The organism is Rhodococcus gannanensis (genome assembly GCF_042681175.1).
In the GTDB taxonomy this organism is placed as follows: domain Bacteria; phylum Actinomycetota; class Actinomycetes; order Mycobacteriales; family Mycobacteriaceae; genus Rhodococcus_G; species Rhodococcus_G gannanensis.
On record NZ_JBHUFB010000013.1, the window covers coordinates 310,702 to 368,372 of the forward strand.

Genomic DNA, 57,671 nt, shown 5'->3' on the forward strand with positions numbered 1-57,671 from the left:
GGGACTCGCCCGTGAAGCGGTCGCGCAGTTCGACATTCCCGTCGGCGTAACCACGACCGACGACCACGATCAGCGGGACACCGAGCAGTTCGGAGTCCTTGAACTTCACGCCCGGCGACGCCTTGCGGTCGTCGAGGATCACCGACAGGCCCGCACCGTCGAGCTGCGCGGCGAGCGCCTCGGCGCCCTCGCGTGCGGCGTCGTCCTTGTTCGCGATGACCAGGTGCACGTTCGCCGGGGCCACCTCGGCGGGCCAGCGCAGTCCCTTGTCGTCGTGCTGCTGCTCGGCGATGACGGCAACCAGCCGGGACACGCCGATTCCGTACGAGCCCATCGTCGGGCGCACCGGCTTGCCGTTCTCGCCGAGGACGTTCACCTCGAACGCGTCGGTGTACTTGCGGCCCAGCTGGAAGACGTGTCCGACCTCGATGCCGCGAGCCGCCACGAGTGCGCCCGCACCGTCCGGTGAGGGATCGCCGTCGCGAACCTCGGCGGCCTCGATGGTGCCGTCTGGAGTGAAGTCGCGGCCGGCGACGAGACCGACGACGTGCTTGCCCTCCTCGTCGGCGCCGGTGATCCAGCTGGTGCCGTCGACCACACGCGGGTCGACGAGATAGCGGACACCGTTCTCCTGCAATGCCTTCGGGCCGATGTAACCCTTGACGAGGAACGGGTTGTTCTTGAAGTCGGTCTCGGTCAGGAGCACGTACTCGGCCGGTTCCAGCGACGCCTCGAGGCGCTTCGCGTCGACCTCGCGGTCGCCGGGCACGCCGATGCCGAGCAGTTCCCACTCGCCACCCGGCACTCGGGTCTTCACCATCACGTTCTTCAGCGTGTCCGCGCCGGTGACGGTGCGGCCAAGGTCGGCTCCGTTCGCCCACTCGACCAGGGTGTCGATGGTCGCTGTCCCCGGGGTGTCGTAGACCTTCGCCTCGGGGAGCCCGTCGAACGGGATCGGCTCGGGCGCGAGAGTCTTGACGGCCTCGACGTTGGCGGCGTAGCCGGACTCGAGGCAGCGGACGTAGGTGTCCTCGCCGACCTCGGACTCGGCCAGGAACTCCTCGGACGCGCTGCCGCCCATCGCACCGGAGGTCGCGGACACGATGACGTACTTGACGCCGAGACGCTGCAGGATGCGCTCGTAGGCGTCCCGGTGCGCCTGGTAGGAGGCGGTCAGACCCTCGTCGGTGAGGTCGAACGAGTACGAGTCCTTCATGACGAACTCGCGACCGCGCAGGATGCCGGCGCGGGGCCGCTCCTCGTCGCGGTACTTGGTCTGGACCTGGTAGAGGGTGACCGGGAAGTCCTTGTACGAGTTGTACTCACCCTTGACGGTGAGCGCGAACAGTTCCTCGTGCGTCGGCCCGAGCAGGTAGTCGTTGCCCTTGCGGTCCTTCAGCCGGAACAGTCCCTGGCCGTACTCGGTCCAGCGGTTGCTGGTCTCGTAGGGGTCGCGCGGCAGCAGTGCGGGCAGCAGGATCTCCTGGGCGCCGATGGCGTCCATCTCCTCGCGGACGACCCGCTCGACCTCACGCATCACCTTCAGGCCGAGCGGCAGCCAGGAGTAGACACCCGGCGCGATGCGGCGAACATAGCCGGCTCGAACCAGCAGCCTGTGGCTGGGAACCTCGGCATCGGCCGGATCGTCACGGAGGGTGCGCAGGAACAGCTGAGACAGGCGGGTGATCACGGGATATCAGGATAGTCGGCGACCCGAGGCCGACCGGAACCGCCAGTGCTCACATCACTGTGACCGCCATCACAACTAGACACTTATTGTGGTTACTGTCGGGTAAGTTCCTGGTGGCCGGCGCCACACCCCACCTCGGGTGCGCGCTCGGTCACCTCACGAATCACACGACCACAGGGGGAGAATCACGTGCTCGGACAGGGTTGGAGACGAGAGAAGCCGCGCCCGCCGCGGAAGACGCGTCGAGCAGGCACGACGGCGCTCACCGTCGGCCTGGCGCTCGGAATCGCCGCCACACTCTGCGCGAGTCCCGCCGTCGCCGATCCGGTCAGCGCCTTCTACGTGCCCCCGGCGCAGTTCGACTCCACCCCCGGCGCCGTGATCAGGAACGAACCCCTCCCGATCCTCGCCACCGTCCCCGGAGGAAGCGGCACCTGGCCCGCCGAAGGCCGCCAGGTCCTGTACACCTCGACCATGCAGGACGGCTCGCCCGTCGCCGTCAGCGGCACGTTCGTCGACACCAACCGCCCCTGGACGGGGTCCGGCCCTCGCCCGACGGTCGTCATCGCACCCGGCACCTCCGGGCAGGGCGACCAGTGCGCGGTGTCGGCGGCCTTCCAGAACGGAATGTACGTCGACATCTCGAAGGCGTCGTTCTCGGCGAACCAGGAGATCCTGTCGGCCGCCGCGTGGAGCGCCATGGGTGCGCGCGTGTTCGTGACCGACCACATCGGCCTGGGAACACCCGGCGTCCACACGTACGTCAACAACAAGGAGAGCGGGTACGCCGTGCTCGACGCGGCGCGCGCCGCGAACAACCTCTCCGGCGGATCAGCGACACCGATCGTCCTCTGGGGCTACTCCCAGGGCGGCGGTGCCACCGCGGCCGCGGCCGAGATGCAGCCGACCTACGCCCCCGACGTGAATCTGAAGGGCACCTGGGCGGGAGGCCCGACCGCGAACCTGACCGAGATCCTCGGCCAGGTCGACGGCAGCCTCATCGGCGGCGTGGTCGGATTCGCCCTCAACGGATTCCTGGACCGCGACCCCGCACTGCGCCCCCAGGCCGAGCAGGTCCTCAACCCGCGCGGACTGGCGTTCCTCGACGAGATGCGCGACGCGTGCATCGGCGACGTCATCCTGAAGCACCCGTTCCTGAAGTCGAGCACCCTCACCGTCGACGGCCGGCCTCTCCTCGACCACTTCCGCGAGATGCCCGACGCCATGCGGACCCTCGACGCTCAGCGCATCGGCCGGCTCACCCCCGCCAGCCCCGTCCTGATCACCAGTGGTCTCAACGACGACACCGTCCCCTACGGTCAGGCACGGCAACTGGCCGAGGACTGGTGCGCGAAGGGCGCGACGGTCCGATTCGACACGAACGACCTGCCGCCGATCGCGTCCGGTGCGACGATTCCGAACCACTTCGGTCCGCAGATCGCCGACGGGTACATGAGCGACAAGGTCGTGACGTACCTGCTCGACCGGCTCGCCGACAAGCCGATCTCCGGCTGCACCATCTCCTGATCCGCGCGATTCGTCACCGCCCCTCGGCTCACACCGAGGGGCGGTGTCGTATCCGGTCCGTGTAGGGATCTACCCGGCTCCGGAGGTAGCGTTACCGGCCGTGCTGGTACTGCTGCCTCCCTCCGAAACGAAGTCCGACGGCGGCAAGGGCGCTCCCCTCGACCTCGGTGAGCTGTCGTTCCCGAAGCTAACCTCGACCCGCGAGATGCTCGTGGACACACTCGTCGCGCTCGCCGACGACGTGGAGGCGTCCAGTGTCGCGCTCGGGCTCAGCGCGGGTCAGTCGGACGAGGTCGCGCGCAACGCCGAACTGTGGACCTCGCCAACGCGGCCGGCCCTCGAGCGCTACACCGGGGTGTTGTTCGACGCGCTCGACGTGAGATCCCTCACCCGCGTGCAGAAGTCGAAGGCGATGACGCGGCTCGCGATCGGTTCCGCGCTGTTCGGCGTCGTCCGGCCGGGGGATCCGATTCCGGCGTACCGACTCTCGGGCGGATCGAAGCTGCCCGGGATGGGCACCCTGCAGTCGCTGTGGAAGCCGGAGATCACGCCTGCACTCGAAGCGGAGGACGCAGGCCTGATCGTGGACCTACGGTCGGGCACCTACCAGCAGTTGGGCCCCGTGCCCGGTGCGGTGACCGCGACGGTTCTGACGGAGAAGCCGGACGGCAGCCGGTCGGTGGTGAGCCATTTCAACAAGCACCACAAGGGGTTGCTCGCGCGTGCGCTCGTCGTCTCCCGAGCCGAGCCGTCGGACGTGCGCGGCGTCGCGCGGGTCGCAGCGAAGGCGGGCCTGCGCGTCGAGATCGCGTCCGCGACGGAGCTCGTCATCCTGACCTGATCCGACTCACCCGTCACTCCATCGGCCGGCGCCGGAACGTCGACAGCGGAACGGAGGATTCAGGTTTCGCTGCCCGGTGTGGATAGGCTCGCATTCCGTGACGAACACGACGACTGCGACCGGGACGCCGCCTCCACACTCGTCCGCCGCCCGTGGACGTCCGGTCTCACCGACCGGTCCGCAGCGTACGAGGCTGGTCGCCGTGATCAGCGCCGTGGCCGGTGTTCTTGCCGCACTCGCGATTCCGTTCCTGCCCGTCGAACAGACACAGGCGCGAATCTCGTGGCCGCAGGGCGGATCGCTGGACGGCGTCACTGCACCTCTGGTGTCGTACAGCCCGACCGATCTGGACATACGCATTCCGTGCACGGCCCTCGGGGAGTTGGCCGCGACGGGGGGTGGTGTCCTGGTGTCGACGGCGCCGATCGGAGCCGCCCAGCCGGACCGGTGGGCGCTGTCCGCCCGCGTACTCGACCGCGGCGGCTCCGCCCAACTCGAGGTCGTCACGCGAAACACGATCCTGCTGTCCACGCCTGTCACGTCGCTGACCGGGACCGATTGTGCGGTGACGATCACCTCGACGCCGACCCGGACCGTCGCCGCTGTCACCGGCAGTGACAACGACACCGAGCAGGTGTTCGACCGTGACCTGCGTCCACAGATGGTCGGCGTCTTCTCCGACCTGGACGGAGCTGCTCCGGCCGGACTGCGGGTCGACGCGACGCTCGACACCCGATTCACCACGTCACCGACCCCGTTGAAGCTTCTCGCGATGATCGTGGCGATCCTGGCGACCGCGATTGCACTGTGGTCGCTGCACCGCCTCGACACCGTCGACGGCCGGCACTCCCGGCGGTTCCTTCCCGCTTCGTGGTGGTCGTTCACCCGTATCGACGCCGTGGTCGTGGGAGTGCTCGCCCTGTGGCATGTGATCGGCGCGAACACCTCGGACGATGGCTACCAGCTGGGTATGGCACGCACGGCCGGCGAGGCCGGATACATGGCGAACTACTTCCGCTGGTTCGGTGTCCCCGAGGCGCCGTTCGGCACCCCCTTCTACGACGTCCTCGCAGTGATGACCCAGCTGTCGACCGCCAGCATCTGGATGCGACTGCCCGCGCTGGCAGCCGGACTGCTCGCGTGGTGGCTGCTCAGCCGGGAGGTGGCGCCGAGGCTCGGCGTGGCCGCCCGCCGGACATCCCTGCCGCTGTGGACCGGGGCTCTAGTGTTTCTCGCGTTCTGGTTGCCGTTCAACAACGGTCTGCGACCGGAACCGATCGTCGCTGTCGGCGTCCTGCTCACCTGGTGCTCCGTCGAACGAGCGGTCGCAACGCGCCGCCTGTTCCCCGCAGCGGCAGCCATCCTCGTGGGCGCGATCACCGTGACCGCCGGCCCGTCGGGGATCATCTGCTTCGCCGCATTGATCTCCGGCGCCCGCCCGATCGCCCGGATCGTGGCCGACCGGGCCCGCCTCGTCGGCCACGCCGCACTGCTCCTTCCGATGATCTCGGCCGGTCTCGTGGTGCTCGTCGCGGCGTTCGCGGACCAGTCGTTCGCTGCGGTGCGGGAAATGCAGCGGGTACACGCTGTTGGGCCGGACGAGCCGTGGTTCAACGAGTACCTCCGCTACCAATGGCTGTTGCAGGACAGTACGGACGGCTCGCTGGCCCGGCGGTTCGCCGTGATCACGATGGTGCTCTGCTTGACGACGGTCGTGGTGGCACTGCTGCGGCGGGGCCGAATCCCCGGCGCCGCAACGGGACCGACCAGCCGAATCGCCGGCACCACTCTCGGCGCGATGGTGCTGATGACGTTCGTGCCCACCAAGTGGACCCACCATTTCGGGATCTATGCCGGGCTCGCCGGCGCCCTCGCGATCGCCGCCGCCATCGCCGTGGCACCGGCGGTGTTGCGGTCCCGGCGGAACCGCGCGCTCTTCGCTGCGGCCATGACATGCGTCGTGGCGATCTCGTTCGCCGGCCGCAACGACTGGTGGTACGTCTCGAGTTACGGGGTTCCGTGGTTCGACAAGCCGCCGTCGATCGGCGGGCACGGGTTCGCGGTCGCGTTCCTCGCTCTCGCGGTACTGCTGTTCGGGGTGGCGGCCTGGTTCCACATTCATCCGAGCGCCTCGGCCCGGACCGACAAGCCGTCCCGGCTCTGGGCGATCCCGCCGTTGACGGTCGCCGCGGCGGTGATGGTCGCGTTCGAGGTGCTCTCCCTCGCCAAGGGTGCAGTGTCGCAGTACCCCGCCTATTCGGTTGCCCGCTCCAACGTCGACGCCCTGACCGGCTCGACGTGCGGACTGGCGAACGACGTCCTCCTCGAAACCGACCCCAACGCATCGATGCTGCAACCGCTCTCCGGAAACACCGCGACGGCACTCGCGGCGGGCGGCGGTGACGGGTTCACGCCGAACGGTGTCGCGCAGGACCTCACCCCGGCAGCCGAGGACGTCGCCTCCGGAACCGCGAACACCGTCGACCGCACGGGCGCCGACCAGAACACGACCGGCAGCACCGCCGGCACCGGCGGCGGATTCGGCGGCGAAGGCGTCAACGGAAGTACGGTGGCCCTGCCCTTCGGTCTCGATCCGGTGACCACCCCCGTGCTCGGCAGCGACGGCGCCGACGGTGTCGCCACCGTCACCACCGACTGGTACCGCCTTCCCGAGCCCGACGGTTCCGGGTCCCGGGGCGACCTGGTGTCGATCTCGGCGGCAGGGTCGATCCGGTCCGTCGATTCCGACGGCATCGAAACCTACGGTCAGGACCTGGTAATCGAGTACGGCGCGCGTGGTACAGGCGACGCGATCACCCCGCTGGGCTCGGTGGTGCCGCTCGACATCGGACCCACACCGTCGTGGCGGAACCTCCGCGTTCCCCTCGACACCCTGCCCGCAGAAGCCGACGTCGTACGAGTCGTGGCGGCCGACCACGACGTCCGCCCCGAGCAGTGGCTGGCATTCACCCCACCGCGGGTACCGCAGACCCGCACGCTGCAGGAGGTGGTCGGCCGCGACACCCCGGTCCTGTTGGACTGGGCCGTCGGGCTGAACTTTCCGTGCCAGCACCAGATGTTGCACTCGAACGGGGTCGCGGAAGTACCCGAGTACCGGATCTCCCCGGACCGACCGCTCGCCGTGGTCACCGGTCTGTGGCAGGACCACTACGGCGGCGGACCACTCGGGTGGACACAATTGCTGCTCGGCGCCCGGACGATCCCTTCCTACCTGGCGCACGACTGGGACAGGGACTGGGGTTCGATCGAGCAGTTCGTCCCGATCGACCGGGCCGCCGCACCCGCGCAGATCCAGACCGAGGCGGTGACGCGATCCGGGTTCTGGACACCGGGCCCGATCAACATCACGTCATGACCCGATCAGGGCTCCCCGACGGAACGGGTGACCACGACCATCCGACCGCGGCCACCCACGCCGTCGGGCTGCGCTGCGCGGGTACCGCCCGAACGGACGTCCAGCACATAGGTTAGCCTCACCTCTCGTCGTTGTGGTGCCGTCGTCGGCGGCCCGGACCAGGGAGTTGGGGAATGCGCGTGTTCAGGAGGGTGGCGCTCGCGGCAGCGGTCGTCACGATGTCGGCGGCGATCCCCCTCGGGATCGCACAGGCGCAGCAGGCGCCGAGTGGCTCGGCCTCGGGCGGTGTCTCGCTCGGCCCGGTCGACGTCGACTTCGGCGCGGGCACCGGTGCCATCACCCTCTCGCGGGCCGACGGACTGAACACCGGCGACACCGTCACGGTGACCGGCACCGGCTTCAAGGCCGACACTCCCCTGTACCTGGCGCAGACCGTCGCCAAGCCGGCGGTCGGTTTCCCGACCACCTACGGGCAGGAGGCGAAGGTCACCACCGGCCCCGACGGCAGCTTCACCGCCGACATCGAGGCCAGCCGTAACGTCAAGAACGTCGACTGCCTCCAGACCGACTGCTACATCGCCACTTTCGCGGCCTTCCCGTCGATCTTCACGGACCGCAGCCAGGACGTCTGGGTGCCCATCTCGTTCGCGTCCGACGCGGCGGTCGCCCAGCAGGGCTCCGGCGCCGCACCGGGAGCCGGTGGGCCCGTCACCACCGTCTCGAAGACCTCGGGCGTCCGTTCCGAGGGCGAGACGCTCCGCGTGTCGGGTACCGGATTCTCCGCCGCGGGCGCCGGCATCTACGTCGGCCTCGCCGAGACCGGCCGCTACAACCCGACGAACGCCGACTCGTTCGCGTCCACCGTCTACGTGCGCTCGACCGAGATCAACGGCGGCGCATGGTCGGTCGACCTGCCCGTACGGGCCCGGTCCGGCGCCGCCGACTGCCTCGCCCGCAGCTGTGCGATCTACACGCTCGCAGCCCACGGCTCCCCCGACCGCAGCCAGGACACCGTCACCCCGGTCACGTTCGATCCCGCGGGCGCATCGGCGGCCGCGCCGACCACGACTGCCACCGCACCCGCAGGCAGCCCGTCGGTGTCCGCCTCCAAGACCTCGGGACTGAACGCGGCCGGCGACACCATCACCGTGTCGGGTACCGGATTCTCCACCACCGGCGCGGGCATCTACGTCGGTGTCGCACAATCGAATCGCTTCTCGACGACCGACGCCTCCGCATTCCAGGACGCGAAGTTCATCCGCGCCTCCGACATGTCGAACGGATCGTGGTCGACGACCCTCGGCGTCACCGGCGCGTTCGGCGACAGCGACTGCACGCGCAACGCCTGCGCCGTCTACACCCTCGCCGCTCACGGCTCCGCCGACCGCAGCCAGGACACGGTCACCCCGATCAGCTTCGTCGGAACAGCGAACCCGACGACGACCACCGCCGCGGCCCCGGCAGCCGGGACGGCGGCGGTCACGGCGTCGAAGACCGACGGGCTCGACGCCGCGGGCGAGACGGTCACCGTGAGCGGCACCGGGTTCTCCGGCGCCGGCGCGGGCATCTACGTCGGACTGATCCAGGACGACCGCTACTCGGCGACGGACGCGTCCGCGTGGATGACCACCGCCTACCTCACACCCGACAAGATCGTCGACGGCGCCTGGACGACCGAGCTGGAACTGGCTGCGGTGAAGGGTGATTCGGACTGCACCCGGAACGCGTGCTCGATCTACACCGTCGCCGCGCACGGTTCACCCGATCGCAGCCAGGACACCCGCACGCCGGTCACGTTCGGCGCGGGTTCCGCATCGGTTGCGGTGACGACGTCCGCCGCGTCGGAGCCCGAGGTGCGCACCCTCGCCGACACCGGCACCGCGACCGACGAGTCCGGCACCTCGGTCACGACCATCGTGATCGGCGTCTGCGTCGTGGTGCTCGCCGCGGTCGGTGCCGGCGCGTTCATGCTCCGCCGAAGGGCCTGATCCGGCAGTCCCCCGGGAACGGTCGCTCTGGCCCGTTCAGGCCCGAGCGACCCAGCCGGTTCGGCCGACCCGCGCGGTCAGGTCGTCACGGCGCATCAGCGAGTCGGGGTGCCCGTCGGTGAGAAGGTCGTCGAGAACACGGAGATCGCCGTCACCCAGCCGATCGGCGAGGGCACCGCGCATCCGCTCGACGTTCAGCCGCGCATAGCGCCGGACCGGCTCCGATGCGGGCCGCACGACCTCGAACGACCGCTGGTCGACGACCTCGAAGCCTGCACGCTCGAGATGCCCCCGCCAGTCCGGGTAGGAGTTCCAGCCCTGCGCGGTGAGGGTCTCGTGGCAGCGGGATTCGAGTCCCTCGCCGACAGCGTCCGGAAGGAACCGGGGCAGCGAGTCCATCTCGACCACGGCGAGCACACCGTCCGGGGTGAGTGCGTCCCGCACGCCACGGAGCAGACGGTCGGGATCGGCGACCTCGTGCAGCGAGGCGGACGCCCACGCGACGTCGACACCTCGGGCGTCCGACGGCCAGGCGGCGTCGAGGTCGGCCTCCACGATCCGCAGCCTGCCGTCGAGGCCGTGTGCGGCGGCCGTTGCGCGGAGTCGATCGATCATCGTGGGCCACCGGTCGATCGCGATCAGGTCGGCACCGTCGAAGCGGCGTGCGAGCGCCACTGTGCCGGTGCCGGTGCCGGCGCCGATGTCGACGACGCTGCGAACCGGGGCGGACGCGTGGCCGGCCACCCAGTCGGTGATGTCGTCGAGGCACGATCCCAGCACCTCGGCGTCGAGGTCGAGGACCTCGGCGAGGCCCTCGAGGGTCGCGACGTCCGGTTGCCCTTGCCCGTGGCCGTGTCCGTGCCCGTGACCGTGCGCATGGTCTCGGGCGTGTGCGTGTGAGTGCTCCATGACTCCACGCTAGCGCTGCCCTGCTCTGAGCGCATACACTCTTGCGCATGACGCAAGAACGCGGGCTGGAGGACGTCATCCGCCAGCGCATCCGCAGCCTCCGCCTCGCCCGAGGCTGGTCCCTCGACACGCTGGCCACACGCTGCCACCTCAGCCCCTCGACACTGAGTCGCATCGAGACGGGTCACCGACGCATCGCGCTCGACCAGCTGGTGCCCATCGCCCGAGCACTCGACACGACCCTCGACGAGCTGGTCGAGTCTCCGGACGACGAGGACGTGGTGATCCGTCCCGAGCCGCAGCGCAGGCAGGGCATCACCACGTGGCTCCTGTCCCGTGAGTCCAGCCTGCCCGGCGTGACCGTCGCGAAGCTTCGCATCACCGACAGCGACCCGCTCCCGGTCGACAAGCTGGGCGTACATCCGGGACACGAGTGGTTCACAGTGCTGTCCGGGTCGGTCCGACTCCAACTCGGCGAGCGCACGATCCTGGTCGAGGTCGGTCAGGCCGCTCAGTTCTCCACGATGACTCCACACGCCATCACCGCACATCGCGGCCCCGTCGAGGTCCTCTCGATCTTCGATCGGGACGGGGAACGCGCGCACCTGCACCCCGACAACGAACAGCACTGAGCGAGCGGCGCGAGTCGCGGACGACCGGAGGCTTATGCCTCCTGCGCCGCCTTCTCCGCGGCCTGCGCCTGCGCGACCTGCTCCGGCGTGAACCGAATGAACAGGGCGGCCAGCGCCGCGAGTGCGGCGAGAATCGCGCAGCCGAGCAACGCGAAGGTGTAACCCTGACTCAGGGCGTCGAGCTGAGCCGGGTTCATCTCGGCGGCAGGCACTCCCGAGACACCACCGAGCGACAGCGTCTTGGAGGTCGCCATCGCGCCGACGATCGCCAGACCGATGGGTCCGAACAGCACATTCGCGACCTGGGCGATCGCGGCGAGCGGCCCGATCTCGTGCGGGCCGACCCCGGAGATCGCGCACAGCGGCAGTGGCACCACCGCGAGGCCGACTCCGAAGCCGACACCGACGACGAGTCCGAGCATGTGCGAGACGTAGGTGGTGGACGTGTCCAGTGTCGAGCCGTACATCAGGCCCGCGAAGGTGAGCAGGGTGCCCGCGACAACCAGCCACCGCGGCGGGACCCGGACCGCAAGCTTCGACGCGACGAAAGCCGCGGCGCCGAGCCCGAACGCGAACGGCACGAACGCCAGGCCCGCCCGCAGCGGCGTGTACCCGAGCACGTCCTGGACGAACAGCGCGACGAACGGCGCCAGCGAGAACATCACCATTCCGACCAGGGCGATGGCGATGAACGTCGCCACCCGGTCGCGGTTGCGGAACAGGGAGAACGGCAGCAGCGGATTCTCGGCACGTCTCTCCACCAGGAGAAACGCCCCGAGCAGCACCAGGCCGCCGATCAGCCCGGCGAGCACCAGCGGGCTCCCCCATCCCATCTCGGGCCCCTCGGTGAAACCGAACACGACGGCGGTGCAGCCGAGAGTCGCGAGGATCGCTCCCGGAACATCGAGCTTGAGCCGTTCGGCATTGGTCTCCGAGAGGGAGGAGAACGCGAACACCAGGATCACCAGGCCGATGGGCACGTTGATGAGGAAGATCCACCGCCACGACACCTCGGTCAGGGCACCGCCGGCGATCAGCCCGGTCACCGACCCGACGCCCGTCATGGCCGCGAAGATCGCGATTGCCTGATTGCGGACGGGGCCCGGCGCGAACGTTGTCGCGACGAGCGCCAACGCGGTCGGCGACGCGATGGCGGCGCCCACACCCTGCAGTGCCCGGGCCGCAACGAGAGTGGCCTCGTTGAACGCGAGCCCGCACAGCAATGATGTGACGGTGAAGATCGCGACACCCGCGATGAAGACTCGCTTACGTCCGAACGCGTCACCGAGGCGGCCGCCGAGCAGCATCAGTCCACCGAACGTGAGCGCATACGACGTGATGACCCAGTTGCGGCCGGCGTCGCTGAGACCGAGGTCCTCCTGGATCCGGGACAGCGCGAGCGAGGCCACCGTCCCGTCCAGCACCATCATCAGCTGCATGCCGCTGAGGACGACGATCGCGAGACCGAACGCCCGCGTCGTCACGGGGTACTTCACGGCGGTGGAGTCAGACACGAGACCCCACGTTACCCACCGTTTACCGAGAACCCCGCCACGGGACCGACGACGATGATCGCGGGCGGGCGGATGCCCTCGTCCCTGATCCGGGCCGCGACGGTGCCGAGATCGGCGCGCAGTTCACGTTGTCCGCGGGTGGTGCCCTCCTGGATGACCGTCACGGGGGTGTCCGCGGCCCGGCCGCCGTCGACGAGGACTGTGGCGAACTTCTCGATCCGCTCGACGCCCATCAGGATCACGAGGGTTCCGCGCAGCTTCGCGAGTGCCGACCAGTCGGTCAGCGAGTCCGGGTGGTCGGGTGCGACGTGGCCGCTGACGACGACGAACTCGTGGGTGACGCCACGATGCGTGACGGGGATACCCGCCGCGGACGGGACGGCGATGGCACTGGTGATCCCGGGCACCACGGTGACCGGAACGCCGGCGTCGACGCACGCCTCGAGTTCCTCGAAGCCGCGGCCGAAGACGTACGGGTCGCCGCCCTTGAGCCGGACCACGAACTTGCCTGCCTTCGCGTTGTCGATCAGTGCGGCGTTGATCGCCTCCTGCGCCATCGCCCGGCCGTAGGGGATCTTCGCGGCGTCGATCACCTCGACCTGCGGGCCGAGTTCGGCGAGCAGTTCCGGCGGGGCGAGACGGTCTGCGACGACGACGTCCGCGCGCGCCAGCAGCCTACGACCGCGGACGGTGATCAGATCGGGGTCACCCGGACCACCGCCGACCAGCGCGACGCCCGCGGCGTGCGGCTCGTCGTCCGTCAGCGATCCCGACTGCAGTGCCTCCACGATGGCCGTCCGGACCGCAGCGGACCGGCGGTGGGCTCCCCCGGCCAGCACTCCGATCTCGAGACCGTCGAAGGACGCGCTCGCCGGGGTGACGGCGGTGCCCTGCTTTGCGCTGTCGGCGCGGACGCAGAAGATCCGGCGGCTCTCCGCCTCGGCGACGACCGCGGCGTTGGTGTCCGGTTCGTCGGTGCAGGCGATCGCGTACCAGGCGCCGTCGAGGTCGCCGTCGGTGTAGTCGCGCAGTTCCGCGGTGATCTGGCCGCCGGTCACCATGCCCTCCACTGCGGGAGTGACGGCGCGTGCAACGACGTGGACCCGGGCGCCCGACGCGACGAGCAGGCCGAGGCGACGCTGGGCGACGGTGCCGCCTCCGACGACGACGACCCGGCGGCCGGTCAGGTTCAGGCCGACGAGGTAACTCGTCTCGTCTGCAGCCACTTCGTTTCTCCTTCGTGCGCTTCGCGCCTGTGCGCACTTTTGGTAGCCATAGCTGCCAGAAACGCGCACAGGGGGTGGGTATCAAACAGTACGGGCGAGCGCGACGGTGACGCCATCGCGGGCCCGCTTGCGGGCGACGAGTTCGCCGCCCCCGGATCCGAGGATCGCCGCCGCCTCCGCGACACTCGGCGTTCCGACGACCGCGGCGACGCGGGCCGACGGGTTCGGTACCGAGGCGGCGGCCAACTCGGCGGCGGTGAAGCCGAGCACCGGCACCCCGAGTTCGGCTGCCGCGCGAACAACTGCGAGTTCGGCGGCCTTCCGGTCGAGGGTCGCGAGCGCGACGACGTCGGTCGGCGACGCGTCGATCTCCGCGATCGCGGATCGGACCGCGGTGACGACGGCGGCCGCGCCGACACCGTCGCGCAACCCGACGCCGACGACCAGATCAGCCATGCTGCTCGGCGAATCGACCTGCGGCCGAGACGAATCGGCGGATCGAGTCCGGGTTGCCCGCGGGGTGGGTGTGCAGGTACGAGGCGTGCACCTGTCCGCCCACGAATCCCTCCTTGGCCGCGGCCCCACCGACGTGCCAGCCCCAGGCCGGCGCCCAGCCCGCGGCGGACTGCTCCGCGAGGACGGTGCGGTGGAACTCGTGCCCGACGACGCGTTGCCCCGCGACGAACAGCAGCGAGGACTCCAGTGCGACTGCCTCGCGGTAGCCGAGGGTCAGTGCCGAACCGAACGTCGACTCGATGTCGATCACCCGGGTCATGGCGTGACCGTCGAGGGCGCGGGTCAGGTAGAGCAGTCCCGCGCATTCCGCGTGGATCGGCAGCCCGCGACGCGCCAGCTCCCGAACCGTGGTCAGCAGCGCGGTGTTCGCGGCCAGTGCGGGGGCGTGCTCCTCCGGGAAGCCTCCCGGCAGCACCAGTCCGGCGATCCCGTCCGGCAATTCGTCGGCCGCGGGATCGAACACGACGACACGCGCCCCCGCGGCCTCCAGCAGCTCGCGGTGTTCGGCGTAGCCGAAGGTGAACGCGGCCCCCCCTGCGACGGCGACGAGCGGTGAACCGGACACCGGTGTCCCCACCGCGGTGGCGGGATCCCAGGCCGGTGCCGCGACGGAGGCGGTTGCGAGCGCGCGCACGGCGTCCAGGTCGACGTGGCGGGCGATCAGGTCGGTCATCGCGTCGACCGCGGCCGTCGCTGCTCCGCCGTGCTCGACTGCGGTTACGAGGCCGAGGTGACGGGACGGCACCGCGAGTTCCGCGAGCCGAGGCACCGCGCCGAGCACCGGGATCCCGACCTTCTCGCACGCCTGGCGGAGCACCTGTTCGTGGCGGGGGCTGCCGACCCGGTTGAGGATCACGCCGCCGATCCGGACCGACGTGTCGAAGGTGGCGAATCCGTGCAGGACCGCGGCGAGTGACTGACTGTGCCCACGCGCGTCGACGACGAGGACGACGGGAGCGCCGAGCAGGCCGGCCACCTGAGCGGTGGATCCCTCGGCGGCCCCCTCCGGGGCGGGGTCGGAGATCTTGCCGTCGAACAGACCCATCACGCCCTCGACGACGGCGATGTCGCAGTCCGCGCTGCCGTGGCGGTAGAGCGGACCGATGCGGTCGGCGCCCACGAGCACGGGATCGAGATTGCGGCCGATCCGGCCCGCGGCGAGTCCGTGGTATCCGGGGTCGATGTAGTCGGGACCGACCTTGAACGGTGCGACCCGGTCCCCCGACGCCCGCAGTGCGCCGATCAATCCCGTTGCAACAGTGGTCTTTCCACTACCCGATGCGGGTGCGGCGATGACCACCGCGGGGCAGGTGGTGGCTACCACTCGATGCCCCGCTGCCCCTTGCGTCCGGCGTCCATCGGATGCTTCACCTTCGTCATCTCGGTGACCAGGTCCGCGGCGTCGAGGAGTGCCTGCGGGGCGTCCCGGCCGGTGATCACCACGTGCTGGGCGCCGGGGCGGTTCACCAGCACCTCGACGACCTCGTCGACGTCGACCCAGCCCCACTTGAGCGGGTACGTGAATTCGTCGAGGACGTAGAACTTGTGCTCCTCGTTCGCGATCCGGCGCGCCACCTCGCGCCAGCCGTCGAGCGCGACACGCGCGTGGTCCTCCTCCTCGCCCTTCTTCCGGCTCCAGGACCAGCCGTCGCCCATCTTGTTCCACTGCACCGGGCCACCCACCCCGGTCTGCTCGTGGATGTCACCGAGGGCACGGAACGCGGCCTCCTCGCCGACCTTCCACTTCGCGGACTTCACGAACTGGAACACGGCGACGTCGAAGCCCTGGTTCCACGCCCGCAGCGCCATCCCGAACGCGGCGGTGGACTTTCCCTTCCCGGGTCCGGTGTGCACCGCGAGGACGGGCGCATTGCGGCGCTGCCGGGTGGTCAGGCCGTCATCCGGGACACTGACGGGTACTCCCTGGGGCATGGTCGAGCTCCTCTTTCGGGCGGGTGGATCAGGCGGCAGCCCGGACGACGCCGGCAACCTTGTCCGCGGACAGTTCGGTGAGGCGGACGCAGGTGCCGCGCAGGGCCACCGCGAGCTCCGGCGCCAGGCCGAGTCGGACCATCCCCGACTCGCAGTCGACGACGACGCCCGCGACGGAGGCGTCCGCGAGCAGGCCCGCCGCGACCTTCGCCCGCTGCACCGGATCGGTGCCGCCGGTGGCCCGGCCGTCGGTGAGCGCGACGACCATCGCCCGGCGCTGCGGATCGCGGACCCGCTCCCGCAGGACCACCTCTCGCGCCTTCAGGAAACCTTGCGCCAGTGGGCTCTTCCCGCCGGTGCGCAGGGACCGCAGGCGCCGCACCGCGACGTCGACCGAGGACGTCGGCGGGAGAACGAGCTCGGCGGACGTTCCCCGGACCGTGACGACGGCGACCTTGTCCCGGCGCTGATAGGCGTCCCGGAGCAGCGACACGACGGCGCCGGTCACGGCGGAGAGCCGGTCCCGCGCGGCCATCGATCCGGACGCGTCGACCACGAAGACGATCAGGTTGCCCTCGCGACCTTCCTTGATCGCACCGCGAATGTCGCCGGGGGCCAACAGCATCCGCCCGCCGGTCCGCCCGCGGTCCGCCTGGTGCTCGGCCGCGGCGAACAGGGTGCCGACCAGATGCAGGCCGCGACCGGGTTCGGTCGTGGCTCGCACGGTCCTGCCCCGCGGGGACCGTGACCGCGACCGGCGGCCCGGCGCACCCTCGCCGACGCCGGGAACCGTGAGGAGACGGGTGCGGAACTGCGCGCTGGGAGCACCGATCTCGCGGTCCCGGGTCGATTCCTGCCCGCCCGGCCGGTCGGTCGCGTCGTCGGCGGACGGGAGCGGCGGAGAGGGGGTTCCGTCGTCGTCCGGCTGCGGAGCGCCGCCACCGGGACCGTCGGGGTCGGGGTCCGGCTCGGGATCGGGCTCCTGCTCCGCCTGCTCGGCGGCGTCCCGCATGGCGTCCTCGAGCTGCTGGGGGTCGAGGCCCGGCTCGTCGAACGGGTCGCGGCGGCGCCGGTGCGGCAACGTCAGTTCGGCGGCGACCCGCACGTCCTCCTCCGCGACCTCGGTTGCACCGCGCCAGGCGGCGTGCGCCGTGGCGGTGCGCGCGAGCACCAGGTCCGCGCGCATCCCGTCCACGTCGAAGGACGCGCACAGCGCCGCGATCCGGCGCAGTTCCCGGTTCGGAAGTGCGATGCCCGAGAGGGCCGACCTGGCCTCCGCGATCCGCGCCGCGGTCGCGGCGTCGGCGTCGGCGTACCGGGCGGCGAACCCGACCGGGTCCGCCTCGAAGTCGAGCCGACGCCGCACGACCTGCATGCGGGTGTCGACGTCCCGGGACGCGGCGACGTCCACGGCGAGCCCGAACCGGTCGAGCAGCTGCGGCCGAAGCTCCCCCTCCTCCGGATTCATCGTGCCGACGAGCACGAACCGGGCCGGGTGCGAGTGCGAGACGCCGTCGCGCTCGACGTGTACGCGACCCATCGCGGCGGCGTCGAGCAGCACGTCGACCAGGTGGTCGTGCAGCAGATTCACCTCGTCGACGTACAGCACGCCGTCGTGTGCGGCGGCGAGCAGTCCCGGCTGGAAGGCGCGCTCGCCGTCGCGGAGCACCTTCTCCAGGTCGAGGGATCCGACGACGCGGTCCTCGGTGGCGCCGACAGGAAGTTCGACGAGCCGGGCCGCGGCACCGTTCGACGTCGGGGGCAGCAGCGCGGCGAGCGCACGCACGACCGTGGACTTCGCGGTCCCCTTCTCGCCGCGGACCAGGACACCGCCGATACCCGGGTGCACCGCGCAGAGGGTCAGCGCCAGCCGCAGCAGGTCCTGCCCGACGATCGCGCCGAACGGGTAGCCCGGGTTCGAATCCGTTTCCGCCACCGACTCTTGGTGTGCCACGGCGCCAGTCCCCTCACTCCCCGGTTTCCGCGCCGGGGGTCGGTGGTCGATTCCGCGCCGCGGCGATCTGACTCCGGCGACGGCGGGTGGCCGTCGACCGTCACAGTGGCGGGACCGTGCCTGATTCGCACAGGCTTTCCCGCGGCGGGAACGAAAGAAGTTCGACCCGAACAATAGGGCACGGCCGCCACCACGACCCGTGCGGGTGTGGTGACGGCCGTGTGAGCCTGACGTGCGATCTAGGCGGTCGCGCCCGCCGTGACCGGCGCGGTCTCCTCGAGCTGCAGAGCCTTGTTGCTCCAGTCCCAGACCTCGCGGAAGAGGGACTCGTTGTCGGACAGCTTCACGCCGAGCGAGGGCACCATCTGCTTGAGCTGCGGCTCCCAGGATGCCCAGCGGTCCGCGAAGCAGCGCTGGAGGACGTCGAGCATCGCGGGTACGGCGGTCGATGCGCCCGGGGACGCACCGAGCAGGCCGGCGATGGTGCCGTCGGCCGCATTGATGACGGCCGTGCCGAACTCCAGCACGCCACCCATGCCCTTCTTGCGGATGACCTGGACGCGCTGACCCGCGGTGATGAGCTCCCAGTCGCCGCCGGTCGCGCGCGGGATGAACTCACGCAGCGTCTCGATGCGGTCCTCGGGGCCCTGCAGGAGCTCGCCGATGAGGTACTTGGTCAGACCGAGTTCGGTGACGCCGACGCCGAGCATCGACATCAGGTTGTTCGGCTTCACCGAGCCGGGCAGGTCGGTGACCTTGCCCTCCTTGAGGAACTTGGGCGACCACCCGGCATACGGTCCGAACAGCAGTCCCTTCTTGCCGTTGATGACGCGGGTGTCGAGGTGCGGAACCGACATCGGCGGGGCGCCGACCGCGGCCTTGCCGTACACCTTCGCGCTGTGCTGGGCGATCAGCTCGGGGTTGGTGCAGCGCAGGAACTGACCACTGACGGGGAAGCCGCCGAAGCCCTTCGCCTCCTTGATGCCCGACTTCTGCAGCAGGTGCAGCGCACCGCCACCTGCGCCGACGAACACGAACTTGGCGTGAACCGTCTTCTTCGCGCCGGTCCGCAGGTTCTCGACCTTGACGATCCAGCTGCCGTCCGACTGCTGGGTGAGGTTCTTCACGTCGTGGCCGAAGTGGACGGTGCCGCCCGAGGACCCGATGTGGCCGAGGAGCTGCTTGGTGAGGGCACCGAAGTCGACGTCGGTGCCGCCGTCGGTCCAGTTCAGCGCGACCGGGTCGGAGAAGTCACGACCGGCGGCCATCAGCGGGAGACGCTTGGCGAACTCCTCGGGGCGCTCGGTGTACTCCATCCCGGCGAACAGCGGGTGACCGGCGAGGGCGTCGTAGCGGGCCCGCAGGTACTTCACGTTGTCCGCCCCGTGCACGAAGCTCACGTGCGGAATCGGGTTGACGAACTCCTTGGGCTCGGTGAGGATGCCGTTCTCCACCGAATGCGCCCAGAACTGCCGCGAGACCTGGAACTGCTCGTTGACGTTCACCGCCTTGGTGACGTCGACCGATCCGTCCGCGTTCTGGGGGGTGTAGTTCAGCTCACACAGCGCCGAGTGACCGGTGCCCGCGTTGTTCCAGGGGTCGCTGCTCTCCGCGGCGGCGGCGTCGAGCCGCTCGAACACGCTGATCGACCAGTCCGGCTGCAGCTGCCGAAGGATGGATCCGAGCGTGGCACTCATGATGCCCGCTCCCACGAGAACTACGTCGGCCTTGTTTACCGCGGTGTTGTCTGACACTGGAAAATCGACTTCCTTGTCCATTGGCAGTGGGCAGTCGCGCCGACTGCAAGCGGATAGGTTACCCGCGCGTACCCGCGCAGTTCACCTCGCATCAATTGTGCTCCTCCGAGGGGCCAGGATTGCACACTAGGATTGTGATTTGTGACTACCTGGGCTCCCGACCTCCTCGGCGACGGCTACGAGCAGACCACACTCGCACTCGGTGAGGACCCCGACGGCGAGGGTGACATCGCCGCGACGCTCGTCAGATACCAGCCCGCCGGCTCGACTCCGCGACGGAAAGCCGTGCTCTACGTGCACGGTTTCACCGACTACTTCTTCCAGAAGCACGTCGCCGAGCACTTCCACGACCAGGGCTACGACTTCTTCGCGCTCGATCTGCGCAAGTGCGGGCGCTCCCGCCGCCCCGGCCAGACGCCGCATTTCGTGACGGATCTCGCACTCTACGACCGCGAGCTCGACTGGGCCCTGGAGACCATTCGGGAGCAGTCGGAGGGTGGATCGGTCCTCCTCACCGCACACTCGACGGGCGGACTGATCCTGCCGTTGTGGCTGGACCGGGTGAATCGCCGTCCGGGTGGCAGCGCCGGAGCGGGCGTCTCCGGGCTGATCCTCAACAGTCCGTGGTTCGACCTGCAGGGACCGTGGTACGTCCGCAACGTCGGCACCGTCGCGATCCGCACGATCGGACGTGTGAAGAGCGACCTCCAGCTGCGACAGCCGCCGATCGACGTCTACGGGCGCACGCTGCACCGCGACCACGGCGGCGAATGGGACTACGACCTCGAGTGGAAGCCGCTTCGCGGGTTCGGCGTGACCTTCGGATGGCTGCGCGCGATCCGCAGGGGACAGGCCGTCCTGCACCGCGGGCTCGACGTCGGCGTCCCGTCGCTGATCCTGCGGTCGAAGGCGACGCACTATTCGATGCGGTACACGTCGAAGTCCGAGTCCGCTGACCTGGTGCTCGACGTCCGGCAGATCGCCCGGTGGGCAGGATGCCTCGGGGACCGCACCACGATCGTTCCGATCGAAGGAGCCCGGCACGACGTCTTCCTGTCGCGAGAGGTGCCGCGGAAGCTGGCCTTCGCCGAAGTGGAACAGTGGCTGACGTGGCTGACCGGACAGGGCGCCGCCGAGAACGCGGAGGGACAGCGCTCGTGACGCACTTCGACCTGGCGATCATCGGATCCGGTTCCGGCAACACGATTCTCGACGAGCGGTACGCGGGCATGAAGGTGGCGATCTGCGAGGGCGGCACCTTCGGCGGGACCTGCCTGAACGTCGGCTGCATCCCGACCAAGATGTTCGTCTACGCCGCGGAGGTGGCGCGCACCATCCGCGAATCCTCCCGGTACGGCGTCGACGCCCGGATCGAGAAGGTCCGCTGGTCGGACATCGTGGAGCGGGTCTTCGATCGCATCGACCCCATCTCGGCCGGCGGCGAACGCTACCGGCGCGACGAGAACCCCGACACCACACTGTTTTCCGGGTACGCGACCTTCACCGGCCCGAAGCGGATCCGCACCGGCAGCGGCGAGGAGATCACCGCGGACCAGATCGTGATCGCCGCCGGATCACGGCCGGTGATTCCCGACGAGATCGCCCGCTCGGGGGTCCCGTTCCACACCAACGACGACATCATGCGGCTCCCGACGCAACCGGAACACCTCGTCGTCGTCGGCAGCGGATTCATCGCCTCCGAGTTCGCGCACGTGTTCTCCGCACTCGGCACTGCGGTGTCGGTCATCGGTCGCGGACCACGCCTGCTCCGCGACCTCGACACCGACATCTCGCAGCAGTTCACCGACCTCGCCCGCGCCAAATGGGATGTGCACCTTGGCAGTCCGGTGGTCCAGGTTCGAGGGGACGACTCACGTGTCGAGGTGATCCTCGCCGACGGCACCGTGGTCCAGGGCGACACTCTGCTCGTCGCGACCGGACGCACCCCCAACGGTGACCGACTGAACGCCGAGGCGGCAGGCATCGAGGTGGACGAACGCGGGCGCGTCGTCGTCGACGAGTTCCAGCGCACCACCGCGGAGGGCGTGTTCGCGCTCGGTGACGTGTCGTCGCCTCATCAGCTCAAGCACGTCGCCAACCACGAGGCCCGGGTGGTGCAGGCGAACCTGCTGCGCGACGCCTGGAGTCCGGGAGCCGACCTGGTTCGCACCAACCACCGGTTCGTTCCGGCGGCGGTGTTCACGGATCCGCAGATCGCGTGCGTCGGACTCACCGAAACGCAGGCGCGCGACGCGGGTCTGAACATCTCGGTGAAGGTGCAGCGGTACGCCGACGTCGCCTACGGCTGGGCGATGGAGGACGACGAGGGACTGTGCAAGGTGATCGCGGACCGCGACACCGGCCTGCTCGTCGGCGCGCACGTCATCGGTGCGCAGGCGTCGACGGTGCTCCAGCCGCTCGTCCAGGCGATGAGCTTCGGCCTCCCTGCCCGCGAGATGGCGTTGGGCCAGTACTGGATTCACCCCGCGCTGACCGAGGTCGTCGAGAACGCCCTCCTCGGCCTCGACTGACCCCACCCCACCCATGTTGGCGCCGGCGGCGGCAGGGGCTGAACGTGGCGTTCATGCGCGTCAACCGCATGAACGCCACGTTCAGCCGTGTGTGGCGTCGGCGGCCGGCGGGGTGTTGACGCGCAGGCGTAGGTCGTCCAGCGCGACGTCGTCGCCCGACTCGGTACGCACGCGCACACTGACGGATTCTCCCGTGGCGTCGTCGACGACCTGGAGTGGTCCGCCGCCCTGCTGCAGGTACTTGTCACCCCACTGCATCAGCGCGATCACCGCCGGCAGGAGGTCCCGGCCCATGTCGGTGAGGACGTACTCGTAGCGGGTGCGCTGTCCCGGTTCACGGTAGGGGTGCTTGGCGAGCAGACCTGCATCGACCAGTTCCTTCAACCGAGCAGACGCGACGGCGTCGGTGATCCCGACGCGACGAGCGAAGTCGTCGAAGCGGGTCGTTCCGTAGTACGCCTCGCGCAGCAGCAGCATCGCCGAGCGTGTTCCGACGATCCCCATGGCACGGCTGATCGAGCATCGCTCGTCTGCGTCCCAGGCCGAGCGATCCGCGAGGGGTCCCTGCAACTTCATCGCCACCAGGCAATCGTACTGACTTGAGAAATGTGTAGCCAGCTGTCGCCGATCTGGGTATGGTTTTGCATAGTCAGATCGTTGGTAGTGGCAGAGGGCCTCGGGACAGCCGACTCCTCACGACCGAGAGGACGCACCATGAGCAACAGCAGGACGAGGGACGCCGTGATCGTCGAGGCCGTCCGCACCCCCCTCGGCCGCGGGAAGGCCACCGGCGCACTCCATGAGGTGCATCCGGTGGACCTGTTCGCCCACAGCCTGCGCGCGGTGGTCGACCGCAGCGGCATCGACCCGTCCCTGATCGACGACGTCATCGGCGGCGTGGTCAGCGCAGTCGGTGAGCAGGGCGCCAACCTCACCCGGCGCGCGACCCTCGCCGCGGGCTACCCCGAATCCGTGCCCGCCACCACCGTCGACCGTCAGTGCGGCAGCAGCCAGCAGGCGGTGCACTTCGCGGCGCAGGGCGTCATCTCGGGCGCCTACGACATCGTCGTCGCCGGCGGCGTCGAGTCCATGAGCCGCGTGCCCATGGGATCGAACATGATGGGCACCGACGACGCCAGTGGCGTGGCGTTCGCCGAGCGCTACCCCGACGGACTCGTCGGACAGGGCATCAGCGCCGAACTGATCGCGGCCCGCTGGGGTCTGTCCCGCACCCAACTGGACGAGTTCGCGCTCTCCAGCCACGCCAAGGCAGCGGAGGCGACGAAGAACGGCCTGTTCGACGCCGAGATCAGCCCGATCGGCGAGTTCCGCACCGATGAGGGCATCCGCACCGGCAGCACACTGGAGACGATGGGCGGACTGCGTGCCGCCTACTACGACGAGGCGATGGCCGCGCGATTCCCGCAGATCGGCTGGAATGTCACCGCGGGCAACGCAAGTCAGGTCACCGACGGCAGCTCCGCACTGTTGATCACCACCAGTGAGCGCGCCGAACAGCTGGGCCTGCGTCCACTGGCCCGGATCCACAGTGTCGCCGTCGCCGGCGACGACCCGCTGTACATGCTGACGGCGGTCGTCCCCGCCACCCGCAAGGTTCTCGAACGGGCCGGGCTCGCCGTCGACGACATCGACCTGTTCGAGGTGAACGAGGCGTTCGCGTCGGTGGTGCTGGCCTGGGCGAGGGAAACAGGCGCGGACCTGGACAAGGTCAACGTGTACGGCGGCGCGATCGCGCTCGGCCACCCGCTGGGCGCGAGCGGCGCGCGCCTGATGACGACCCTGACTCACGCCCTGCACGAGCGGGGCGGCCGCTTCGGACTCCAAACCATGTGCGAGGCGGGAGGATTGGCGAACGCCACCATCATCGAGCGCCTGTGACGGCGAGCATCGACCGTCCCTCCCCCAACCGACAGGAAGCAGACCGATGAATCTCCACGGACGTACCGTTCTCGTGACCGGGGCGACGGGCGGCCTCGGCCGCGAGTTCGTCGCCCAGTCGCTCGCGCGCGGCGCCCGCCGGGTGTACGCCGCGGCGCGCCGGGACCACGCCTGGAACGACGGTCGCGTCGTGCCGCTGCACCTGGACGTCACCGACGCCGCGTCGGTGGCGGCCGCCGCGGCGACGGCAGCCGACGTGGACGTCCTGGTCAACAATGCCGGAATCACCGGCGCGCCATCGCTTCTCCACTCCCCCATGGAGGACATCCGGCGCACCTTCGAGACGAACGTCTTCGCCCCGCTCGAACTGGTCCGCACGTTCGCACCCGTTCTGGGACGTGGCGGCGGCGGGGCGGTGGTGGACGTGCACTCGGTCCTGAGCTGGCTCGCCACACCCGGCGCCTACAGTCCGTCGAAAGCCGCACTGTGGGGCGTGACGAATGCGCTGCGTCTCGAACTGGCCGCGCAGGGTACACAGGTCCTCGGCGCGCACCTCGCGTACACCGACACTCCGATGATCGCGCACCTCGACGTGCCCAAGGCGGACCCCGCCGTCGTCGTCGGACGCATCCTCGACGCACTCGAAGCCGGGGAGGACGAGGCGATCGCCGACGAGGTGACCGCCGGGTTCCGGTCGGTCCTCGGCTCCGCGACCACGGGGCGGGTGCCGAGCCGATCGACCTGACAGGACCGTGCGTCAGCCCCGGAGGGCGCGCAGGTCGAGAAGGTCGCGGTGGTACCGCTCGGTGACGTTGGGGTGGGCGCGCAGACGCGACTTGAGGGCGTTCAGTCCATAGCGGGCGTGGAGCGCGTCGCCGTGCTGGTCCGAACCGACACCGACCGAGCCGGCGGCGAACTCCGGTGGGAGCGGCACGTCCGGAAGCGCCTCGTCGTAGCCCGGGTTGAGGAAGAACGGCAGGGACACGCGATCGGTACCCGTCGGGGGTGGCAGCACCCGGTGCACGGTGGCTTTGAGGTACCCGCCGGTCGCGACCTCGAGCAGTTCGCCGATGTTGACGAGGAAGCAGCCGGGTATCGGATCGACATCCAGCCAGCCGGTGTCCGTCTCGACCTGGAAGCCGGTGCTCGTCGGCTCCGGGTACAGGAGGGTCAGTGCTCCGACATCCTTGTGGCTGCCGACGCCCTGAGCGGTGACCGATCCGTCGTGGCCGGGATAGCGGGCGATCTTCAGCAACGGGTCGGGATCCGCGAACGCGGCGTCGAAGAAGTCCTCGGCGGCGCCGAGGGACACGGCCCACCCGCGAATCAGCCGCATTCCGGCGTCCTGAGCCTCTTCCATCCACTCCAACGCCAGGCGGCGCAACCGCGGGACCCGTGCGGGCCACAGGTTCGGACCGTGCAGCACGTCCCACGGCCGGGCCGGATCGACGGACTCGACCGCCGCCCGCTCGGGACCGATGTCGAGTTGCTCCCGCCAATCGACGTAGCCCTGGGTGCGTTCGCCTCCGACGCGGGTGTACCCGCGGAACTGGGGCGAGTTGCCGTTCTCGATCTCGAGTTTGTCCGCTTCGGGGAGGGCGAAGAAATCACGTGCGGCGGCGATCAGGTCGTCAGTGAGTTGCTGATCGATGCCGTGGCCGGTCAGGTGGAAGAAGCCGATCTTGTGTGTCACGGTGCGGAGCGCGTCGACGTCGAGGTGCTCGAGATCGATGACCGGCAGGGTCCTGGTCGAACTGGTCTGCGCCGGCATTGGAACCCCTCCTCGCGCCGCGTGCGCCGTCGATGTCAGGCTACGCCCGGCCGCCGGTTGCTCGAGCCGCCCGCGGTCAGCCGAGCCGGCCGGAGAGCCGTTCGAGTCGATCGAGGCTCGCGCCGTCGAGTCCGACGATCCGAACGGACTTTCCGCGCTCGGCGTACTTGTGCTGGACCGTGTCGAGGGTCGCGACGGTGGACGCGTCCCACACCTCGGCGTCGGTCAGGTCCACCACGACGGTGTCCGGATCGCCCGCGTAGTCGAAGCGGTGCACGAGATCGTTGCTCGACGCCCAGAACAACTGCCCGGAGACGCGGTACACGCGCTCGTCGTCGCGGTCGAACACCGCGACATCCGCCATGTGCGCGACCCGCCGGGCGAACGCGACCATCGCGGTGAGCACACCGGCGATCACGCCGACGGCGAGGTTCTCGGTTGCGAGGGTGCCGACGACGGTCACGAGCATGACCAGGGTTTCGCTGCGCGGCATCAACTTCAGGGTGCGCGGCGCGATGCTGTGCCAGTCGAAGGTGGTCGCGGCGATGACCACCATGACGGCCACCAGTGCGGCCATCGGGATGGCGCCGACGACGTCACCGACGGTCACGCAGAGCACGAGCAGGAACAGGCCGGCGAGGAACGTCGAGACACGGGTCCGGGCGCGGCCCTCCTTGACGTTGATCATCGTCTGGCCGATCATCGCGCAGCCGCCCATGCCCCCGAACAGGGCGCCGGCCATGTTGGCGACACCCTGGCCCCACGACTCGCGGGTCTTGTCGGACGGGGTGTCCGTGATGTCGTCGACGAGCTTGGCGGTCAACAGCGACTCGAGGAGTCCGACGAGGGCGAGCCCGAGCGCGAACGGCGCGATGATCGTCACCGTCTCCCAGTTCAGGGGGACGTCGGGGATCATCCACGTGGGCAGGCCCGACGGCAGCTCTCCCTGGTCGGCGACGTCCGGTACGTCCAGGTGGAACAGCGTCACGACACTGGTGAGGACGACGATCGCAATCAGCGGCGCGGGCACCACGGTCGTGAACCTCGGGATGGCGACCACCATCACGATCCCCGCGGCGACGAGCGGGTACACCACCCACGGCACGTCCACGAGCTGCCGCACCTGAGCGCTGAAGATGAGGACCGCGAGCGCGTTGACGAACCCGATCATCACCGAGCGTGGAATGAAACGCACAAGGCGAGCGACTCCCGCCGCCGCGAAGGCGATCTGCAGGGCACCCGCGAGCCAGACGGCGGCGATCAGGTAGTCGATCCCGTGCGAGGCGACCAGCGGCGCGATCACCAGTGCGGTCGCTCCCGCGGCCGCGGACACCATGGCGGGCCTGCCACCGACGACGGCGATGGTCATGGCCATGATGCACGAGGTGTACAGCGCGACCTTCGGGTCGACGCCCGCGATCACCGCGAACGAGATGACCTCGGGAATGAGGGCGAGCGAGGTGACGAGACCGGCGAGGACCTCGGTGGTCAGACGCCGGGGCGACCGCACCGCCGCGCGAACCGAGGTGACGTCGATGGGCGTGGAAACGTTGTCGAGCACCGACAGAGTCTAGTGCCGGGTCCACGGCGGCTCCGACCCGCGATCACCACATGCTGGTGCGCAGCGAGATCTCAGTGGCGAAGGCGGCGGCCGCGTCGCGGGGCACGGACCCGATCCCGTCGAGTTCGACGACGCGGAAGTCCGAGTAGCAGCGACGGCCGCTGGCCGCGGCATCGTCGCGGACGGCGTCGACGCCGACGAGAACGGTGGTGGGGATCTCGACAGCAGGGCAGTCACCGCCGGTGATCGCGGGATGTGCGGCGTCCGCGACGACGAGACTCTTGAAGCGCCCGAAGGTGCGTGCGGCGGCCTGCCAGGCAAGCTCGGCACCCTCGCGGTTGCCCGCGAGGTTCACGTAGGTCAGACCGAGGCCGTCGAGGAGCGCGAGCAGGCCCTCGACGTCGAGTCCGTCGACGGAATCGGGAACGACGGTGCGCAGGTCGGAGCCGTGCAGACGCTCGCAGACCGCATCGAAGGCGGCCGCGTCCTCCCCGGCGCCGGGCAACAGCACGACGATGTGGGCGCTCTCGGGGCCGTCGACCCGAACGCTGTGCGTGACCTGTCCGACAGTCACTTCCGTCAACTCCATGCCCGGACGGTACACGGAGCGCGATCGGAACCTCGAACGACGACCGGAAGGGTTGCCAACGTCACCGAGCGGTTCTATGGTTAGTTACATGAGTAATGAACCAGTGAGCCACCTCGGACGGTCCCGGTGATCGACGACGGCCGGCCGCTGTTCGTGCAGATCGCCGAACAGATCGAGGGCGCGATCATCGACGGGTCACTGCCCGAGGAGACGCAGGTGCCGTCCACCAACGAGCTCGCGGCGTTCCACCGGATCAACCCCGCGACCGCGGCCAAGGGCCTGAATCAGCTTGTCGCGGAGGGAATCCTCTACAAGAAGCGAGGAATCGGAATGTTCGTCACCTCGGGAGCGCGCGAGGCGCTCCGGTTCCGCCGTCGCGAGGCGTTCGCGCACCAGTACATCGAGCCCCTGGTCGCGGAAGCGGCTCGACTCGGTATCCCGCTCGACGAACTCAAGTCCATGCTCGACGCCACTCGATTCGACAACAGGGAGGTGGCCCGATGACCAGTGGCCTCACGAAGATCACCGCCCCACCCACGACCGACACCGACGTGGTCGCAGCGATGCGGGGAGTCACCAAGACCTACGGCGACGTCGACGCGCTCACCGACGTCTCGTTCGACATCGAGCGGGGGCGGATCTACGGCCTCCTCGGCCGCAACGGCGCAGGCAAGACCACCGCCATGTCCGTTCTCACCGGTCAGGCGATCCACACATCCGGTGAGGCAACGGTGTTCGGCGAATCACCGTTCGAGAACGCGAACGTGCTCCGCGACGTCTGCTTCGTCAAGGAGAGCCAGACGTACCCGGACGACCTCTGCGTCGGCCACGTCCTCACGGCGGCCGCGCACCTGTTGGAGCACTGGGACACGGATTTCGCGGACCAACTCCTGGACGACTTCCAGCTGCCCCGACGCCGCAGGGTCAAGAAGCTCTCCCGAGGCATGCGCTCGGCACTGGGGGTGACGATCGGGCTCGCGTCGCGCGCGCCGCTGACGCTGTTCGACGAGCCCTACCTCGGCCTCGACGCCGTCGCACGCCAGCTCTTCTACGACCGCCTCCTTGCCGACTACGCCGAGCACCCCCGGACGGTGGTGCTGTCCACACATCTCATCGACGAGGTGTCGAACCTGCTCGAACACGTCATCGTCGTGGACCGTGGACGCGTCGTCGTCGACGATTCGGCCGACGCGATCCGGCAGCGCGCGGTGGTCGTCACCGGCCCCACCGCCGCAGTCGACGAGTTCTCCTCGAAAGGCACCGTCCTCCACCGGGAGTCGCTCGGCTCCACCACGAGGGCGACGGTCCGCACCACCGGACCGGACGCCGATCGCAGCCGCCTGCTCGAGGCAGGGGGCACTGTCGAACCGGCCTCACTGCAGGAGTTCGTCATCCGCACGACCAGCCTCCCGCACGACGCACCGAGTCAGGAGCCGCAGTCATGACCACCGCAACGTTCACGGCAGCACAGCACAGGGCCGCCCCGTCCCGGATCGGCGGTGTGCTGCGACTACACACCGTCGCATGGCCGTTGCTCGTCGCCTGGCCGGTCGGCATCCTCGCGGTCTCGTTCGCGATCTGCTGGACCATCTACTTCCTCGTGCAGAACGAGGAGGGCGAGGGATTCACCGGTGCGGTCACCGCCCTGCTCGGTTTCGTCGTCGCCTTCTACCTCCAGGCCATGAACCAGAGTTTCCCCTTCGCGCTGGGGTTGAGCGTCACCCGTCGCGAGTTCTACCGGGCCACCGTGATCATGGCGCTCGGTCAGTCCGCGGTGTTCGCGATCGCGCTGCAGGCGCTGTCCGCGATCGAGGCCGCCACCGGCGGCTGGGGCGTACACATGCGGATGTTCGGCCTCGCCCGATACGTCACCGACAGCCGACTCGTCGAACTGCTGTCGCTGTTCGCGATCCTGCTGGCGACCACCGGCATCGCGATGCTCGCCGGCGCGATCTACCAGCGCTGGCGCACGACGGGCCTGCTGGCCGCGGGCGTCGCGGTGTTCGGCGGCCTCGGCCTGGCGGCCATCGGGATCACATGGGCGGGCTGGTGGCCGGAGATCGGGTCGTGGTTCGCGGATTCCCCTCGCGCCGTTCCGATGGTGGCGCTTCCGCTGGTGATCGCAGCGGTCACGCTGGCCGGCACGTGGGGCGGGTTGCGTCGCGCGACACCGTGATCCCCGTTCCGCCGGTCAGCGAACCGTGAGTGCGGTCCCGACCACCGGCAGCCCGGACGGTGCGCCGCGCTCGATCAATGCCATGACCTCGTCGACGGCCACGTGCTGCTCGACGAGATCGGCGAGCAGGTCGAGCTGGGCGGTGCGCTCGGCGGCGACCGACGTGTTCGGCGCGACGGTGAAGTCGCGGCCCGTGGTCGCCGCCACCCGGGTCAGCAGTCGGCGCCGGTAGTCGTCCGACTCCAGCAGACCGTGCCAGTGCGTCCCGGACACGGCCCCGCGGACACTGCCCTCCGGCGTCCCGTCGTCGTGGCGCAACAGGGGCAGGTCGCCGGTGCGGGTGACGCGGCCGTGATGGATCTCGTAGCCGGACACCGCGATCCCGTCGGACTCGCCCGCCGACTGTGCGAGCACCTTGTCGGCGGCGAACTCGACATCGAGGTCCAGCAGGCCGAGCCCGTCGACGACGCCTGCGCCGGACTCGACGTCGTCGACGATGCGCCGCCCGAGCATCTGGTAGCCACCACAGATGCCGAGGATCGGCCCACCGGCGGCCGCCCGCGCCGACAGCGCGTCCGCGAGCCCCGACGCCCGCAGCCAGTCGAGGTCCGCGACCGTGGACTTGCTGCCCGGGATCACGACCAGGTCGGCGTCGGTCAGACGCGACGGGTCGCTCACCCAGTGCACCGACACCCCCGGCTCGCACGCGAGGGCCTCGACGTCGGTCGCGTTGGACACCCGGGGCAGCCGAATCGCGGCCACCCGCAACCAGTCCCGGCCGATCGGCGGTGCGGGCCTGCCCACCGGCGCGTCCACGATCGTCGACAGCGAGTCCTCGGCGTCGATCCACAGTCCCTCGGCGAACGGGACGACCCCCAGCGTCGGGCGTCCGGTCAGCTCCCGGAGCTGGTCCAGCCCGGGTTCGAGCAACCCGACGTCGCCGCGGAACTTGTTGACGACGAACCCGGCGATCAGCGCCTGGTCCTCGGGTTCGAGGACGGCGACGGTGCCGAACAGGTGCGCCAGCACTCCCCCGCGGTCGATGTCACCGACCACGACGACCGGTAGGTTCGCTGCGCGCGCGAGCCCCATGTTCGCGAGATCGGTGGCACGCAGGTTGATCTCCGCGGGAGACCCGGCGCCTTCGCAGATCACGACGTCGAATTCGGCTCGCAGCGAGGCCAGTTCGTCGGCGACCACCCCGCGCAGCCACTGCCTGTGTGTCATGTAGTCACGGGCGCCGACCGACGTGACGGCCTTGCCACGCACCACGAGCTGGGAGGTGCGGTCGCTGCCGGGCTTGAGCAGCACCGGGTTGAACCGCACGCTGGGTTCGAGGCCGCAGGCGCGGGCCTGCAGTGCCTGCGCCCGTCCGATCTCGCCGCCGTCGAGGGTGACGACGGAGTTGTTCGACATGTTCTGTGCCTTGAACGGCGCGACCGAGACGCCGCGGCGCGCGAGCAACCGGCACAGTCCGGCCACCAGGACACTCTTGCCCGCGTCGGATGTCGTGCCCGCGACGAGGAGCGCCCCACCGGACCCGCTCACGGCAGGGTGAGGATTTCCGCCCCCGACTCGGTGACCACGATGGTGTGCTCGAACTGGGCGGTCCACTTGCGGTCCTCGGTGACGACGGTCCAGTTGTCGTCCCAGATCTCGTAGTCGACCATACCGAGGTTGATCATCGGCTCGATGGTGAACACCATGCCGGGTTCGATGATCGTGTCCACGTTCGGCTGGTCGTAGTGCAGGATCACCAGGCCGTTGTGGAAGGTCTCGCCGATGCCGTGGCCGGTGAAGTCGCGAACCACGCCGTAGCCGAAGCGATTCGCGTAGGACTCGATGACGCGGCCGATGACGTTCAGCTCACGCCCCGGCTTCACTGCCTTGATGGCCCGCATCGTCGCCTCGCGGGTGCGCTCGACCAGCAGTCGGTGCTCCTCGGAGACGTCGCCGGCGAGGAACGTGGCGTTGGTGTCGCCGTGCACGCCGTCGATGTAGGCGGTGACGTCGATGTTGACGATGTCGCCGTCCTGGATCACCGTCGAGTCGGGGATGCCGTGACAGATGACCTCGTTCAGCGAGGTGCAGCAGGACTTCGGAAAGTCCTTGTAGCCCAGCGTCGACGGGTACGCGCCGTTGTCGATCATGTACTCGTGCGCGATCCGGTCCAGCTCGTCGGTGGTGACGCCGGGCGCGACGGCCTTTCCCGCAGCCTCGAGCGCCTGCGCGGCGATCCGGCCGGCGAGCCGCATCTTCTCGATGGTCTCCGGGGTCTGCACCCAGGGTTCGTTGCCCTCGTTGACGGTGGGCTTCCACGCGTACTCGGGCCGCTCGATCTTCGCCGGCACCGCGAGGGTGGGCGAGACGGTACCGGGGACCAAGGGTGCGCGCACAGACATGCGTTCCAGGTTACGCGCCGCGCCCCCACCGGAACTGACGAGCCCGGCGGACGTTCGTGGGAACATCCGCCGGGCTCGGCATCTCGGGGCCGTCAGCGGCGAACGGACACCAGCTCCGCGGCGTCGGACTCCGCCGACGCGGGCCGGCGCGCCGGAATGAACGCCGCGACCGCAGCTGCGACGAGTGCGACACCGCACCCGATCAGCAGCCCGGTTCGGAAACCGGCCTCGGTGGGCAGGACGTGCTCGCCCACCTGCATGGTCATCTGGGCAAGCACGGCGCCGACGACGGCTGCGGCGATGGACGTGCCGAGCGAGCGGCAGAGCGTGTTGAAGGCGTTCGCGGCGCCCGTCTCGGACAGCGGAACTGCACCCATCACCAGCGCGGGCATCGCGCCGTAGGCGAAGCCGGTGCCGATGCCGCAGACGATCGCGACGATCATCAGGCCCCAGGAGGTCCCCATCAGGACCATGGACGAGCCGTATCCGGCCGCGATGATCAGGGCGCCGACGATCAGGGTCAGCTTGGGCCCGCGGGTCGCGGACAGCTTGCCGCCGATCGGTGCGACCGCCATCATCGCGAAGCCACCGGGCAGCATCCACAGACCCATGACGACCATCGAGTTGCCGAGGCCGTAGCCGGTGGCGGCGGGCAGCTGGAGCAACTGCGGCAGGATCAGCGACTGCGCGTACATGGCGAAGCCGATGACGACCGCCGCGACGTTGGTGAGCAGGACCTGCGGCCGGACGGTGGTGCGGAGGTCGACGAGCGGGTCCGTCGTCCGCAGTTCCCACCAGCCCCAGACCAGGAACACCAGCACCGAGGCGGCGAACAGACCGATGGTCGTGCTGCCGGTCCAGCCCCAGACCGCGCCCTTGGACACGGGCAGCAGGAGGCAGACGAGTCCGATGCCCAGTCCGACGGCGCCGAGCGGGTCGAACTTGCCCGCGTGCGGGTCGATGGGGGTGGAGGGGATGAAGAACCAGATCAAGACGGCGATCACGACGGCGAGGACGGTCGCGCTCCAGAACAGTGCGTCCCAGCTGGCGTTCTGCGCGACGGTTGCGGCGATCGGCAGGGCGACGGCGCCGCCGATGCCCATGGATGCGCTCATCAAGGCGATGGACGAGTGCAGCTTGTCGGCCGGAACCAGCTCGCGCAGTGCCGCGATGCCGAGCGGGATGATGCCCATGCCGAGCCCCTGGAGGGCTCGTCCGGCGATCATCGGTACGACCGACGTCGCGAGCGCGCAGACCAGTGAGCCGGCGATCAGCGGGACGGAGCAGGCGAGCAGCATCCGACGCTTGCCGAAGATGTCGCCGAGGCGGCCGGTGATCGGAGTGAACACCGCCCCCGCGACGAGAGTGGCGGTCACGACCCAGGTGGCGTTCGACGCGGTGGTGTCCAGCAGTCTCGGCAGGTCGCCGATCAGCGGGACGACGAGCGTCTGCATCATGGCGACGACGATCCCCGCGAAGGCCAACACCGCGACCACCACGTTCGGGTTCGCAGGACTACTACTTCTCACGCAAGCTCCTCATTGTTCACAAGCGGCACCCCCGGCGCCCTGTCCACGTCATATGTGCAATACACATTACTTGTATCATGCAATAAAATTGCCGCATGCAACAGATGTGTATGATGCACACCACAGGGTTGTCCCAACCCGGACAATCCCGGCGCCACCGGCGGCGACGGATCGAGAGGAAGCAAGCGTGGACGGGACCGCGGACCGGATCGAGTTCGAAACGATGCTCCTCGCGCGGCACATCGCCCGCCCCCGGCGAGGCGACGGCAACCTCGAGTCCTCCGCGTACCTCCTCCTCAGTCGCATCAGCATCGAGGGCCCGATGTCCGTCGGCGAGCTCAGCGAGGCGTTCGACCTGGACACCTCGACGATCAGCCGTCAGACCACCGCGATGATGAAGGCGGGGCTGGTCCAGCGCATCCCGGACCCGGACGGCGGCATGGCCCGCAAGTTCCGCGTCACCGACGAGGGGCGCAACCGGCTCGAACTGCAACGTGCAGGCCACGTACGCGGACTGGGGGCGATCATCGCGGACTGGGATCCCGCCGACAGCGCCGCCTTCGCCGCCCTGCTCGAGCGTTTCAACAACGACATCGAACGCCGGACCGGCCACCCCTGGCCGCGGCCCGCCGACGTACCCGGGGGGCACGCGTAGCGTTGAGGGTGGGCCTCGGCCTCGACGCGATCCGCCGCGGTGCGGCACCGAACACCCGCGACGTCACTTCCCGGCCGAGGTCGCCGAGGGGAGGTACGAAGTGTTCGAGGGCACCCGAGGTCACGAACCCGACCGGCGCGACATCGAGAAGCGCTGGGACGACCCACCCGAGATCCGCCGGGCCACCAGATACGCGGTGTCCGTGCTCGCCGTGGCGCTGGTCGCCGCGATCCTGCTCGGACTCTGGGCCTACCTCGGCCGCAGCAACTGCGCCGCATCGACGACGCCGGTGTGCGGAACGGCCGACCGGTACCTCCTCGCGATCGTCCCCGCCGCCGTCCTGATGGTCGGCGGAGTGGGCGCGTTCTTCGAGACATACGCGGTGTGGAAGCGCGGCGGCACCTGGCCGGCATGGCAGGGTGCGGGCTGGGCTCTGTTCCTGCTGATGCTGGTCTGCGCGGCGCTCGGTGCGGGCGTGCTCGCGACCTGAACCCGGTCAACCGCCCGGTCGTGCTCCGAGCGTGGCCAGCGCCCGGAGGAGCACGGGAGCGAGCCGGCCCACATCCTCTGCGTCCACCTGGTCGGCGAGCACGCGGTCGAGCTCGGCGATAGCGTCCCGCCCCAGCCCGAGCAGTCGCGCGCCCTCGTCGGTCACGACGAGTCGCGCGGTCCGGCCCCGACCGGAATCGGTCGTCCTCGTGACGGCTCCCCGCTCCTCCAGCTTGGCCAGTGTCGACTGCATGCTCTGCGGTGTCACCGAGGCTCGGCGAGCCAACTCGCTGTACGAGAGTCCGGAGTCCCGGGACAGGTGCCCCAGGGCGGACAGGTGGCGCATAGTGATGCCCTCGGCGCGCAGGGCCTGCTCGACCCGCTCGCGCATGCGCCGCCCGAGCGCCATCACCAGGAACGCCGCACTCGGCGGTGGACCCGCATCGGTCATGTTGACAACTCCCCTTCGCCAGTTTCAGACTAACTGAAACTGCACGGAAGAGGCCTGCTGCCATGAAGATTCGTCACTATTTGCACGGCGCCCCGTCGGTGACGGCCGCGGAGGCGATCGGCCTGGTCGCCGACGGCGCACTCGTCGTCGACGTCCGCAGGCAGTTCGAATGGGACCGGAACAACATCCCGGGTTCGGTTCACATCCCGCTCGAGGAACTGCCGAAGCGGTGCGAGGAACTACCGGACGACCGACTGCTCATCACGTTCTGCACAGGCGGTCTCCGCTCCTACGGTGCGGCGAACATGCTCATCGAGTACGGCTTCGACGCCAGGAACATGTCGAAGGGGCTGATCGACTGGCGGGCGGCGGGCGGCGCACTGCAGGGCAGCGCGCACGCCTGACCCGTGTCAGCCCTGTTTGGGCACCCAGTGGTCGACGGCGAGTTCGTAGCTCTCCTTGACGACCCCGTAGGCGGCTCGCTCGGCTTCCTCGCCAGTCCCGAACCGCTTCACTGCGGATTCGTGAGCCGTGGCGTAAACCTCTTGCACCTCCTTCGACGATCGACGCAACGTCTGCGGGAGCTCGAACCGATCCATGCCGCTCACCCTTCGTCGGTGCTGATCAGGTGGCACCCATTGTCCGTCGGAGGGCGCCGAGACAACAGCCCCGATTCGCCGCGTGTCGTGGGCGCGTGGCCGCACCAACTGTTCACCCGAAGTTTCCGCCTCGGCCCACCGTTGGTCTAGACCAACGATCATGCTGTGTCCCATGCGAATAGTGATTGTTGGCGGAGGGATCCTCGGGACGGCGCACGCCGACGAGGCGATCCGCCGTGGACACGACGTCATCCACCTCGAACGCGAACCCGAGGCCCGAGGCGCGACGGTCCGCAACTTCGGTCTGGTATGGGTGTCGGGACGAGCCGACCACGAACTCGATGCGACTCTGCGGTCACGCGAGTTGTGGGCAGATCTCGCCGCCCGCGTCCCCGCGATCGGGTTCCGGCCCGCCGGGTCGCTGACCCTGCTCCGCACACCCGACGAACTGGCCGTCGCCGAGGAAGTCCTCGCCCGCCCCGACTCCGACGCCCGTGGATTCACGCTCCTCGACCCCGAGCAGGTACGCACGACGAACCCGGCCCTGCGTGGGGATTACCTTGCCGGCCTGTACTGCCGCCTCGACGGAGCCGTCGAGTCCAGGATCGCGTTGCCCGCGATCCGTGCCCACCTCGCGGAGTCCGGGCGCTACACCTACCACCCCGCCACCGAGGCCCGTGACGTGACGAGCGATTCGACGGGGGTGCACGTCCGCGACGACCGCGGACGCACGACCGACGCGGACCTGGCGATCGTGTGCCCCGGCGCGGCCCTCGGCGGGTTGGCCCGGGACCTCGCGGGGGACCTCCCGTTGCGCCGGGTGCGGTTGCAGATGATGCAGACGGCACCCCTCGGCGAGGTCCTGACGACGGCTGTCGCGGACGGCGACAGCCTCCGCTACTACCCCGCTTTCGCGGGCAAGGCCCTCGAGGAGTTGCGGGCGCGGCAGCCGCAGGCCCCGATCGCTGCCGCGCACCGCATGCAACTGCTGTGTGTGCAGCGCCTGCACGGCGGACTCACGATCGGCGACACCCACGAGTACGACGAACCGTTCGACTTCGACGTCGACGAGGCACCGTACGAGCACCTGAAGGCCGTCACCGAGAAGTTGCTCGGCCGCAGAATCCCTCCGGTCGTCAAGCGCTGGGCCGGGGTGTACAGCCAACACCTCGATCCGACGCGGCTCGTGCATCGCGGCGAGGCGACCGACAACGTGTGGATCGTCGCCGGCCCCGGCGGTCGTGGCATGACGCTCGGACCCGCACTGGCCGAGCAGACGGCGGAGCAACTCGGCCTCTGACGCGACGGGCGGCCGCGACTGGCCCTCCTGACCGCGCTCGGCGACTTCGGAGACCTGCTCTCTGAAGGAGGCGACTTTCTCTTCGGCATCGTCGAGTTCGCGGTTCGGTCTCCGGCCTGTCGTAGCGTGCCACCTCTCGATGCCGGGCCCACAGCGCCGTGGGCCCGGCGCCCGGTGTGCGTGGGCCGGTAGCCTGACCCACCGAGGCCCCCTGCCGGAGCGGCCGTTTCGGAAGTGGGTGCCATGCGGGTTGGAATCCTCGCGTACGACGACTGTTTCGCCACCGAGGTGTTCGCCGTCTCCGACATCCTCCACATGGCGAACCAGGTCGCACGGGAGAAGCGCACGACCCACGTCGATCCGTTCCGGGTCTCGGTGGTCGCGGTCGACGCCGAACCCGTCACTGCCGCAGGTGGATTCGGTGTCGTCGCACGCCGCTGGCAGCACGACCACGACCTGCTCGTGGTGCCGGGGTTCGACCTCTCCCCCGCCGAGGACCTGGACTCCAGGCTCGCCGGCCGTCGCCGCGAGATCGACGTGATCCGCAAGGCCGGGCGGCGAGGCGTCCACGTCACGTCGGTGTGCGTCGGAGCGTTCCTGCTCGGTGAGGCGGGACTGCTGGACGGGCGACGATCGACGACGTCCTGGCTGTTCGCCTCCCAGCTGGCCCGGCGCTATCCGCAGTCGACGGTGTGCGCGCAGTCCCTGGTCGTCACCGACGGACACGTCACGACCACTGCCGCCTTCAGCGCGTCGCTCGACCTCGCGACGACGATCGTCCGGAACCATCTCGGCGGCGCCGTCGCGCGGGCCACCGCCCGGATCACACTGGTGTCCGAGAACCGGACCAGCCAGGCGCCCTATGTCGTCGAGTCCATGGTGACGCCCGCGACCGGCCCGTTCGCCACCGCGGTCCAGCGCTGGCTGGTCGATCACCTGGCGGAGCCCTACAGCCTGCCGCGACTGGCCGCCGCGTTCCACGTCAGTTCCCGCACTCTGCTGCGCAGGTACGGCGACGACGTCGGCGCGCCGCCACTGGACTTCCTGCAGGACACCCGGATCGCCGCAACCAAGAGACTTCTCGCGGACACCGACGTTCCGATCAGCGACATCCCGCCGCGCGTCGGCTATCGGGATCCGGGCACTCTGCGGCGAATGTTCGTCGAGCGCGTGGGAATCGGGCTCGCCGAGTACCGGCGCCGGTTTCGCGCGCCCTGATCGATTCGCACCGATGTGGCCGGATCGACCCGAAACGTGGCGACAGTGCCCCTCGTGCCGGGGGTTCCGAGTCACGAGACTCGACGTGTCAGTGACCGTCGACGAACAGGAATCCACCCATGGCAGCACAGCGCCCGACCGCGGACGATCCGCTCGACGACTTCGCGCGCCGCGAGTTCACGTTCGATTCGGCGACGAAGCTCGTGCTCGTCTCGGGGGCGGGGCCTGCGGTCGTCGTCATGCCGGAGATGCCGGGGATCAGTCCGCACGTCGCCCGGTTCGCGCGGTGGGTTCGTGACGCCGGATTCACCGTGTACCTGCCCTCGCTGTTCGGGCGGGACGGCGCGGTCCCGACGGTCGAGGACGGGAGCGCCGTCATGCAGCGCGCATGCGTCAGTGCCGAGTTCCGGGCGTTCGGCGCGAACCGCACCAGCCCCGTGACCCGGTGGCTGCGCGCCCTGGCACGCACCGCCCACCAGGAGAGCGGCGGTCCCGGCGTCGGTGCGATCGGCATGTGCTTCACGGGCAACTTCGCGCTGACCATGACCCTCGAGGAATCGGTGCTCGCGCCAGTGCTCTGCCAGCCGTCGCTTCCGCTCGACGATCCGGGCGGCCTGGAGATCTCGCCGGACGACCTGCGCGCCGTGCGCGACCGCCTCGACCGTGACGACCTGACCGTGCCGGCCTACCGGTTCGCCGGCGACAAGTGGTGCCGGGCAGAGCGTTTCACCGCTTACTCGAGGGCACTCGGCGACCGGTTCGTGGGCACGGTTCTTCCCGACGACGCCGCTCATCCGGCACCGCCGCCGTTCTTCGCGGAGGTGGTGGCGAGCCCGCACAGTGTCGTGACCGCCCACCTGGTCGACGCCGCGGGTGAACCGACGCTCGCGGCTCGCGACGAGATTCTCGCGTTCCTCGCCTCACGGCTGACAGAGAGCCGGTGACAGGGTCCTCCGGTGGTCGACGGGGTGACCACCGGAGAACCCGATCGACAGGTCAGCCCTGACGCAGGATGTACCGCTGCACCTTGCCGCTGGGCGTCTTCGGCAGCGACGGCACGAAGTGCACGGTCCGCGGGTAGGCGTGCGCGGCGAACTTCCTCTTCACCAGGGTCTGCAGCTCGGCTTCGAGTTCGTCCGTGCCGTCGACACCGTCGCGGAGCACCACGAACGCCTCGAGCACCTCGCCGCGCAGCTGATCCGGCATACCGACCACCGCGGCCTCGACGACGTGCTCGTGCATCACCAGCACGGACTCGACGTCGAACGGGCCGATCCGGTAGCCGGCCATGATGATGACGTCGTCGTCACGGGAGCTGAAGAAGAAGTGCCCGTCCTCGTCCGCGCTGCCCGCGTCGCCGGTGACGTACCAGCGCCCGTCCTCGGTGAACCGCTGCTTCGTCTTCTCCGGTGCGTCCACGTAACCGCGGAACCACATCAGGGGGCTGGCGTGGGTGTCGATCGCGACCCGGCCCGCCGTTCCGGGTGCGGCGACGTCGTCGCTGTCGTCGAGCAGGACGGCGCACGACCAGCCCGGCAACGCACGCCCCATCGACCCGGCCGGGACCTCCTCGCGAAGCTCGTCGGCCCAGGCGTTCACGATGAACATGCCGTGTTCGGTCTGACCGTAGTGGTCACGCACCTCGCAGCCCAGGGTGGACTTCGACCACGCGACGACGTCCGGGGTCAGCGGCTCGCCCGCGGACGACGCACGGCGCAGCGTCACGCCGGACGGGATCGGCCCGGTGTCGGCGCGCAGGCTGCGGTAGACGGTCGGTGCGGCCGCGAAGTTTGTGACGCCGAACTTCTCGATCACCTGCCAGGTCAGCGCCGGGGAGAACCCGGCGTGCAGGAGCAGGCTGCGCCGGCGGGCGGCCATCGGGCCGAGCAGCGCGTAGTACAGGCCGTACGCCCAGCCGGGGTCGGCGGCGTTCCAGAACACGTCGTGGTCGCGGACGTCGAGCCCGAAGTCCATGTACGCGTGGAACGAGGCGAGGGCGCGCACCGGGACCGGCACACCCTTCGGGGTGCCGGTCGTTCCGGAGGTGAACAGCTGCACGATCGGCGCGTCGGCACCGACCGCGACGGCGGCGCCCTTCGGGTCGTCGGCCGTGTGCGCGGCGAGCAGGTCAGCGAAGGACGTCTGCCCGTCGGCCGCGGCACCACCGGCGACCACGACGGACCACGCGGCGTCCGCGGGGATGTCCTCGCCCGGGGCGAGCTTGTCGAGCTGGTTGGCGTCGGCGACGACGACTTTCGCACCCGAGGCGGTCAGCCGGAACGCTATGGCAGGCGGCGCGAATGCGGTGAACAGCGGGACGTGGACGGCGCCACGACGCCAGATGCCGAGCAGCGCGACGACGAGCTCGGCGGACTTGCCCATCAGCGTCGCCACGCAGTCGCCCGGCTCGACTCCGCGGTCGGCGAGGGCGGCGGCGAACCTGGTCGACTCTGCGCGCAGCTCGCCGTAGGTGAGATCACGGGACGACAGGTCGCTCTCGATCACGGTGAACGCGACGGCGTCGGCGGGGTGCCGGTCGCACAGCAACTCTGCCGCGCAGGCGTCGGCGGTGTCGTACTGCGCGAGCAGCGCGTCCACACTGCCCTCGCTCCGGGCGCGGATCGCTGCCGCATCCGCTGCGAGGGTCGCCGTGGCACTGTTGTCGACCATGGAGGTTCCTTCCCACTTCGCTCCGGCGTGACACCGGACACTTCACTCGCCTTATGATCTAGCTCACAAGACACAACCACCACCCCCGGAAAGGGGTAGCCGCGACGATGCCCATGCCGACGAACCCCCACGAGGCGTTGCTCCGCCCACGCGACGGCGACGCCCTCCGGGCGGAGCTGCGACACACCGCGAGCCTCGCCGATGTTCCCGTGCTGTTCGGAGGCGAGGTCCACGACGGAAACCTGCTGCTCAGCGAGTTCATCGGAACCCGAACGAACGGGCTGAAAGGGCTCACGGTGCCCGCGACCTCCGGTCTGGGTGGCCGCGTCGCACACCAGCGGCGGCCGGCATCCGTACCCGACTACCGGACGGCGCTGAACATCACCCACCACTTCGACGCTCCGGTTCTCGGCGAGGGCCTGCGATCGGTGATCGCGGTGCCGGTCGTGGTCGGCGGGATCTCACGCGCGGTCCTGTACGCGGCGGTCCGCGAGGCCACGCCGATCGGCGACCGCACCGCAGAGCTGCTGACGCTGTCCGGTCGGCGGCTCGCGACGGAGATCGCGATCCGCGACGAGGTGGACAGGCGGCTGCGCATGCTCGGCACCCGCGACACGGCCTCCGGGCCCGGAGATGCCGCCGTGTCCGAGGGCATCCGCGAGGCGCACGCCGAACTGCGGAGCCTGGCGCAGGACACGACGGACGGCGCGCTGCGCGGGCGCCTGCGAGCGGTGGCCGATGCACTGGCCGGGTTGCTCGTCGACGACGCCGAACCGTCCGCCGTCGCGCTCTCCCCGCGGGAACTCGACGTCCTGTCGCACATCGCGCTCGGCTGCACGAACAACGAAGTCGCACACCGTCTCTCGCTCGGCTCGGAAACGGTCAAGAGCTACCTGCGCAGCGCGATGGGCAAGCTCGACGCCCGGTCCCGGCACGAAGCGGTCGTCACCGCCCGAAAGCTGGGTCTGCTTCCGTAGATCCAACGGTTGTTCTCGCACGAGGAGGAACCATGAGCGGATCGTCCGAGACCGGCGGGTCACCGACATCGGGTACCGGCGGCGAGCACAGCGGGGAACCGACCCTCAAGCGGGTGATGGGGCCGTGGCTGCTCCTGCTGTTCATCGTCGGTGACATCCTCGGCACCGGCATCTACGCCCTCACGGGGCAGGTGGCCAACGACGTCGGCGGCGTCGTGTGGCTCCCGTTCCTCGTCGCGTTCACGGTCGCTCTGATCACCGCCTTCAGCTATCTCGAACTCGTCACCAAGTACCCGCAGGCGGCAGGCGCGGCGCTGTACACGCACAAGGCGTTCGGCATCCAGTTCCTCACGTTCATGGTCACGTTCGCGGTGATGTGTTCGGGCATCACCTCGGCGGCGACGGCGTCGCGGGCCTTCGCGGCGAACTTCGCGGAGGCCTTCGAGATCGACCTGAACGCAGGCATCGGCATCACCCTGCTCGGCATCGCGTTCATGCTGATCGTGGCGGCGGTCAACTTCCGCGGGGTGGGCGAATCGGTGCGGATCAACGTCGTCCTGACCTGCATCGAACTGTCCGGTCTGCTGATCATCATCTTCATCGGCATGTGGGCGCTCGGCATCGGCGACGGCGACTTCTCCCGCGCGATGACCTTCGACACCGGTGACCGCAGCGCGCTCGGCGGCGTCATCGCCGCGACCACGCTGGCGTTCTACGCAATGGTCGGGTTCGAGGACTCGGTGAACATGGCGGAGGAGGCGAAGGACCCGAGCCGGATCTTCCCCAAAGTGCTGCTCGCGGGGCTGCTGTTCACCGGCCTGATCTACGTCCTGGTGTCCGTCACGGCGATCGCACTCGTGCCCGCGGACGAACTCGGCGAGGGCGACACTCCCCTGCTCAAGGTCGTGCAGGCAGGCGCACCCGGGTTCCCGATCGGGATCTTCGCGTTCATCACGATGTTCGCGGTCGCGAACACCGCCCTGATCAACATGCTGATGGCGAGTCGGCTCCTGTACGGCATGAGCCGCCAGCACGTGCTGCCGCCGCAGCTCGGGCGGGTGCACCGCACCCGGCGCACCCCGTACATCGCGATCGGGTTCACCACGTTCCTGGCACTCGGCCTCATCACGTTCGTCGGAGAGGTGCCACAGCTGGGCGGCACCACGGCCCTGTTGCTGCTGTGCGTGTTCACCATCGTCAACGTCGCCGTGCTCGTGCTGCGGAAGAACCCGGTCGAGCACAAGCATTTCCGAGCGCCGACGGCGTTGCCGGTCGTCGGCGCGCTGGCGTGCGGTTTCCTGGCCACCCCGTTCACCGACCGGAATCCGGACCAGTACGCGATCGCGGGTGTGCTGCTGGCGATCGGTGTCGTGCTGTGGGGCGTCAACCACGTCGTGAACACCAAGCTGGGGGTCAAGGGCGAGTTGCATCCGGAGTACCTGACGGACGACGACCCGTCGACGCCCCACGGCCCCTCCAACTGATTTTCTAGAACACGTTTCAGGCGATCTGGCATACTCCGCGACATGCTTGCCGACCCCGCCGACCTGCTCACGCTCGCGCACGCCTCACCCGCGGCGGTCGCCGACCACGACAAGGACGCGTGGCTCGGACTGTTCGCGCGCTACCACGTCGTCGAGGATCCGGTCGGCGGTCGTCCGGTGCTCGGCGGGCTCTACGACCCCCGCCGCAAGCGGCGCGGCGGCGACCCCCTCGCCCGGTTCTGGGACACCTTCATCGCACCCAACGACATTCGCTTCCACGTCCAGCGTGACGACATCGTCGACGGGCTCACCGTCGTCCGCGACGTCACCATCGAAACCCGGCTCGGCCGCGGAGTGGTCGCCCACGCACCGATGCACCTGCTGTACGAGGCGACCCTCGACGAGGGCGAGCCGCGCATCCGACGGATCGCGGCGCACTGGGAGGTGGCACCGATGTTCGCCCAGGTCGCGGGCATCAGCCCGGCGAAGCTCGCGGTGGGAACGTCGATGGCGACCCGGATGCTGCGCAACCTGGGACTCGGCGGGTCGATCGCGTTCGGCGCTGCCGTTCGCAGCGTCGGTGATCCCGGAAAGGCCGCCGTGAAACGACTCGTCGACGCTGCCGCGCGGGGCGATTCCGACGCGCTGCACACACTCGGCGGTCGCGTGGTCCGCGACATCACCAAGATCATCGCCGCCGGCGACACCGTCACCGCCTCCTGCACGGCCGACGGCTCCCCCGCCGTGCTCTGCTGCTACCTCGACCGCGGTTCCCTGCGTGTGGTCCGGGCCGACGTGTACGCCTGACCCGGTTCCGTTCGACCCGAAGAGGGCGGGATTCTCCGTGGTTCGGCGGCCACTGCAACCACTGCGTCCCCTGCCGCCAGGGCCGCTTCATCCACTGCGAGAACCTCCAGGTGCCCAGCTGGCAGTATCCCGGCGGCTACGCCGAGTCGGTCACCGTCCCCGGCAACGCGCTCGCCAGGATTCCGGACGGGCTGTCCTTCGTGGAGGCCGCACCGATGAGCTGTGCTGGTGTCACCACCTTCGACGCCCTCCGCAAGACCGGGGCGGCACCTGGCGACCCCGTCGCCGTCCTCGGGCTCGGCGGACTCGGACACCTCGGCGTGCAGTTCGCTCGCGCGATGGGATTCGAGACGACGGCGATCGCCCGCGGCACCGCCAAACGGGACGACGCACTCGCCCTCGGCGCCCACCACTACGTCGACTCCACCGTCGGCGACGTCGGCGAGTCCCTGCGCGCGCTCGGTGGGGTGTCGGTGGTGCTGGCGACGGCCGCGAACTCGACGGCGATGGCCGCGACGGTCGGCGGACTGCTGCCGCGGGGTGAACTGGTGGTCGTCGGCGTCACGCCGGACCCCTTGCCGATCAGCCCGCTGCAGCTGATCACACCCGGGCTCAGCGTCCGGGGTCATCCCTCGGGAACCGCCCGCGACGTCGAGGAAACATTGCGATTCGCCCTGTCGAGCGGTGTCCGTGCGCGAGTCGAGGAACGGCCACTCGCCGACGCGGCGGACGCGTACGCGACCGCGGAGGCCGGGCGCGCGCGCTACCGCATCGTCCTCACCACCTGATTGCGGAGGGCGAACGCCCCGGCCCACCCGGAGCGCTCACCCGATCCGACGACCCGGACGCAGCCGCGCCACGAGCTCCGCGCGACTGCGGACACCGGTTTTCGCGTACACGGACTTCAGGTGGTCGTGGACCGTGTTCGGGGTGAATCCTCTCCGCTCGGCAATGTCGCGCGTCGAGTGACCGGTCATCACGTCCGCACACACCTCACGTTCCCGCGTCGTGAGCGCGCACGCGGCGAACACCAGGTCCGTCAGCTCACGGTCCGTGGCGGGTTCGACGGTGACCACAGTCCTGCCCTCCTCACCCCCGAGCAGTGCGGTGGCGCGCACCAGGACCCAGCCGCCGGACGCGTCCCGGACCCGCGCCCGGAACACGCCGGACGAACTCGACCGCGCACCGGCAGTGGCGATCCTCAGCAGCACCGGGAGCCTGCCGGGGTCGGCCTCGTCCAGGCGGTCCCGCCAGCTGCGCGCCGCCGCGGTGAGTGCGATCGGGTCGCCGGCGGCGTCCGTCACCACCACCGCGGGTTCTCCGCCGTCGGCGGGCGGCCGGACCCGGTCACGGACCGCGGCTCGCGTCGCGGCGGCCAACGCGGGGGCAACGGTCGAGAGGAACTCGACGTCCCGATCGGTGAAATCCGGTCCGGAACGCACGAAACCGGCACCACCCCAGCACATCCCGTCGATCCTGAACACCACCCTGATCTCGCGGTCCATCCCGAGCGGCCGCCACACCGCGCCGTGCCGGAGGCTGCCCGCCACAGCAGTTGCAGGGAGATCCGATGCGCGGACGACGTTCGGCCCGCTTCGTGCGAGTGCCGCGAAACTGCCCGGATCGCGGCCACCGTACTCGGACTCCGCGAGCAACGGCTCGCACTCGGACGGAACGCGGTTCGGGCCCCTGGTCATCGACGAGATGGTGAGCGTCACCGGGTCGATGAGCGCCCAGCACGTCAACTCGCTGCGCATCGTGTGTCCGACGAGTTCGATCGCCCGCCCGTGCAGTCGCGCGACATCGACACCGGACCCCGCCACCGCGGCGACCTCCCGGCGCACACGCTCCGCCCGGACCTCGAGCACGCACCCAGTATGCGCTGGTCAGGGCGCGCGACGCATCCCCCGTTCCGGGGATGGGAGTGCGGCAGGGGCGGGCATAGCGTCGGGTCATGAACAAGACATCGCACAGTTCCGGCACGGTCGGTGCGCCGTGATCGCCGTGGCGCAGGTGGCGGCCGTGATCGCGGCGGCGGTGCACCTGGTGGTGTTCGTTCTGGAGGCGTTCGTCTTCACCCGTCCGTCCGTGCACCGAGGGGTGTTCGGCGTCCCCACCGCGGACGTGCCCGCGGTGCGCCTGTGGGCATTCGGGGTCGGCTTCTACAACCTCTTCATCGGCGCAGGCATGATCGCCGGTCTGGCGCTGTGGTGGACCGGTCACGAGACGCCGGGCCGCACGCTGGTGATCTACCTGGCCATCTTCATGTTCCTGTCCGGCATCGTGCTGCTCGTCGCGGACCGGATGGCGCTCGGTCGGGAGCGGGGCCCCGGACTGTGGGGTTCGGTGGGCCAGGCCGGTCCCCCGCTCGTCACCCTCGTGGCCCTGGCGGTCGCCTGACGCCTCGGATCACCGCTTCCCCGGCACCGAGGACGCGCGTCCGGGTGGCGCCCATCTCCCACCTGGGGTGGGTGTCCGCCCAGGTCACGGCACGGGACTCTGAAGTGGCAGTTGGAACCACCACCACGAGGAGATCCCATGACCCACCTTCGCGCATCCCGCACCGTCTTCGCCGTGCTCGCCGCAACCGCGGGCCTGACGTTCGGCGCCACCGGCCTGGCATCGGCAGGCTCCGCCGACATCCCCGGCGCCGGTCCGGCCGTCGCCGCACCGGCCCAGCCCGTCGACCCCGCTCCGGCCGAACCCGATCCGTGCGTGATGCCGGAGCTCGACCCGGGCACCGTCCAGGCGCAGGTGTGCCCGCCGGACCCACGGGTGACGACACCGCACGACGTCATCGACCCCGGGCCCGTCGTGCAGGATCCCGTCCCCGAACCCGTGGTGCGCGACCACCGCGGCCCCGACGCCGTCCAAGGTGGCGGAGTCACGGTGGAGGCCGTCGAACCGGAACCCGAGGTGCGCGACCACCGAGACAACCCGCCGGTCGTGCGTGACCACCGTCAGGCGAGGTAGCCCTCGGGGAGGGCGGCGAACATGTCGGTGGTCACGGCCACGGCGTTGTCCGAGCTGCCGCCGCGGACGACCAGGGTCGCGAACGCGAGGTCGCCGCGGTAACCGACGAACCAGGCGTGCGAGCCGCCCTCCACCTCCGCCTCACCGGTCTTGCCGTACACCTCGCCCTGACCGGCGATCCGAAGCGCGGTGCCGGACGTGATCACCTCGCGCATCATGCCGCGCAGCCCGTCGACCATCTCGGGGGTGATCGCCGTCCGGTCCCCCGTTGTGGTCGTCTCGTCCCCGACTATCAGGTGCGGCGTCGGAGTCGAACCGTGCGCGACAGTCGCCGCGGCGAGTGCCATTCCGAACGGGCTGACGACCACCTTGCCCTGACCGAAACCGTCCTCGGTGCGCTGGACGAGGTCGTCGGCGGGCGGGACCGACCCCGATTCGGTCGGCAGGCCGGGAACGTCGTAGTCGGGGCCGATGCCGAACTGCGCGGCCGCCAACGTCAGGTCGTCGGCCTGCATCTCGCTGGCGAGTTTCGCGAACGACGTGTTGCAGGACCGCGCGAACGCGGTGCTCATCGACACCGTCCCCAGCGCGAACTCGTTGTAGTTGGGCACCGACCGTTCGCCGATCACGATGCGTCCCGGACACGGAACCATGGTGCCCGGGTTCGCGAGCCCGTTGTCGATCGCCGCGCCTGCCGTGACGATCTTGAACGTCGATCCGGGCGGGTAGAGACCGGTCGACGCGACCGGTCCGTCGCGGTCCGCGGCCTCGTTCTGCGCGACGGCGAGAATCGCGCCGGTCGACGGCTGGATGACCACCGTCATCGCCTGATCGGTCCGCGCATTCACCGCGTTCTGCGCCGCGACCTGGATGTTCCGATCCAGCGTCACCGAGAACGACGGCGCCGGTTGTGGTTTCGCCTCCGTCAGCACGTCGGTGTCCACACCGTTCTGGTTGACGGTGACGACACTCCATCCGGCGGTTCCGTCCACCTCGTCGATGACCCGCTTCTTGATCTGCCCGATCAGGTCCGGCGCGAACTCCCGGTCCGTGGCCACCAGGTCGGCTTCCTCGTCGACCGTCACGCCCGGCAGCTCCGTGAGCGAGGCCGCAATCGTCTCGTAGTCGTCCTGTCGCAGGCTCGCCACCTGGTACGTCCCGTTCGCGCTCGACGCGGACTCGGCGATCGACTGCGCCGTCAGGGACGGCACGAACGGCGCCAGCAACCCGGCGAGCGACGCCGACACCGCACCGAGACTCCCTGCCTGACGTGCATCGAGCTTGATCCGCTCGATGCTGCCGGGAACGAGCACATCTGTGCCGGAGCGCTCGTTCACCCGTGCCCGCGGCGCGGGCACCGAGCGCAGTGACATGGTCTGGGTGTCACCGAGTTTCGGATGCAGGTCCGTCGAACTCCACCGGACCGCCCACTCCCCGTCGCGCCGGCCCATCTGCAGGTCGCCGCTGTAGGTCCACACCCGGTCCTTCGGCAGATGCCACTCGTAGGTGTACTCGACCGTCGCGGTGTCCCCGGTGACGCGCGCGGACCCCACGGTCGCGGTCATCGACTCGGCCTGGAGGTTTTCCCACGCCGAGTCGAGCGCCTCCTGCGCCGCTTCGGGCCGGTCCGTCAGCGCCGCGGCCTCGGCCGTGTCCTGCTCCGCCAGCAACGACACGAACTGCCCGGCAGCGGACTCGGGGCCGTCGGGCTTCGGCGTGCAGGCGGCGAGCCCGACCGCGAGCGCACCCGACACTGCAAGCGCGAGCGACGTTCGGACACCGTGAGCGAGACGCGATTTCATCGCTGCCCATAGTAGGGGCGTATCCGCCGGAACCCGGCGTCCCACGGCGCCCGAGACGTCGCGTCGCTAGTCGAGCAGGATCGTCGAGAAGGTGGCGACCTGGGTGAAACCGACGCGCTGGTAGGCGCGCCGGGCCGCGTGGTTGAAGCTGTTCACGTAGAGGCTCGCGGTGCGACCCGCCGCCATGACCGCGGCCGCGACGGCAGCGGTCCCGGACGCACCGAGCCCGCCACCCCGGTGATCGGGATGCACCCAGACGCCCTGGATCTGCCCGACCTGACGCGACGCCGACCCGATCTCGGCCTTGAACACGACCTCGCCGTCCTCGAATCGGGCGAACGCCCGGCCCGACGCGATCAGCCCGGCGACCCGGCGCCGGTATCCCCGACCGCCGTCACCGGCGCGCGGGTCGATACCGACCTCCTCGATGAACATCTCCACCGCCGCGACGAGATAGGTCTCGAGCTCGTCCATCCGGACCAGTCGCACCGCCGGATCCGGTTCGACGAGTGGACGCGCCGCCAGCGCGAGCAGCGGCTGTTCGGCCCGCACCTCACGGGCGGGACCCCAGTCGGATTCCAGCATTTCCCACAGCGGCAGGGTCAGTTCGGCACGACCCACGAGCGACGAGCACATCCGCGGGAACCGGGTCGCCCTGTCCGCGAACGCGCGGAGGTCCCCGATGCCGCCGCGCAGGGGCACGAGGTTCGCGCCCGAGAAGCACAGCGACTCGTCGGGGCCGCCGCGGCTCCACAGCTCCCCGTTGATCGACCGCGGTTCGACGCCGAGGTCCTGGACGCGGGCAGCGACCATGCACGTCGCGATCGGGTCGGCGTCGAGTACCCGAAGCACGTCGGCGCGGTCCCGCGCACCGAGTTGTCTGGCGCCGAGCAGTTTGAGCACCCAGTCACCCCCGGGTCTCGTCGTACCGAAAAGGACAGGCCGTCCACCGCGGAGACCACCACGGTGGGCGTGCCGACAGGATACGGGGCCGAGTCAGCCCACGGTCACCACTGGCGATCCCGAGTCGGAATCGTTGCCCATCTCCTCGGCGATCCGCATCGCCTCCTCGATCAGCGTCTCGACGATCTGCGCCTCCGGCACGGTCTTGATGACCTTCCCCTTGACGAAGATCTGACCCTTGCCGTTGCCGGACGCGACACCGAGGTCGGCCTCGCGGGCCTCGCCCGGACCGTTCACGACACATCCCATGACCGCGACCCGCAGCGGCACCTCCATGCCCTCGAGACCCGCCGTGACCTCGTTCGCGAGGGTGTACACGTCCACCTGGGCGCGCCCGCAGGACGGGCACGACACGATCTCCAGCTTGCGGGGGCGCAGGTTCAGCGACTGCAGGATCTGCGTGCCGACCTTGATCTCCTCGGCGGGCGGCGCCGACAGCGACACCCGGATGGTGTCACCGATCCCCTCGGACAGCAGCGCACCGAATGCGACCGCGGACTTGATGGTGCCCTGGAACGCCGGGCCCGCCTCGGTCACGCCCAGGTGCAGCGGGTAGTCGCACTGGGCCGCCAGCTGCCGGTACGCCTCGACCATGATCACCGGGTCGTTGTGCTTGACGGAGATCTTGATGTCGCCGAAGCCGTGCTCCTCGAACAGGCCCGCCTCCCACAGCGCCGACTCGACGAGCGCCTCCGGGGTGGCCTTGCCGTACTTCTGCAGCAGTCGCGGATCGAGCGAACCGGCGTTCACGCCGATGCGGATCGGGATGCCGGCGTCACCTGCCGCCTTCGCGACCTCCTTGACCCGGCCGTCGAACTCCTTGATGTTGCCGGGGTTGACGCGGACCGCAGCGCAACCGGCGTCGATCGCGGCGAAGATGTAGCGCGGCTGGAAGTGGATGTCCGCGATAACAGGGATCTGGCTCTTCTTCGCGATGGTCGCGAGGGCGTCGGCGTCCTCCTGGCGGGGGCACGCGACGCGGACGATGTCGCAGCCCGACGCCGTCAGCTCGGCGATCTGCTGGAGGGTGGCGTTGACGTCATGGGTCTTGGTGGTGCACATCGACTGCACCGACACGGGGTGATCACTGCCGACTCCGACGCCACCGACCATCAGCTGACGGGTCTTGCGACGCGGCGCGAGGACGGCGGGAACGTCGGGCATGCCCAAACCGACGGGGCTGGTCACGGTCTGCCTTCTTTCGTTTTGCGGTAGAGAAGAGTCTAGTCGGGCTAGAAGATCTTGATCGGATTGATGATGTCGGCGGTCAGCGTGAGCAACATGAACGCGCCGCCGATGACGATCACGACGTACGTCAGCGGCATCAGCTTCATGTAGTCGACCGGGCCGCCCACCGGCTCTCCGCGCCGGATGCGCAGGGTGTTGCGGATCTTCTCGTAGATCGTGACGGCCATGTGCCCGCCGTCGAGCGGCAGCAGCGGCAGCAGGTTGAAGATGCCGAGGAAGAAGTTGAGGCTGATCAGCAGCAGCACGAACATCTCCCACAGCCCGCGCTCCGCCGCCTGACCGCCGATGACCGAGGCACCGACCACGCTGATCGGGGTGTCGTCAGCGCGTTCACCCCCGGTGACGGCGGTCCACAGGTCGCCCACCTTGCTCGGCAGCTGCGCGAGACCCTTCACCGATTCGACCATCAGGTCGCCGGTGAACGCGAACGACGCGGGGATCGCGGACAGCACGTTGTACTGCGTCGGGGCGTAGTAGTCGGGAACCACACCGATCGCGCCGACGGTCACCGTGCTCGTCGTGCCGTCCTGGTTCTGGACCAGGCGCTGCACCGGCTCGGGAACGACGGTCACCGTGAGGGTCTGCCCGTCACGCTCGACCGTGTAGTCGACCGGGCCGTCGTGCGCACGGGTCTGTGCCTGGAACTCGCTCCAGGTCTCGACCGGCACCCCGCCCACCGCGGTCACCAGGTCGGCCTCGCGCAGACCGCCGGCCTCCGCCGGACCGGCGACGTTCTCGTCGCATTCGGCGAGCGTCCCGTCCTGTCGCTGATCGGACACGCAGCTCGTCGGACCCAGCTGGGTCTCCGGCGGCTGGTTCAGGTTGGGCAGGCCCCACCCGACCGCGAGGACGACGACCAGCGCCAGACCCAGCACGAAGTTCATCGCGATGCCACCCGACATCACGACGAGGCGCTTCCACGTCTTCTGCTTGTACATCGCACGATCGACCTCGTCGGGCGCGAGTTCGTCGTGCTGGGTCATGCCCGCGATGTCGCAGAAGCCGCCCGCGGGGATCGCCTTGAGGCCGTACTCGGTCTCGCCGCGCCGGAACGAGAAGATCTTGGGGCCGAAGCCGATGTAGTACCGGCGCACCTTCATGCCGAGCTTGCGGGCGGTCCACATGTGGCCGGCCTCGTGCAGCGCGATCGAGAAGGTGATGCCGAGTGCGAACAGAATGACGCCAACGATCAACATTCCGTTCTAGCCCTTCCGCTCGACGAGCTCGTGTGCCCGCGCCCGCGCCCACCCGTCCGCGGCGAGCACGTCGTCCACGGTAGCCGGTTCCGCGGACCACTCGCCGCCGGCGGCGAGAACCTTCTCGACCGTACGCACGATCGACGGGAAGGAGGAGACGCCGTCGAGGAAGTACTGTGCGGCGACCTCGTTGGCTGCGTTGTACACCGCGGTCATGCAGCCACCGGCCTTCCCCGCGGCGCGAGCGAGGTCGACGGCGGGGAAGACCGCGTTGTCGAGCGGTTCGAAGGTCCAGGTGGAAGCAGCGGAGAAGTCGCAGGCGGCCGCCGCTCCGGGAACCCGGTCCGGCCAGCCGAGCGCCAGCGCGATCGGCAGCCGCATGTCGGGTGGGCTCGCCTGGGCGAGGGTCGAGCCGTCGGTGAACGTGACCATCGAGTGCACGATCGACTGCGGGTGGACGGTGACGTCGATGCGGTCGTAGTCGATGCCGAAGAGCAGGTGCGTCTCGATCAGTTCGAGACCCTTGTTGACCAACGACGCCGAGTTGAGGGTGTTCATCGGGCCCATCGACCAGGTCGGGTGGGCGCCGGCCTGCTCGGGGGTGACGCTCTCGAGGGCGTCCGCGGTCCAGCCGCGGAACGGGCCACCCGAGGCGGTGAGCACGAGGCGGTCCACCTCCTCGGCGCGTCCCCCGCGCAGGCACTGCGCGAGAGCCGAGTGCTCGGAGTCGACGGGCACGATCTGACCGGGCGCGGCTGCGGCCTGGACCAGCGGACCACCTGCGACGAGGGACTCCTTGTTCGCCAGCGCGAGGCGGGCACCCGATTCCAGAGCGGCCAGAGTCGGCTCCAGACCGAGCGAGCCGACCAGCGCGTTGAGGACGACGTCCGCCTCCGTGCTGCGCACGAGTTCCGTGACGGCCCCCGGTCCGGACAGCACGCCCCGCAGGTCGAGTCGTGCCGCAGCAGCGGGGTCCGCGACGGCGACGCGGGTCACGCCGGTCGCGCGGATCTGCTCGGCGAGCAGGTCGACGTTGCCGCCGCCGGCAGCGAGACCGACGACGGAGAACTTGTCCGGATTGGCGGCGATGACGTCGAGTGCCTGCGTCCCGATCGAGCCGGTGCTGCCCAGCAGGAGCACGCGCGTAGGTTCTGTCACCCGTCCATTGTTCCCGATCGGACCTGAGAGCAACCTGACAGGCCACGACCGGCCCCCGTCGACGCCCGATCCGCGGTCACGGGGACTCCGCGACCCGCGCCACCTCCGACTCGTAGTGGCCTTTCAGTTCGAGGTAGCCGTCGAAGTCCGGCCGCGGTCCCCTGGAGCGGGCAGCGACCAGCAGGTCGAGGTAGTACTCCCATCCCGGGCCGGTGTCCGCGGCGAGCGCGACGGACGCGCTGTCGAGGTGCTGGATCAGCCGTACCCGGCAGCCGTCCGGCTCGGCGGCCACCTGCATCTCCATCAACCACGACCCGAAGTCGTCCGAGGAGGAGAGGACGTACCGGGTGGGCCGCTCGCATTCCTCGATGGTCATGTCCATCCACGGCTCGCCGTCCTCGAACCGCATCTGCACCCGGATCGTGTTGCCCGGCGCCGCTGTTCCCGTCCACGGGCCGAACCACGTCGCGGTCCGGTCGGATTCCGTGATTGCAGCCCACATCTCGTCGACCGGCTCCGGAAACGTGCGGTCGATCACGAGGTCCGCGCCGTCCTCGCGGCGAACCAGCCGCCCGGTCGGTGTCGCGGTCATCCGACACTCCCCCTTGTGAAGTCCACCCCGGTCGCTACGACACCGGGTCGTATGCCACGATATGCGGGCAAGACCCGTACCGCACGAGCAGGAGGAACCGGCTGTGGCCGCGAGTGAGTCCGTCACCACCAACGTCGACACCGCCGAGGTGCCCTCCGCCGAATGGGGCTGGAGCGGCGAGGCCCCGCGTTTCTTCCGATTCCTCGGCTGGTTCTTCGCCGCGTTCCTGCTCGTCTACACGATCGGCAACCACGAGGGCAAGGTCGAGGACATCTGGCTCGTCGGCATCGCCGCGTTCATGGTCTTCATGCTGGTGCGTGACATCATCCGTCGCCGCAAGCCGCGGTAACCACACGGCATACGACAACGGCCGCGCCGCTCCACCGGGAGCTGCGCGGCCGTTGTCGTTCGTATGTCCGGGATCAGTTCTCGGCGGCCAGCTGTCCGCACGCCGCGGCGATCTCCTGGCCGCGGGTGTCGCGCACGGTGCACGAGACGCCCTGCGCGATGACACGCCGCACGAACTCCCGCTCCACGTCCTTCGGCGCCGCGTCCCACTCGCTGCCCGGTGTCGGATTCAGCGGAATCAGGTTGACGTGGACCAGCGAGCCCAGCGCCTTGTGCAGCTTCTTGCCGAGCATGTCCGCTCGCCACGGCTGGTCGTTGACGTCCTTGATGAGCGCGTACTCGATCGACACCCGCCTGCCCGTCTTGTCCGCGTAGTACCGGGCGGCGTCGAGCACCTCCGCGACGGACCACCGATTGTTGACCGGCACCAGCGTGTCCCGCAGTTCGTCGTCGGGGGTGTGCAGCGACACCGCCAGCGTCACGGACAGCCCCTCGTCGGCCAGCTTGCGGATCGCGGGCGCGAGCCCAACCGTCGAGACAGTGACCGAACGCTGCGACAGCCCCAGCCCCTCGGGCGCAGGCGAGGTGATCCGACGGACGGCCGCCACCACCCGCTTGTAGTTGGCGAGCGGCTCCCCCATGCCCATGAAGACCACGTTCGAGAGGCGACCCTCCCCACCCGCGACCTCGCCGTCGCGCATCGCGGCGGCGGCGGAGCGGACCTGGTCGACGATCTCGGCGGTCGACAGGTTCCGGGTGAGACCGGCCTGACCGGTCGCGCAGAAGGGGCAGGCCATGCCACAGCCAGCCTGGCTGGAGATGCACAACGTCGCTCGATCCGGGTACCGCATCAGCACCGATTCCAGCAGTGTGCCGTCGTTCGCCTTCCAGAGCGTCTTGCGGGTCGTCCCGTCGTCACAGGCCACATGCTTGACCGGGGTGAGTAGCGTCGGGAACAGCGCGTCCCCGACCTTCTCGCGCATCGCCGCGGGCAGGTCGGTCATCTTCTCGACGTCGGCTTCGAGGCGACCGTAGTACTGGCGCGCCAGCTGGTCGGCCCGGAATCCCGGGAGGCCGAGTTCCTTGACCGCGGCCTTGCGGCCCTCCGCGTCGAGGTCGGCGAGGTGCGTCGGGGGCATGCCGCGACGCGGAGCGTTGAACACGAGGGGTACGGGAACGGCCATAGTGGGCTCCAGTGTTCCACCCGGGGACCGCGACATGCGAATTCGCGGCCCGCTATCATACCAACATCACAGTTTGCGCCGATATCACAGCGGTGCGTGCAATCGTCCGGCGGGTGGGTGATGATCACAAGATGCCGACCCCCGACGGACCCGACCGCGACGCCGGCGACGTGGAACCTCCGGTCCCACGCGACGCGGAACCTCCGGTCCCACCGAACCCGGTGTCCACGACCGAGGACGATGCGGAGCCCCCGGTCCCACCGAACCCGGTGTCCATCCCCGAGCACGACGCGCTGCGGCGACACACGACCCTCGGTCACACGAAGGCGGCCGCCACCTGGACCGGGCTAGTCATCGGCGCCGTCGTCCTCGTCGTGCTGCTGGTGTTCATCCTGCAGAACCTGGACTCGGTGACGCTGAACCTGTTCTGGTGGGAGTTCTCCGTGCCGCTCGGTATCGGGCTGTTGCTCGCCGCGATCGCGGGAGCCCTGATCATGGCGCTGGCGGGCGGGGTGCGAATCCTGCAGATCCGCCGGCTCGCGAGGCGCGCGGCGAAGCATCGGGACTGACCCTGCCGCGGCTGCGTCAGCCGAGCACCAGCCCCGACGGGGCGCGGCGGGTGTGGATCCGATAGCCCACGTCGATCGACAACCCAGGGACCTGGCCGAAGGCCCGCTCGGCGACGCGCGGACCGAATTCGATGCCGAGGACGGCACGCAGCGCTCGCCGGTCCGGAAACTCCCACCGACTCACGACCCGGGTGAGGTCGAATCCCTGCGCCGCGAAGAACGACTCCACCGCCGCCGGGTCGTAGTGCGGCAGATCGGCGCGCATCCACTCGCCGTACTCCCCGACCGTCGCGTCCAGGTCCACCACCACGAGGGTGCCGCCCGGGCGCAGCACCCGCATCGCCTCCGAGATTCCGGGCCCGCAACCGGGCCCGAAGAAGTACGCAGTCCGGGCGTGCGCGACGTCGACGCTGCGATCGGGTAGCGGCAGGTGTTCGGCACTCCCCTCCAGGACCCGGACACCCGGCATTCCCGCGATCCGGTCCCGCGCCGGCGGCACCAGCGGCGGATGAGGTTCCACTCCGGTCACCGACCGCGCGTCGCGCGCGAACTCCGGCAGGTGGAAGCCGGTGCCGCACCCGATGTCGACGATGTCGCGGCCCGCCCAGCCGACGACCTCCCGGAGCGCGGCGAACAGCGAACCGTCTGCGTCCTGCGCGCGGTTCTCC

The 57,671-nt window shown here is 69.7% G+C and carries 53 protein-coding genes and 1 pseudogene (1 of these 54 running past the window's edge); 26 read left to right on the forward strand and 28 right to left on the reverse strand.

Annotated features, from left to right (window positions below; translation table 11 throughout):
- On the reverse strand, nt 1-1,690 hold a 1,690-nt coding region (locus tag ACFSJG_RS18670), incomplete at its 3' end, for a proline--tRNA ligase (protein WP_378486723.1).
- Between the two features lie 189 nt (nt 1,691-1,879).
- Between ACFSJG_RS18670 and ACFSJG_RS18675 the strand changes: the two genes are divergently transcribed.
- The 4 genes from ACFSJG_RS18675 (at nt 1,880) to ACFSJG_RS18690 (ending at nt 9,422) form a co-directional block, all read left to right on the forward strand.
- Nucleotides 1,880-3,217 carry a lipase family protein gene (locus ACFSJG_RS18675; protein WP_378486724.1) on the forward strand — a complete coding sequence of 446 codons (1,338 nt, stop codon included), beginning with the start codon at nt 1,880-1,882 and terminating at the stop codon, nt 3,215-3,217.
- A gap of 100 nt (nt 3,218-3,317) precedes the next feature.
- Nucleotides 3,318-4,058: a peroxide stress protein YaaA gene (gene yaaA / locus ACFSJG_RS18680; RefSeq protein WP_378486725.1), complete on the forward strand. Its 741-nt coding sequence runs from the start codon at nt 3,318-3,320 to the stop codon at nt 4,056-4,058.
- A gap of 97 nt (nt 4,059-4,155) precedes the next feature.
- A complete protein-coding gene (locus ACFSJG_RS18685) occupies nt 4,156-7,434 on the forward strand; it encodes an arabinosyltransferase domain-containing protein (RefSeq protein ID WP_378486726.1) in 3,279 nt (1,092 codons plus the stop codon).
- Between the two features lie 173 nt (nt 7,435-7,607).
- Entirely contained in the window at nt 7,608-9,422 is a 1,815-nt protein-coding gene (locus tag ACFSJG_RS18690) for a neocarzinostatin apoprotein domain-containing protein (RefSeq protein ID WP_378486727.1), read from the forward strand.
- A gap of 36 nt (nt 9,423-9,458) precedes the next feature.
- Here the strand turns inward: ACFSJG_RS18690 and ACFSJG_RS18695 are convergent, their stop codons facing one another.
- Entirely contained in the window at nt 9,459-10,331 is an 873-nt protein-coding gene (locus tag ACFSJG_RS18695) for a class I SAM-dependent methyltransferase (RefSeq protein WP_378486728.1), read from the reverse strand.
- 47 nt (nt 10,332-10,378) lie between these two features.
- On the opposite strand from ACFSJG_RS18695, the gene ACFSJG_RS18700 reads away from it, so the two are divergent.
- Complete coding sequence (locus tag ACFSJG_RS18700) at nt 10,379-10,963, forward strand: helix-turn-helix domain-containing protein (RefSeq protein WP_378486729.1); 585 nt, start codon at nt 10,379-10,381, stop codon at nt 10,961-10,963.
- 32 nt (nt 10,964-10,995) lie between these two features.
- Here the strand turns inward: ACFSJG_RS18700 and ACFSJG_RS18705 are convergent, their stop codons facing one another.
- The 7 genes from ACFSJG_RS18705 to mqo form a co-directional block, all read right to left on the reverse strand.
- The gene (locus ACFSJG_RS18705; protein ID WP_378486873.1) at nt 10,996-12,402 is read right to left on the reverse strand and encodes an MFS transporter; all 1,407 of its coding nucleotides are present in this window, start codon (nt 12,400-12,402) and stop codon (nt 10,996-10,998) included.
- Between the two features lie 86 nt (nt 12,403-12,488).
- Entirely contained in the window at nt 12,489-13,703 is a 1,215-nt protein-coding gene (gene cobA, locus ACFSJG_RS18710; protein WP_378486730.1) for a uroporphyrinogen-III C-methyltransferase, read from the reverse strand.
- A gap of 81 nt (nt 13,704-13,784) precedes the next feature.
- On the reverse strand, nt 13,785-14,159 hold the full coding sequence (locus tag ACFSJG_RS18715) for a cobalamin biosynthesis protein (protein ID WP_378486731.1): 375 nt from the start codon (nt 14,157-14,159) through the stop codon (nt 13,785-13,787).
- Nucleotides 14,152-15,543, reverse strand: a complete 1,392-nt coding sequence (locus ACFSJG_RS18720) for a cobyrinate a,c-diamide synthase (protein ID WP_378486732.1) — start codon at nt 15,541-15,543, stop codon at nt 14,152-14,154. Before ACFSJG_RS18720 ends, ACFSJG_RS18715 begins: the two co-directional genes overlap by 8 nt.
- Entirely contained in the window at nt 15,537-16,151 is a 615-nt protein-coding gene (cobO, locus tag ACFSJG_RS18725) for a cob(I)yrinic acid a,c-diamide adenosyltransferase (RefSeq protein WP_378486733.1), read from the reverse strand. The genes ACFSJG_RS18720 and cobO overlap by 7 nt, the downstream gene beginning before the upstream one ends.
- 28 nt (nt 16,152-16,179) lie before the next feature.
- On the reverse strand, nt 16,180-18,087 hold the full coding sequence (locus ACFSJG_RS18730) for a VWA domain-containing protein (RefSeq protein ID WP_378486734.1): 1,908 nt from the start codon (nt 18,085-18,087) through the stop codon (nt 16,180-16,182).
- Between the two features lie 257 nt (nt 18,088-18,344).
- Nucleotides 18,345-19,883 (reverse strand): malate dehydrogenase (quinone), encoded by a 1,539-nt coding sequence (gene mqo, locus ACFSJG_RS18735; protein WP_378486735.1) that lies wholly within the window; start codon nt 19,881-19,883, stop codon nt 18,345-18,347.
- 120 nt (nt 19,884-20,003) lie between these two features.
- Here mqo and ACFSJG_RS18740 point away from each other — a divergent pair, with 120 nt between their 5' ends.
- Nucleotides 20,004-21,023, forward strand: coding sequence for an alpha/beta hydrolase (locus ACFSJG_RS18740; protein WP_378486736.1), 1,020 nt, complete (start codon nt 20,004-20,006; stop codon nt 21,021-21,023).
- Nucleotides 21,020-22,393, forward strand: coding sequence for a mycothione reductase (mtr, locus tag ACFSJG_RS18745; protein ID WP_378486737.1), 1,374 nt, complete (start codon nt 21,020-21,022; stop codon nt 22,391-22,393). The genes ACFSJG_RS18740 and mtr overlap by 4 nt, the downstream gene beginning before the upstream one ends.
- Before the next feature lie 81 nt (nt 22,394-22,474).
- Here mtr and ACFSJG_RS18750 read toward each other — a convergent pair whose 3' ends face one another.
- On the reverse strand, nt 22,475-22,969 hold the full coding sequence (locus tag ACFSJG_RS18750; RefSeq protein ID WP_378486874.1) for a winged helix-turn-helix transcriptional regulator: 495 nt from the start codon (nt 22,967-22,969) through the stop codon (nt 22,475-22,477).
- A gap of 138 nt (nt 22,970-23,107) precedes the next feature.
- Between ACFSJG_RS18750 and ACFSJG_RS18755 the strand changes: the two genes are divergently transcribed.
- Nucleotides 23,108-24,292, forward strand: coding sequence for a thiolase family protein (locus ACFSJG_RS18755; protein ID WP_378486738.1), 1,185 nt, complete (start codon nt 23,108-23,110; stop codon nt 24,290-24,292).
- 46 nt (nt 24,293-24,338) lie between these two features.
- The gene (locus ACFSJG_RS18760; protein WP_378486739.1) at nt 24,339-25,037 is read left to right on the forward strand and encodes an SDR family oxidoreductase; all 699 of its coding nucleotides are present in this window, start codon (nt 24,339-24,341) and stop codon (nt 25,035-25,037) included.
- A 12-nt stretch (nt 25,038-25,049) separates the two neighbouring features.
- On the opposite strand, the gene ACFSJG_RS18765 is transcribed toward ACFSJG_RS18760, so the two are convergent.
- From ACFSJG_RS18765 to ACFSJG_RS18775, 3 genes are all read right to left on the reverse strand, one after another.
- Nucleotides 25,050-26,063, reverse strand: a complete 1,014-nt coding sequence (locus ACFSJG_RS18765; protein WP_378486740.1) for an isopenicillin N synthase family dioxygenase — start codon at nt 26,061-26,063, stop codon at nt 25,050-25,052.
- A gap of 76 nt (nt 26,064-26,139) precedes the next feature.
- Complete coding sequence (locus ACFSJG_RS18770) at nt 26,140-27,624, reverse strand: SulP family inorganic anion transporter (protein WP_378486741.1); 1,485 nt, start codon at nt 27,622-27,624, stop codon at nt 26,140-26,142.
- 43 nt (nt 27,625-27,667) lie between these two features.
- Nucleotides 27,668-28,213: an alpha/beta fold hydrolase gene (locus tag ACFSJG_RS18775; RefSeq protein ID WP_378486742.1), complete on the reverse strand. Its 546-nt coding sequence runs from the start codon at nt 28,211-28,213 to the stop codon at nt 27,668-27,670.
- 126 nt (nt 28,214-28,339) lie between these two features.
- On the opposite strand from ACFSJG_RS18775, the gene ACFSJG_RS18780 reads away from it, so the two are divergent.
- The 3 genes from ACFSJG_RS18780 to ACFSJG_RS18790 are packed head-to-tail and all read left to right on the forward strand — an operon-like array spanning nt 28,340 to nt 30,389.
- The gene (locus tag ACFSJG_RS18780; RefSeq protein WP_378486743.1) at nt 28,340-28,717 is read left to right on the forward strand and encodes a GntR family transcriptional regulator; all 378 of its coding nucleotides are present in this window, start codon (nt 28,340-28,342) and stop codon (nt 28,715-28,717) included.
- On the forward strand, nt 28,714-29,658 hold the full coding sequence (locus ACFSJG_RS18785) for an ABC transporter ATP-binding protein (RefSeq protein WP_378486744.1): 945 nt from the start codon (nt 28,714-28,716) through the stop codon (nt 29,656-29,658). The genes ACFSJG_RS18780 and ACFSJG_RS18785 overlap by 4 nt, the downstream gene beginning before the upstream one ends.
- Entirely contained in the window at nt 29,655-30,389 is a 735-nt protein-coding gene (locus ACFSJG_RS18790) for an ABC transporter permease (protein ID WP_378486745.1), read from the forward strand. The genes ACFSJG_RS18785 and ACFSJG_RS18790 overlap by 4 nt, the downstream gene beginning before the upstream one ends.
- Before the next feature lie 15 nt (nt 30,390-30,404).
- On the opposite strand, the gene ACFSJG_RS18795 is transcribed toward ACFSJG_RS18790, so the two are convergent.
- From ACFSJG_RS18795 to ACFSJG_RS18805, 3 genes are all read right to left on the reverse strand, one after another.
- A complete protein-coding gene (locus ACFSJG_RS18795) occupies nt 30,405-31,937 on the reverse strand; it encodes a cobyric acid synthase (protein WP_378486746.1) in 1,533 nt (510 codons plus the stop codon).
- Nucleotides 31,934-32,791 (reverse strand): type I methionyl aminopeptidase, encoded by an 858-nt coding sequence (gene map, locus ACFSJG_RS18800; protein ID WP_378486747.1) that lies wholly within the window; start codon nt 32,789-32,791, stop codon nt 31,934-31,936. Before map ends, ACFSJG_RS18795 begins: the two co-directional genes overlap by 4 nt.
- Nucleotides 32,792-32,883: 92 nt before the next feature.
- Nucleotides 32,884-34,320 (reverse strand): MFS transporter, encoded by a 1,437-nt coding sequence (locus tag ACFSJG_RS18805; protein WP_378486748.1) that lies wholly within the window; start codon nt 34,318-34,320, stop codon nt 32,884-32,886.
- Between the two features lie 187 nt (nt 34,321-34,507).
- Between ACFSJG_RS18805 and ACFSJG_RS18810 the strand changes: the two genes are divergently transcribed.
- Both ACFSJG_RS18810 and ACFSJG_RS18815 read left to right on the forward strand, forming a co-directional pair.
- Complete coding sequence (locus ACFSJG_RS18810) at nt 34,508-34,975, forward strand: MarR family winged helix-turn-helix transcriptional regulator (protein ID WP_378486749.1); 468 nt, start codon at nt 34,508-34,510, stop codon at nt 34,973-34,975.
- Nucleotides 34,976-35,075: 100 nt separating this feature from the next.
- A complete protein-coding gene (locus ACFSJG_RS18815; protein WP_378486750.1) occupies nt 35,076-35,465 on the forward strand; it encodes a hypothetical protein in 390 nt (129 codons plus the stop codon).
- A gap of 6 nt (nt 35,466-35,471) precedes the next feature.
- Here the strand turns inward: ACFSJG_RS18815 and ACFSJG_RS18820 are convergent, their stop codons facing one another.
- Nucleotides 35,472-35,915, reverse strand: coding sequence for a MarR family winged helix-turn-helix transcriptional regulator (locus tag ACFSJG_RS18820; RefSeq protein ID WP_378486751.1), 444 nt, complete (start codon nt 35,913-35,915; stop codon nt 35,472-35,474).
- 62 nt (nt 35,916-35,977) lie between these two features.
- Here ACFSJG_RS18820 and ACFSJG_RS18825 point away from each other — a divergent pair, with 62 nt between their 5' ends.
- Entirely contained in the window at nt 35,978-36,319 is a 342-nt protein-coding gene (locus ACFSJG_RS18825; protein WP_378486752.1) for a rhodanese-like domain-containing protein, read from the forward strand.
- 6 nt (nt 36,320-36,325) lie between these two features.
- On the opposite strand, the gene ACFSJG_RS18830 is transcribed toward ACFSJG_RS18825, so the two are convergent.
- Nucleotides 36,326-36,514: a ChaB family protein gene (locus ACFSJG_RS18830; protein ID WP_378486753.1), complete on the reverse strand. Its 189-nt coding sequence runs from the start codon at nt 36,512-36,514 to the stop codon at nt 36,326-36,328.
- 172 nt (nt 36,515-36,686) lie between these two features.
- Here ACFSJG_RS18830 and ACFSJG_RS18835 point away from each other — a divergent pair, with 172 nt between their 5' ends.
- The 3 genes from ACFSJG_RS18835 to ACFSJG_RS18845 all read left to right on the forward strand — a co-directional run bounded on the left by ACFSJG_RS18835 (nt 36,687) and on the right by ACFSJG_RS18845 (nt 39,976).
- Nucleotides 36,687-37,814 (forward strand): TIGR03364 family FAD-dependent oxidoreductase, encoded by a 1,128-nt coding sequence (locus tag ACFSJG_RS18835; protein ID WP_378486754.1) that lies wholly within the window; start codon nt 36,687-36,689, stop codon nt 37,812-37,814.
- Between the two features lie 243 nt (nt 37,815-38,057).
- Nucleotides 38,058-39,032, forward strand: a complete 975-nt coding sequence (locus ACFSJG_RS18840; RefSeq protein ID WP_378486755.1) for a GlxA family transcriptional regulator — start codon at nt 38,058-38,060, stop codon at nt 39,030-39,032.
- Nucleotides 39,033-39,151: 119 nt separating this feature from the next.
- Nucleotides 39,152-39,976, forward strand: coding sequence for a dienelactone hydrolase family protein (locus ACFSJG_RS18845; RefSeq protein WP_378486756.1), 825 nt, complete (start codon nt 39,152-39,154; stop codon nt 39,974-39,976).
- Nucleotides 39,977-40,028: 52 nt separating this feature from the next.
- Here the strand turns inward: ACFSJG_RS18845 and ACFSJG_RS18850 are convergent, their stop codons facing one another.
- A complete protein-coding gene (locus ACFSJG_RS18850; RefSeq protein WP_378486757.1) occupies nt 40,029-41,702 on the reverse strand; it encodes an AMP-binding protein in 1,674 nt (557 codons plus the stop codon).
- A 107-nt stretch (nt 41,703-41,809) separates the two neighbouring features.
- Between ACFSJG_RS18850 and ACFSJG_RS18855 the strand changes: the two genes are divergently transcribed.
- The 4 genes and pseudogenes from ACFSJG_RS18855 to ACFSJG_RS18870 form a co-directional block, all read left to right on the forward strand.
- Complete coding sequence (locus tag ACFSJG_RS18855; RefSeq protein WP_465270025.1) at nt 41,810-42,679, forward strand: LuxR C-terminal-related transcriptional regulator; 870 nt, start codon at nt 41,810-41,812, stop codon at nt 42,677-42,679.
- Between the two features lie 116 nt (nt 42,680-42,795).
- A complete protein-coding gene (locus tag ACFSJG_RS18860; protein WP_378486875.1) occupies nt 42,796-44,163 on the forward strand; it encodes an APC family permease in 1,368 nt (455 codons plus the stop codon).
- 42 nt (nt 44,164-44,205) lie between these two features.
- Nucleotides 44,206-44,970, forward strand: a complete 765-nt coding sequence (locus tag ACFSJG_RS18865) for a nuclear transport factor 2 family protein (RefSeq protein ID WP_378486759.1) — start codon at nt 44,206-44,208, stop codon at nt 44,968-44,970.
- Nucleotides 44,971-45,008: 38 nt separating this feature from the next.
- Nucleotides 45,009-45,758: pseudogene (locus ACFSJG_RS18870) on the forward strand (zinc-binding dehydrogenase); the annotation flags it as partial.
- A gap of 36 nt (nt 45,759-45,794) precedes the next feature.
- Here the strand turns inward: ACFSJG_RS18870 and ACFSJG_RS18875 are convergent.
- The gene (locus ACFSJG_RS18875; protein ID WP_378486760.1) at nt 45,795-46,838 is read right to left on the reverse strand and encodes a helix-turn-helix transcriptional regulator; all 1,044 of its coding nucleotides are present in this window, start codon (nt 46,836-46,838) and stop codon (nt 45,795-45,797) included.
- Nucleotides 46,839-46,965: 127 nt separating this feature from the next.
- Between ACFSJG_RS18875 and ACFSJG_RS18880 the strand changes: the two genes are divergently transcribed.
- Entirely contained in the window at nt 46,966-47,370 is a 405-nt protein-coding gene (locus tag ACFSJG_RS18880) for a DUF1304 domain-containing protein (protein WP_378486761.1), read from the forward strand.
- 138 nt (nt 47,371-47,508) lie between these two features.
- Entirely contained in the window at nt 47,509-47,943 is a 435-nt protein-coding gene (locus tag ACFSJG_RS18885; protein WP_378486762.1) for a hypothetical protein, read from the forward strand.
- Here the strand turns inward: ACFSJG_RS18885 and ACFSJG_RS18890 are convergent.
- From ACFSJG_RS18890 to ACFSJG_RS18915, 6 genes are all read right to left on the reverse strand, one after another.
- Entirely contained in the window at nt 47,931-49,745 is a 1,815-nt protein-coding gene (locus tag ACFSJG_RS18890; protein ID WP_378486763.1) for a penicillin-binding transpeptidase domain-containing protein, read from the reverse strand. The two genes, ACFSJG_RS18885 and ACFSJG_RS18890, sit on opposite strands and share 13 nt — an antisense overlap.
- Before the next feature lie 66 nt (nt 49,746-49,811).
- A complete protein-coding gene (locus ACFSJG_RS18895; protein WP_378486764.1) occupies nt 49,812-50,648 on the reverse strand; it encodes a GNAT family N-acetyltransferase in 837 nt (278 codons plus the stop codon).
- A gap of 93 nt (nt 50,649-50,741) precedes the next feature.
- Entirely contained in the window at nt 50,742-51,896 is a 1,155-nt protein-coding gene (gene ispG / locus ACFSJG_RS18900) for a flavodoxin-dependent (E)-4-hydroxy-3-methylbut-2-enyl-diphosphate synthase (RefSeq protein WP_378486765.1), read from the reverse strand.
- Between the two features lie 44 nt (nt 51,897-51,940).
- Nucleotides 51,941-53,152: a M50 family metallopeptidase gene (locus ACFSJG_RS18905; protein WP_378486766.1), complete on the reverse strand. Its 1,212-nt coding sequence runs from the start codon at nt 53,150-53,152 to the stop codon at nt 51,941-51,943.
- Nucleotides 53,153-53,158: 6 nt separating this feature from the next.
- Nucleotides 53,159-54,292, reverse strand: a complete 1,134-nt coding sequence (gene dxr, locus ACFSJG_RS18910; protein ID WP_378486876.1) for a 1-deoxy-D-xylulose-5-phosphate reductoisomerase — start codon at nt 54,290-54,292, stop codon at nt 53,159-53,161.
- A gap of 94 nt (nt 54,293-54,386) precedes the next feature.
- Nucleotides 54,387-54,902, reverse strand: a complete 516-nt coding sequence (locus ACFSJG_RS18915; protein WP_378486767.1) for an SRPBCC family protein — start codon at nt 54,900-54,902, stop codon at nt 54,387-54,389.
- Between the two features lie 61 nt (nt 54,903-54,963).
- Here ACFSJG_RS18915 and ACFSJG_RS18920 point away from each other — a divergent pair, with 61 nt between their 5' ends.
- Nucleotides 54,964-55,251: a DUF2631 domain-containing protein gene (locus ACFSJG_RS18920; protein WP_378486768.1), complete on the forward strand. Its 288-nt coding sequence runs from the start codon at nt 54,964-54,966 to the stop codon at nt 55,249-55,251.
- A gap of 73 nt (nt 55,252-55,324) precedes the next feature.
- Here the strand turns inward: ACFSJG_RS18920 and rlmN are convergent, their stop codons facing one another.
- The gene (rlmN, locus tag ACFSJG_RS18925; RefSeq protein ID WP_378486769.1) at nt 55,325-56,434 is read right to left on the reverse strand and encodes a dual-specificity RNA methyltransferase RlmN; all 1,110 of its coding nucleotides are present in this window, start codon (nt 56,432-56,434) and stop codon (nt 55,325-55,327) included.
- 131 nt (nt 56,435-56,565) lie between these two features.
- On the opposite strand from rlmN, the gene ACFSJG_RS18930 reads away from it, so the two are divergent.
- Entirely contained in the window at nt 56,566-57,003 is a 438-nt protein-coding gene (locus tag ACFSJG_RS18930) for a lipopolysaccharide assembly protein LapA domain-containing protein (RefSeq protein WP_378486770.1), read from the forward strand.
- Nucleotides 57,004-57,019: 16 nt separating this feature from the next.
- Here ACFSJG_RS18930 and ACFSJG_RS18935 read toward each other — a convergent pair whose 3' ends face one another.
- Nucleotides 57,020-57,671 carry the 3' portion of a class I SAM-dependent methyltransferase gene (locus ACFSJG_RS18935; protein ID WP_378486771.1) on the reverse strand. The gene runs 80 nt beyond the window's last position, so the window shows 652 of its 732 coding nt (coding positions 81-732); its start codon lies beyond the right edge, outside the window; it ends in the stop codon at nt 57,020-57,022.

Bases quoted from the DNA above. Each gene is read 5' to 3' on its own strand.
- ACFSJG_RS18690 (WP_378486727.1), top strand. From the start codon at position 7,608: ATGCGCGTGTTCAGGAGGGTGGCGCTCGCGGCAGCGGTCGTCACGATG.
- ACFSJG_RS18695 (WP_378486728.1), bottom strand. From the start codon at position 10,331: ATGGAGCACTCACACGCACACGCCCGAGACCATGCGCACGGTCACGGG.
- ACFSJG_RS18700 (WP_378486729.1), top strand. From the start codon at position 10,379: ATGACGCAAGAACGCGGGCTGGAGGACGTCATCCGCCAGCGCATCCGC.
- ACFSJG_RS18705 (WP_378486873.1), bottom strand. From the start codon at position 12,402: ATGCAGCTGATGATGGTGCTGGACGGGACGGTGGCCTCGCTCGCGCTG.
- ACFSJG_RS18715 (WP_378486731.1), bottom strand. From the start codon at position 14,159: ATGGCTGATCTGGTCGTCGGCGTCGGGTTGCGCGACGGTGTCGGCGCG.
- cobO (WP_378486733.1), bottom strand. From the start codon at position 16,151: ATGCCCCAGGGAGTACCCGTCAGTGTCCCGGATGACGGCCTGACCACC.
- mqo (WP_378486735.1), bottom strand. From the start codon at position 19,883: ATGGACAAGGAAGTCGATTTTCCAGTGTCAGACAACACCGCGGTAAAC.
- ACFSJG_RS18750 (WP_378486874.1), bottom strand. From the start codon at position 22,969: ATGAAGTTGCAGGGACCCCTCGCGGATCGCTCGGCCTGGGACGCAGAC.
- ACFSJG_RS18755 (WP_378486738.1), top strand. From the start codon at position 23,108: ATGAGCAACAGCAGGACGAGGGACGCCGTGATCGTCGAGGCCGTCCGC.
- ACFSJG_RS18760 (WP_378486739.1), top strand. From the start codon at position 24,339: ATGAATCTCCACGGACGTACCGTTCTCGTGACCGGGGCGACGGGCGGC.
- ACFSJG_RS18765 (WP_378486740.1), bottom strand. From the start codon at position 26,063: ATGCCGGCGCAGACCAGTTCGACCAGGACCCTGCCGGTCATCGATCTC.
- ACFSJG_RS18775 (WP_378486742.1), bottom strand. From the start codon at position 28,213: ATGGAGTTGACGGAAGTGACTGTCGGACAGGTCACGCACAGCGTTCGG.
- ACFSJG_RS18785 (WP_378486744.1), top strand. From the start codon at position 28,714: ATGACCAGTGGCCTCACGAAGATCACCGCCCCACCCACGACCGACACC.
- ACFSJG_RS18790 (WP_378486745.1), top strand. From the start codon at position 29,655: ATGACCACCGCAACGTTCACGGCAGCACAGCACAGGGCCGCCCCGTCC.
- map (WP_378486747.1), bottom strand. From the start codon at position 32,791: ATGTCTGTGCGCGCACCCTTGGTCCCCGGTACCGTCTCGCCCACCCTC.
- ACFSJG_RS18820 (WP_378486751.1), bottom strand. From the start codon at position 35,915: ATGACCGATGCGGGTCCACCGCCGAGTGCGGCGTTCCTGGTGATGGCG.
- ACFSJG_RS18825 (WP_378486752.1), top strand. From the start codon at position 35,978: ATGAAGATTCGTCACTATTTGCACGGCGCCCCGTCGGTGACGGCCGCG.
- ACFSJG_RS18830 (WP_378486753.1), bottom strand. From the start codon at position 36,514: ATGGATCGGTTCGAGCTCCCGCAGACGTTGCGTCGATCGTCGAAGGAG.
- ACFSJG_RS18835 (WP_378486754.1), top strand. From the start codon at position 36,687: ATGCGAATAGTGATTGTTGGCGGAGGGATCCTCGGGACGGCGCACGCC.
- ACFSJG_RS18840 (WP_378486755.1), top strand. From the start codon at position 38,058: ATGCGGGTTGGAATCCTCGCGTACGACGACTGTTTCGCCACCGAGGTG.
- ACFSJG_RS18845 (WP_378486756.1), top strand. From the start codon at position 39,152: ATGGCAGCACAGCGCCCGACCGCGGACGATCCGCTCGACGACTTCGCG.
- ACFSJG_RS18850 (WP_378486757.1), bottom strand. From the start codon at position 41,702: ATGGTCGACAACAGTGCCACGGCGACCCTCGCAGCGGATGCGGCAGCG.
- ACFSJG_RS18855 (WP_465270025.1), top strand. From the start codon at position 41,810: ATGCCCATGCCGACGAACCCCCACGAGGCGTTGCTCCGCCCACGCGAC.
- ACFSJG_RS18860 (WP_378486875.1), top strand. From the start codon at position 42,796: ATGGGGCCGTGGCTGCTCCTGCTGTTCATCGTCGGTGACATCCTCGGC.
- ACFSJG_RS18865 (WP_378486759.1), top strand. From the start codon at position 44,206: ATGCTTGCCGACCCCGCCGACCTGCTCACGCTCGCGCACGCCTCACCC.
- ACFSJG_RS18885 (WP_378486762.1), top strand. From the start codon at position 47,509: ATGACCCACCTTCGCGCATCCCGCACCGTCTTCGCCGTGCTCGCCGCA.
- ACFSJG_RS18890 (WP_378486763.1), bottom strand. From the start codon at position 49,745: ATGAAATCGCGTCTCGCTCACGGTGTCCGAACGTCGCTCGCGCTTGCA.
- ACFSJG_RS18905 (WP_378486766.1), bottom strand. From the start codon at position 53,152: ATGTTGATCGTTGGCGTCATTCTGTTCGCACTCGGCATCACCTTCTCG.
- ACFSJG_RS18915 (WP_378486767.1), bottom strand. From the start codon at position 54,902: ATGACCGCGACACCGACCGGGCGGCTGGTTCGCCGCGAGGACGGCGCG.
- ACFSJG_RS18920 (WP_378486768.1), top strand. From the start codon at position 54,964: ATGCGGGCAAGACCCGTACCGCACGAGCAGGAGGAACCGGCTGTGGCC.
- rlmN (WP_378486769.1), bottom strand. From the start codon at position 56,434: ATGGCCGTTCCCGTACCCCTCGTGTTCAACGCTCCGCGTCGCGGCATG.
- ACFSJG_RS18930 (WP_378486770.1), top strand. From the start codon at position 56,566: ATGCCGACCCCCGACGGACCCGACCGCGACGCCGGCGACGTGGAACCT.